This is a genomic window from Variovorax sp. KBW07 (genome assembly GCF_003852515.1).
Lineage (GTDB): Bacteria > Pseudomonadota > Gammaproteobacteria > Burkholderiales > Burkholderiaceae_C > Variovorax.
The window spans coordinates 1-49,909 of the sequence record NZ_QAJK01000089.1 but is presented as its reverse complement, the minus strand read 5'-3'; the positions used below and the strand labels follow the sequence as shown (position 1 = coordinate 49,909).

The window sequence follows — 49,909 nt, the reverse complement described above, 5'->3', positions numbered from 1 at the left end:
TGTCGTGTCGTTCAGTTCATTCAGGGCGACGCTCACGCCGACGGTGTGCTCTGCTCCGCGAATGTCCCCCGCTTCGCTCCTCCTTTATTTCGCTGCGTAGAGCACACCGCCGGCGTGAGCGCGCCCTGAACGACAGCGCCCAGAACGCAGAACATGACGAAAAGAAGAAGCAGTCATCTCAGCGCTCGATGGCCATGTCGGCATGCCAGCCGCGCGTCTTGCCGGGGTTCATCAACCCCATCGGATCGCTGCGCTTCTTGAAGTCGATCTGCTGCGTGTCGATGGTCTTCATGCCGCCGTCTTCGATCGTTACCACGTGCGGGTTGAAGATTTTGCAGCCGCCTTCAGACTCGATCTCGCGGATCAGTTCGTATTGGTGCGCTTCGCCCTTCCAGCGCACCAGCAGGATGCCGAACGTGCCGCACTCGCCATTGGCGCGCGCGAAATCCTGGTGCTGCAACACGTCGTCGCCGAATATCCGCATGTGGCGCTCCACCACCGAGGGGTCGAACGGCTGCGCGTACGCCACCTGCAGGTACGTCCAGCCGCGGTCGGCCTTCAGTGCCTGCAGCGTCGTGTGATTGAACGCGCACTCGTACGCGGGTGGCAGGCCATCGGCCAGCAACTCGGCCTCGGTGCCCGCCACGGAAATCGTGCCGCCGTGCGCCTGTGCGAGCGCACGGAAGTCGGCCATCGAATCGGGCGACACCATGGTGAACACCGCGTGCCGGTCGATCGGAAAACGGTCGCGCATGGCCGTGTAGTAGGGCGAGAAGCGGGCTTCGACCGTCGACAGCAGGAAGATGTCGAGCGTCGGCGCTTGCGCCGCAATGCCGAAGTCGAGCGCGCCGCGGTAGGTGTCGAACAGCACCGTGCAGTGCACCCATTCGACGGCGGGGCTCAGGGCCACCTCGACGTCGAGGATCACGCCGTTGGTGCCGTAGGCGTGGTGCACCTGCTGGATCTCGTCGCCCTGCAGCTCGATGACCTGCGGCTCGCGCTCGACCGTCATCACGCGTGCGCGCAGCAGGTTGCCGGGGTCGCGCAGGATGCCGTGGCGGAACGAGCCGATGCCGCCGAAGCCGCCCGCGATGAAGCCGCCGATGCTGGCCACGTGCCAGGTCGATGGCCACATGCGCAGCGCCTGCCCCGTTTCGCGCGCGGCCAGGTCGATGTCGTGCATGCGCGCACCGGCCTCGACGCGCATGCGGCCTTCGCCGATGTCGAGCACGCGGCACATCTGCGTCACGTCGAGCACCAGGCCGCCTTCGAGCGGCACGCACTGGCCGTAGTTGCCGGTGCCGCCGGCGCGCACGGTCAGCGGCAGCTTCCACTTCGCGGCCACGGCGGCTGCCTGGCGCACGTCGTCCTCGGTGCTGACCTTGACCACGAGGTCGGCCACGCAGCCCGCGAGCTGTGCGGTGAGGATCGGGCTGTACCAGTAGAAGTCTTTCGACAGCTGCTTGCGCTGGTTGGGCGCGGTGATCACGTTCAGGCCGCGCAGGTCTTCCCGCACGGCGTCCCAGTCGATGGTGGTGGTGTGCTGCATGGCCCTAGCGTTCACGGCGCATTTCGCTTTCGTGCCAGTGGCCGAGCACCAGGCGCGACAGCGCCGCGAACACGATGAAGATCACGATGCCGAGCAGGGACACCAGCAGCAGCGCCGCGAACATCATCGGGATCTCGGTGCGAAAGCTCGACTCGAGAATGCGCGAGGCCAGGCCGGTTTCCTTGCCCGCGGTGCCGGCCGTGAACTCGGCCACCACCGCGCCGATGAGGCTCAGGCCGCCCGCGATCTTCAGGCCCGCCATGAAGTACGGCAGCGCACTGGGCGCGAGCAGGTAGCGGAAGGTCTGCCAGGGCGAGGCCTTGTACAGCTGGAACAGGTCGCGCAGGTTGCTGTCGGCGCTCTTCAGGCCGATGACGGTGTTCGACAGGATCGGGAAGAAGGCCACGATCCATGCGCACAGCAGCAGCGCTGCGGTGGTGCTCGACACGTAGATCAAGATGAGCGGCGCGATCGCGATGATGGGCGTCACCTGCAGGATGACGGCGATAGGGAACAGCCCGATCTCGACCCACTTGAACAGCGCGAACGCAATCGCCAGCAGCACGCCGCCGACGATGGCCGCGAGCAGTGCCAGCAGCGTGAGCTTGACCGTGAACCACAGCGCGCTCGACAGCGAATCCCAGTTGTCGAACAGCGTGCGCAAGATCAGTGAGGGCGCGGGCAGGATGTAGTGCGGAATGTTGTTGGCGCGAACCATCCACTCCCACACCAGCAGCAGCGCCGAGACGATGACCACCGGCACGACGATGCGCAGCATCGACTCGCGCCGGCGCAGCTTGTCTTCGTGCGCGCGCAGCATGTCGGCGGACGGCGTGGCTTCGGTGGCGTCCATGGGCATCGCGGGTTCAATGGTCGACGTCGAGGCCATGGAGTGCTCCGTGCAGGGATTGGGACACCGCGGTGCAATGTGCGTTGTAGCGGCTCGATGTGCGGAATTCTTCGCCGCGCGGATAGGGCTCGTCGATGGCGATCTCGTCGATCACCCGGCCGGGCCGTGCCGCCATCACGACGATGCGGTTCGACAGGTACACCGATTCATACACGCTGTGCGTGACGAAGACGATCGAGAAGCGATGCTCGCGCCAGATGGCCAGCAGGTCGTTGTTGAGCTTGATGCGCGTCATTTCGTCGAGCGCGGCAAAGGGCTCGTCCATCAGCAGCAGGCGCGGGTGCGTGACCAGCGCGCGCGCAATCGACACGCGCATCTTCATGCCGCCCGACAGCTCACGCGGGTACACATCGGCAAAGCGCGAGAGGCCGACCAGCTCCAGCACCTGCTGCACCACCGGCGCGGCTTCGTCGCGGCTCATGCCCGCGAGCTTGAGCGGCAGCCAGACGTTGTCGAACACCTTGGTCCAGGGCATGAGCGTGGGCTCCTGGAACACGAAGCCCAGGTCGCGGTCGCTCTTGCTGTTCTTGGCGACGCCGGTGTTGGCGCCCGACCATTTCATTTCGCCCGAGCTGAGCCGGGTGAGCCCGGCGATCAACCGCAGCGCGGTGCTCTTGCCGCAGCCCGAGGGGCCCAGGAAGCTGACGAAGTCGTGCTCGCCGATGTCGAGCGTCATGCCCTGCAGGGCAAGCGTGCCGTTGGCGAAACGCTTGCTGACGTTGCGCAGGCTGACCAGCGGCGGCGTGGATGGCGTGGTGCTTTCCATGGAGATTCGGGCCTAGCGCCAGGCGGGTACGTTGGACAGGCGGGAGAGCGGGAAGCGGTCGACCTCTTGCAGCAGCTCGACAAAACGGCGGCCCACGTGGTCGAGCACCGCCGCGCCCTTTTCGGCGGTGGCGCGCGTGGCGTCGCCGGCGGCGCCCGCGGGGTTGATGTCGTGCATCTGCCAGCCGAGCTTGCCGCTGGGCGTGATCGAGAGGAACTTGTTTTCGGCGGCCAGCTGCTCGGTCATGGAGCCGAAGTTCTGGAACTGGTCTTTGCGCACGTAATCGGGCGTCAGGTGCAGCATGACCGAGCTTTCGAGGTCGCCGGCATGAATGCCGTGCTTGCCTTCGTGCGCGGTGAACAGGCCTTCGGGCAGGCCCAGGGTGTACCAGTTGGCGGCGACGACCATCATGTCGTGCTCTTCGCGCAGGTCGCGCGCCACGATGTCCATCACGCTCATCTGGCCGCCGTGGCTGTTGTAGAGCACCAGTTTGCGCACGCCTGCTTTTGCAACGCATGCGCCGATGTCTTTCCACAGCGAGATCAGCGTGTTGGCCGACACGGTGAGCGTGCCCGGGTAGCGCGAGTGCTCGTTGCTCTTGCCGTAGGGCACGGTGGGCAGGAAGAGCACCGGCAGGTCGTCGGGCAGGTAAGGCAGCGTGGCTTGCACCATGCCGTCGATGGTGGCCGTGTCGGTCGACATCGGCAGGTGCGGCCCGTGCTGTTCGGTGGCACCCACCGGCAGCACGGCGATGAGCCGTTCGCGGTCGAGACGGGAGAACTCTTCGCTGGTCAGGTCAGACCAGAAACGGCTGCGCAACAGGGGCGGATTCATCGTGGCAAACCTCTTGACGGCGGGTTGGGTAGTCTAAATTATCCATCTGGTCAGAAAAAGTTAGACATGGGTGGATACCCTTGACCAAGCGTATGCAAGTGCTGTGCCAGCAAACCGATGCAGTTGGTCAAAACACCCGCGGGGCCACGCCGTGCCGGACTGCCCCCCGCAGTGCTACCAGCGCAGGCGCATGCCCAGTTGCCCCTGCACGCTGGTCTGCTCGGTGCGGCCGATGGCACTGGTGTAGGCCAGCCCGCCGTACACCGCCAGCACCTTGTTCACCTGCCCCACGATGCCGGCGCCGACTTCGAGCGCGCCTGCATTGCGGCGGTTCACGACCTGGTCGGTGGGACCGAAGTAGATGGCGTTGCTGCCACTGAAGGTGTGCCAGAGATTGGCCTTCAGGTAAGGCTTCCAGGTGCCGCCGCCAGCGCTGAAGTTGCCTTCGAGCCGTGCGCCCAGGCGTCCCGTCACGGCGTTGTCGCGCTGGAAGCGCACGGCGGAGATGCCGTCGTCGAAATCGTCGAAGTTGCTGCGCTGCCAGATCAGCTGCACCTGCGGCTGCAGCGTCACGCTGTCGCTCAGTGCCAGCGGGTAGCCGGCCTCGAGCGATGCGGTCACGCTGTTGCCGTGCGGTGTGCCGCCGCGCCCGAGCGTGGAGCGCGCGTCGGCCTTGTAGCGGCTGGCCAGCAGCACGGCGTCGCTGTACCAGCCGGTGCTGGCAACCCGCGTCCAGTAGGCGCCGAGGCTGTAGCCCTCGATGCTCAGGCGGCCGGTGGCGGCGTTGGTGCCTCCGCCCGCCACGCCGCTGGTGTCGCCGCTGGCGCGGGTGTAGCCGCCGAGCACGCCGACGCGGTTGCGACCGCCCGAGCCGTCGGTGGCAATCAAAAAGTCGTGGCCGAGCTGCAGGCCGGAGATGCGGCCATCGAACTGCGGGTCGGCGTCGCCGCGCAGCCGCTGCCGCGTGCTTTCGCCGAACACGCGGCCCCACGAGGCCTGCGCGCCTTCGTCGCCGGCCAGAAGTTGCTGGTCGCCCTGCCGGTCATGGAAGCTGCCGAGCTGCGCCAGCCCCAGGCGGCGCACCACCAGCGGCATGGCACTGTAGAGCGCCACTTCGGGGCGGTACAGCTTGACGGCCTCGATCTCCATGGCCGGCGTGCCGGGTGCGGGCGGATGTGTCTCTATGAATTCGAGGGCCTCGGTCACCGAGCCCACCACGTTGCCGCCGACCACGTAGCCGTTGTTGCGCAAGTACCAGTTGTTCGGGTTGTTGCCGGCCGCGCCGCCGCGGAACAGGCGGTAGTTGTAGGCCCCGGCCTCGACGGCCTGCGTCAGCGAGAAGGCATTGGCGGCGGTGGTGCCGCCGTTCACGGCCTGCACCACCAGGATGCCGTCGGCCAGCGTGGGCGCGCCCAGCCCCCCGCGGTTGAGCACCCGCAGGCCGGTGGCGCCCGAGGCCGCGCCGCCGTCGATCACCAGCTTGTCCGACGGCGCGTTGTCGCCGGCCAGCACGGTGTTGACCTGCACCAGCGCGCCGCTGCCGCCGAAGTAGTTGCCGCGCACCGTGAAGGCGCCGAAGTTCACGCCGTCGTTGGGGCCGGGCAGCAGCGTGCCCTGGTGGGTCACGTTGCCCGCGAAGGTGCCGGTGCCCGCGACCGTGGCGCCGGGGAGTACGGCGATGCTGGGGCTGGTCAGCGTCGCGGGCAGGTCGAAGCGGCCCGACTCGATGCGGATCGAGTTCGAGAAGCTCGCATCGGTCTTCCACGACCACGCGGTGCCGCGCATCGTGAGGTTCTGGAAATTGCGAAAGGCGTTGTCGACGGTGCCGTTGCCTTCGAGGAAGGTGTCGCTGCTCGCGTCGCCGCCGTCGGCCGCGCCCTTGATGACCGAGCCGGTCTGCAGGATCAGCGTGCCGGTGCCGCCACCGCCCATCAGGATTGCGCCGTCGTTGCCGGTGCCGCCATTCCCTTCGATGGAGCCGGCATTGATCAGCGTGTCGTTGCCGTTCTGTCCGCGATAGCCGTAGTCATTGGCGCTGGAGAGCAGGCCGCCGGCCCGGTTCTCGACCTGCGAGAAGAAGCTCGCGCTCAGCGTGTTCACATGCACCGCACTCGCGAAGCCGCCCGTGGCCGAGGTGTTGGCGCCCGTGGCGCGGATGGCGCCGGTGTTGATCAGCAGATTGGCGACACCGTTGCCGCCCTGCAGGTAGACGCCCTTGCTCGCGGTACCGCTGACATCGATCGTGCCGCTGTTGACGACCGTATTGCCCGGCCCCAGCGTGGAAATGCCGTGCGAGCGGCCGCCCGTGGTGGTGATGCTGCCGGTATTCGTGAGCAGCGTGCGGGTGCTGCTGTTCGACGTCACCAGCATGCCCACGGTGCCCACGCTCGTGGTGCTGATGGTGCCGTTGTTGGTCTGCGTGTTGTCGTTGCCCGTGGAAACCATCGCGCCGCGCCCACCGCCGCCACCGCCCGACATCGTGATCGTCCCGTTGTTGGTGATGCTGCTGCTGTCTTGCACCAGCAGGGCCTGGGTGGCGTTGGTGCTCAGCGTGGCGCCGTTGTTCACCGTGATGCTGACACCGGTGCTGCCCGGCACCGCGATCACGCTGGGCGAGCCGGTGTTGGTGCCGTCGCAGACCACCGTGTCGCCGGTGCCGGGCGTAACGGTGGGGCCGCAGGCCGCGTGTGCACCGCCGCCGGCCAGTGCGGCAAGCACGGCCGCGAGGGATGAAACAAGAGGAAGAACCGGGATGTGGCGCGGAAATCGATGCGGTCGCTCGATGTGCATGCGTGCTCCTTATTGCTTCTTGTGTCGGCCCTGGGACCGGGGGATGCCCGGCCATTTGGCACGATTCACAATCAAGAAACAATCAGAGTCCCGTTGCTCTGTTGCTCCTGCGAGACGCCCCGAAGCCTCAGCGCCGCACCACGTAGCGCGTGACCACCGGTGGCGACTCGCCCAGGTGGAATGCCAGCCGCCGCTCGCGCAGCGCCATGTCGGAGGCGGTGGCGCGGTTGAAGCGGCGCAGGTGGTCGGTCCACGAATCGTCGACGATCTCCTCGACGTAGCGGGCCGGCTGCGCGATGTCGTGCAGCAGCTCCCAGCCGACGGCGCCCTGGCTCAGTCGCGCGCGGCGGGTCTGCTGCATGACGATGTGGAAGGCCGCGGCGCGGGCCGGGTCGATCAGGTACTCGACCGTGATCACCACGCGGCCTTCTTCCTGCGGCGCCTCGGCCGGCGGGCCGGCGGCCCAGCCGGCTTCGGCGGGGCTGGTGTCGTCTTCGCCGCTCACGTCGGTCACCCAGCGCAAGGCCAGGAGCATCACCAGCGTGCCGCTGATGGCGCCGATGACCAGGCTCAGCTGCAGCGTCGTGACCGTCGCCACCTGGCCCCACAGCGCCGCGCCGATGGCGCTCGCGCCCATGATGGCCATCTGGTACATCGACATGCCGCGCGCGCGCACCCAGTCGGGCAGTGCGAGCTGGGCCGACACCGAGAGCGAGTTGGCCACGGTGATCCACGCCATGCCGCCGAAGAACATCGCCGGCACCGCGACCCATGCGTTGGGCGCGAAGGCCATCACCGCCGTGGCGCCCGACTGCAGCAGCGTGCCGCGCAGCACCAGCTGGTCGCGCCCCAGTGCCTGGCGCAGCCGCGGCAGGAACAGCACCGCGACGATCGCGCCCGACCCCATGGCCGCCAGCAGCAGCGTGAAGGTGCCGGCGTCGCCGCCCTTCAGGTTGCGCGCCAGCAGCGGCAGCAGCGCCAGCAGCGCGGTCGAGTGAAAGAAGAAGATCGACACGCGCACCAGCACCGCGCGCATGCGCTGCGACTGCCGCACGAACTGCACGCCCACGCGCATTGCGCTGATGAGCTTTTCGCGGCCCAGCGGATTGGGCGTGTGCGCGCGCCGCCAGCGCAGCACCACGAAGCCCGAAGCCACCGACAGCACCGCGTTCAGCGCGAACACCCACACGGTGCCCGCGCTGGCGATCAGCACGCCGGCCGTGAGCGGCCCGACGATGCGCGAGGCGTTCATGGCGATGCCGTTCAGGCCAAGCGCCGCCGGCAGCTGCGTGCGCGGCACCAGCTCGGGCACGATGGCCGAGAACACCGGCCAGCGCAGCGCCAGCCCGATGCCGTTGGCAAAGGTGAGCGCCAGCAGCAGCGGCGCGGTCATCAGGTCGAGCGCCAGCGCCGCGCACAGCACGATGGCCGTGCCGGCCAGCCAGAACTGCGTGGCCATGAGCCAGCGCCGCCGGTCGAGGATGTCGGCCAGCGCGCCGCTGGGCAGGCCGAGCAGGAACACCGGCAGGGTGGAGGCCGACTGCACCAGCGCGACCCAGATCGGCGAGGTGGTCAGCGAGGTCATCATCCACGCCGCAGCCACATCGTTCATCCACATGCAGATGTTGGCGATGAGCCAGGTGCTCCACAGCATGCGGAACACGGGGAGCTTCAGGGGCTCGAGGGCCGCGAACTTCGAGGGCTGCGGCCGAGCGGGCGGAATCGGTGTCTCTTCGGGGGATATGGGTGGCATGTGGCGCTATTGTGGCGCGGCCTGCGCGCCGCTCAGCCCCGGTCGCTGCGTGCCAGGCGGTGTTCGAGCCTGCGCAGCATCGTCGTCAGCACCAGCGTCATGACCCAGTAGATGACCGAGATCGCAAGGTACGGTTCCCAGTAGCGCGCATAGGCGCCGGCCACGGTGCGCGCCGCATAGGCCAGCTCGGCCAGGCCGATGGCGGACACCAGCGAGGTGTCTTTCAGCAGCGCGATGGCGTTGTTGCCCAGCGGCGGCAGCATGCGGCGGAAGGCCTGCGGCAGCACCACGTAGCGCATCACCTGCGCGGGCGAGAAACCGATCGAGCGGCCGGCATCGAACTGCCCGCGCGAGATCGACTGGATGCCGGCGCGGAACACCTCCGAGATGTACGCCGCCGAGTTGAGCGTGAGCGCCACCACGCCCGAGATGAGCGCACCGTGCTCCTGCTTGAGCGTGCGCGCGAGTTCGCCGTCGATGAGGAGGCCGGAGGTCGGATGGATGAACACCGGCATCACCGCGAAGTGGATCAGCAAGATCTGCACGAACAGCGGCGTGCCCCGGAAGAAGCTCACGTACACCGTGGCCGGCCAGCGCAGGAAGAAGCGCGCGACCCAGGTCCACGGCGCATGGCGCGGCTGCGCCAGCCGGGCGAGCGCCAGGCACAGGCCCCAGCTCGAACCCAGCAGCACGCAGACCACCGTCATGCGCAGGGTCATCCATGCGCCTTGCCAGAACAGGTCCTTGTATTCGACCAGGATGTCCCATCGGAACCATCCGAACAGCAGGATTGGTTGTTCCATCTATTGCCTCCGCTTCATCGCATCAAACTCAAAAAAACAAACGGCCGCATGGTGGCGGCCGTGATCGGGTCACAGGTGTCGTGCGGCTCAGCGCACGTTCGGGTCCTTGTTGAACCACTTCTTGTAGATCGTCACGTAGCTGCCGTCGGCGCGAATCGCGGCCAGGCCGGCGCTGAGCTTGTCGAGCAGGGCCTTGTCGCCCTTCTTCACGACGATGCCGAAGCCCTCTTCGGGGAACGACTTGTCGTCCAGCGTCTTCAGGTCGGCGTGCTGCGCCACGCGGTAGGCAATGACGCCGTTGTCGCCCATGGCGGCATCGACACCCCCGCCGGCCAGCTCGGAAATGATGAGCGGCGTGCTCTCGAAGCGGCGGATGTCGGGGTTGGTCTTGCCGAACTCGCGCGAGGCGATGTCGTCGGCCGTGGAGGCGCTGACCACGGCGATCTTCTTGCCGGCCAGGTCTTTCAGCGAGGCCACCTTGCTGTTCTTCGGCAGCGCGATCAGCTGGCGGGCCGCGAAGTAGGGCGGCGTGAAGTCGTAGCTCTGCTTGCGCTTCTCGTTGATGGTCACGCCAGAGATCACCAGATCGACGTCGCCGTTGTTCAGCGCGCCGAAGATGCCGGTGAAGGGCGTGTTGACGATCTTGATCTTCAGGCCCTGCTGCTTGGCGATGGCATTGATGATGTCGATGTCGAAGCCGACGATCTGCTTGTCCTTGTTCTCGAAGGCGAAGGGCGCGTAGGTGGCGCTCGAGGCCACGGTCAGTTCTCGATTCTGGGCTTGGGCCTGGGCACCGAAGGCGAGCGTGGCAGCTGCGAGGCCAAGGCCAAGAGCCAGGGCGCGGCGGATGGGGTTCATTCGGAGTCCTCTTTTTTCCGCAAATGGCGGCAGGTGGTGGGCGAGGATTTTAGGCTGACGCTATCGGCCTACCCTGGCGGGCCTGTCCCGGCACGCGAGCTAACTAAGGTTCTCCGGGCGAAACCGGGGGCATCGCGCGGCGGCACCTGGCGTGCTGACTACGATGCGGAGCATTCCCTTCCAGGAGCCTTGCATGACCCAGCGGCCCGCGCTTTCTTCTCTTCTTTGCGGCCTCGGCCTCGCATGGGGCGCCACTGGCGCGCTGGCGGCCGACCCGGCGCCCCGCTTCGATCCGCAGCGGCTGTCGCAGATCGTGAAGACCATCTCCGGCGACGACTTCGAAGGCCGCGCGCCGGCCACGCCGGCGGAGGCCAAGACGGTCGATTACCTCGTGGCGCAGTTCAAGGCCGCGGGGCTCGTGCCTGGCGGCGACCTCGAAGGCGGCAAGCGCGGCTGGACGCAGTCGGTGCCGCTGGTGAAGACCGAATTCCGCGGCACGCCGCAGTTCGCGCTGCAGGTCGGCTCGCAGCGCGACGCGCTGGTGCAGGGCGAGCAGATCGCGGTGCGCGCCGCGCTCGACGGTTCCACCTCGGTGGCAATCCAGCAGGCGCCGCTGGTCTTCGTGGGCTACGGCGTGAGCGCGCCCGAGCGCCGCTGGGACGACTACAAGGGCGTCGACCTGAAGGGCAAGATCGCCATCGTGCTGGTCAACGACCCTGACTTCGAGACAGGAGAGGGCGTCAGTGGCGACTTCGGCGGCAAGGCCATGACCTACTACGGCCGCTGGACCTACAAGTTCGAAGAGGCCGCGCGCCGTGGCGCATTGGGCGTGCTGATCGTTCACGAGACCGCGCCGGCCGCCTATGGCTGGGCCACGGTCAAGAATTCGAACACCGCGACCATGCTCGACATCGAGCGCGACAACCCGGCGGCCGTGCATCCGAAGCTGGAAGGCTGGGTCCAGCGCGACGTGGCGGTCGAGCTGCTGCGCCGCGCGGGCCTGGACTTCGAGGCGCAGAAAAAGCTGGCGCAAACGCGCGAGTTCCAGCCCCAGCTGCTGAAGGACGCGAGCCTCTCGGCCGAGTACGCGATCGACCGGCAGGTGATCGTCTCGAAGAACGTGGTCGGCCGTGTCGAGGGCCGCAAGCGCCCCGGCGAAACCGTGATCTACAGCGCCCACTGGGACCACCTGGGCGTGGGCGCGCCCGATGCCAAGGGCGACAGGATCTACAACGGCGCGGTCGACAACGGCACTGGCCTGGCCGCGCTGATCGAGATGGGGCGTGCCTTTGCGAGCGCGCCGAAAAGGCCCGAGCGCTCCGTCGTCTTCCTGGCCGTGACGGCCGAGGAACGCGGCCTGCTGGGCTCCGAGTACTACGGCGCCAAACCGCTGTATCCGCTGGCGAAGACCGTGGCGGTGATCAACATGGACGCGCTCAGCCCCGAAGGCCCGGCGCGCAACTTCAGCACCTCGGGCAGCGCGGCTTCGCAGTTGCAGGACCTGCTGGTCGAACAGGCCAGGGGCTTCGGCCTGGCCTACGCGCCCGACCCGCACCCAGAGGCCGGCTACTTCTTCCGCTCCGACCATTTCTCGTTCGCCAAGCGCGGCGTGCCGGCGCTGTCTTTCGCTTCGGGCAACGACTGGGTGGAAGGCGGCCTCGCGGCCGGCGAAGCGGCCAGCAAGGCCTACACCGCCGAGCGCTACCACCAGCCGGCCGACGAGTGGCGCGCCGACTGGTCCTTCACCGGCATGGCGCACGACCTGCCGCTGCTCTTTCGCGTGGGCGAGACGCTGGCCAACAGCAAGCGCTGGCCGGCGTGGGGCGCGGCGTCGGAATTCCGCGCCACGCGAGAGGCGAGCCGCAATGAGCGGCGTTGATCTTCTTCCTCAGCGACCGAAGAAGACGTAGAGCGCGATCAACGCGATCAGCGCGATCACGACGACGCCGACCGCCTTCTTCCAGAGACCCGGTGCCGGTGCCGGTGCCGGATCTGGCTCCGAGGACGTCCAGGTGAACGTCTGCGTCTTCGAGACGAAAGAAGAGGGCAGCTTGAACGACGCGGTCGGCACGGAAGACGTCGAGGAGGACGAGGAGGACGACGAGGACGAAAAGGTGGTGGTGGTGAAGTCCAGCGAATCGAGGGAGAGCGTCGTCGATCTCGATGTCTTGTGCGTCACCGTCTTTGCGCTGTCGATGCGCGCGATGGCGTCCGCGACGATCTCGGGGTGCGACGTGCGGCCGGCCAGCGCCTTCAGCTCCTCATTGCTCAGGGCGCCCGACCGGAGCACCGTCCAGGCGAGCGTGGCGGGCAGCGAATCGGGCGCGGCCCAGGCGTCCTGGTGCGTGGGCAGCATCGAGAGGCTGTGCGCGTGCTGCGCCGCATCGATCAGTTGCAGGTCCAGCAACTGGTCGAGCGCGGCGGCGCTCACGCCGTCCTGCATGCGGCGCTCCAGCAGGTTCATGTGGAGCAGCGCCCAGGCCGGCAACGGGACGTCACCGCTGATCAGGCCGGTGGCTTCCGAGACGATGACCTGCGCCTCGTTTTCCCGGCCGGCGGGCGCGCGGGCCGGCAACGCGTCGAGCTGCGCCTGCGGAACGATTTCGCGGGCCACGACCCAGCCCAGGGCTTCGCCGGGCGTGCGCAGCGTGATGTTGGCCAGTTCGGGGTCGCTGGTGGCCGCGGCGTGTTCCGAAGCGGTCAGCAGGTCGATCTGCTGCAGATGGTCCAGTGCGCGGAGGCTGGCTTCGAGATTCATGCGGCTCCCTTTTTTGTCTCGTCGATGGGCGAATGCTCGCACACCGACCGGTGAACCCGACCGGGGCCCCGCGCGCCGCTACTTCGCCAGATGGCCCAGCGGCAGCGCGCTGCTGGCCTTCACCTCGCCCAGCGAGAAGCTGGTGTGCAGGTCTTTCACGTTCGGCAGGTTCATGAGGTGCTGCCGAGCGAAGGCCGAAAAACCGTTCAGGTCCGGCGCCACCACCTGCAGCTCGAAGGTGCCGGTGCCGCTGATGTAGTGGCAGGCCACCACCTCGGGCATCTTGCGGATGGCGTCTTCGAGCTTGCGCGTGGCCTCGTTGGTGACGCGCTCGGTGTCCACGCGCACGAAAGCGAGCACGCCGAGCCCTATCTTGTGGCGGTCGATCTCGGCGTGGTAGCCCTTGATGAAGCCGGCTTCTTCCAGCGCGCGCACCCGGCGCCAGCACGGGGCCGCCGAGAGGCCCACGCGCTGCGCAAGCTCGGCGTTGGTGAGGCGCCCGTCGGCCTGCAGTTCTTGCAGTATTGCGAGGTCGAACTTGTCAATGCTTTCCATGGATGCCGATATTAAGCAAGAATCTTTCTGGAACCTGCTTTTTCGGGGCAAAGAACGCAAACACCTGTCGCGAACCCCGGCATACACTTTGCGTGATCATGGGCTCGCGCCCTACCGGGCACAGACCCACAGCCAATCAGCCAGGCCCACAAGGCCCTGCCAATACGGAGACAGAGAACATGAATGCCCCGCTGCCCGCGCACATCCGCAAGGCGCTAGAAACCGTCACGCTCGACGACAAGTACTCCCTCGACTACGGCCGCGCATTCATGAGCGGCGTCCAGGCCCTGGTGAAGCTGCCCATGCTGCAGCAACTGCGCGACAAGCAGGCCGGCAAGAACACCGCCGGTTTCATCAGCGGCTACCGCGGCTCCCCGCTCGGCGGCTACGACCAGGCGCTGTGGAAAGCCAGCAAGTTCCTGAAGGAACAGAACATCGTCTTCCAGCCGGGCGTGAACGAAGAGCTGGCGGCCACCGCGCTGTGGGGCACGCAGCAGCTGGGCTTTTCTCCGCAAGGCACCAACAAGTTCGACGGCGTCTTCGGCATCTGGTACGGCAAGGGCCCGGGCGTGGACCGCTGCTCCGATGTATTCAAGCACGCCAACATGGCGGGCACCACCGAATTCGGCGGCGTGATCGCGGTGGCCGGCGACGACCACATTTCCAAGAGCTCCACCGCCGCGCACCAGAGCGACCACATCTTCAAGGCCTGCGGCACGCCGGTGTTCTTTCCGACCAGCGTGCAGGAAATCCTGGACCTGGGCATTCACGCCTTTGCCATGAGCCGTTTTTCGGGCGTGTGGTCGGGCATGAAGACGATCCAGGAGATCGTCGAGTCGAGCGCCACGGCCATGATCGACCCCGAGCGCGTCGAGATCGTCATTCCCACCGATTTCGAAATGCCGCCCGGCGGCCTGCACATCCGCTGGCCCGACCATGCGCTGGAGCAGGAAGCCCGGCTCATGCACTACAAGTGGTATGCCGCGCTGGCGTACATCCGCGCCAACCGCCTGAACTACAACGTGATCGAAGGCCCGAACGACCGCTTCGGCATCATGGCCAGCGGCAAGGCCTTCAACGATACGCGCCAGGCGCTGCTCGACCTGGGGCTTGACGATGCGGCCTGCCGCCAGCTGGGCATTCGCCTGCACAAGGTGGCCGTGGTGTGGCCGCTGGAGGCGCAGCTGACGCGCGAGTTCGCCACCGGCCTGCAAGAGATTCTGGTGGTCGAGGAAAAGCGCCAGGTCATCGAATACCAGCTGAAGGAAGAGCTCTACAACTGGCGCTCGGACGTGCGGCCCAACGTGGTCGGCAAGTTCGACGAAGGCGAAGGCGCCAGCGCCGACGGCTACTCCGGCGGCGAATGGTCGATGCCCAACCCCACCGCCCACACGCTGCTGCGCGCCAACGCTGACCTGAACCCGGCCCTGATCGCCAAGGCCATTGCCGCGCGCCTGAAGAAGACCGGCCTGCTGGCCGCCGCCGGCGCCGACATGACGGCCCGCATCGAAGCGCAACTGGCCATCCTCGAAGCCAAGGAGCGTTCGATGGTGGTGCAGCAGGCGTCCACCAGCGTGGCCGACGCCACGCGCCAGCCGTGGTTCTGCTCGGGCTGCCCGCACAACACCAGCACCGTGGTGCCCGAAGGCTCGCGCGCCATGGGCGGTATCGGCTGCCACTTCATGGCGACCTGGATGGACCGCTCGACCATCGGCTTCACGCAGATGGGCGGCGAGGGTGTGCCATGGGTGGGCCAGCAGCCCTTCACGACCGACCAGCACATCTTCGCGAACCTGGGCGACGGTACGTACTTCCACAGCGGCCTGCTCGCCATTCGCCAGAGCATCGCGGCCGGCGTGAACATCACCTACAAGATCCTCTACAACGACGCGGTGGCCATGACCGGCGGCCAGCAGGTCGGCGAGCGGCCCGAAGGCCACTCGGTGCTGCAGATTGCCGAGAGCCTGCATGCCGAGGGCACGAAGAAGGTCGTCATCGTGACCGACGAGCCCGAGAAGTACGAAGGCGTGAGCATCCCCGGCGACCACGTGCAGGTGAAGCACCGCGACCTGCTCGACGAAATCCAGCGCGAATTCCGCGCCATGCCGGGCACCACGGCCATCATCTACGACCAGACCTGCGCCACCGAAAAGCGCCGCCGCCGCAAGCGGGGCACCGCCGTCGATCCGGCCAAGCGCGTGGTCATCAACGAGCTGGTCTGCGAAGGCTGCGGCGACTGCAGCGTGCAGAGCAATTGCCTCTCCGTGGAACCGCTGGAAACCGAATTCGGCCGCAAGCGCACCATCAACCAGAGCAGCTGCAACAAGGACATGAGCTGCCTGAAGGGCTTCTGCCCGAGCTTCGTCACCGTCGAAGGCGGCCAGCTCAAGAAGAAGAGCAAGAACAAGGCGGCCACGCCGGCCGAGTTTGGCCTGCTGCCCGAGCCCGTGATTCCCTCGCTGGCGGGTGGCAAGGTCTGGGGCGTGGTGGTGGCGGGCGTCGGTGGCACCGGCGTCATCACCATCGGCCAGCTGCTGGGCATGGCCGCGCACATCGAGGCCAAGGGCATCGTCACGCAGGACGCGGCCGGCCTGGCGCAGAAGGGCGGCGCCACCTGGAGCCACGTGCTCATCGGCGACACGCAGGACGACATCCGCACCACGCGCGTCGGCACCGCGGCCGCCGACCTGATCCTGGCCTGCGATCCGCTGGTCACGGTCAACGGCGAAACCATGGCGCGCATGCGCGAAGGGCGCACGCACGTGGCGCTCAACAGCCACAGCTCGCCCACCGCCGCCTTCGTGCGCAATGCCAACTGGCAGAACCCCGAAGACGCCTGCGCCGCTGAAATTGCGCGTGCCGTGGGCATCGACGGCATGGGCACCTTCGACGCCGATGCGGCCGCCACCACGCTGATGGGCGACAGCATCTACGTCAACCCGATGATCCTGGGCTACGCCTGGCAAAAGGGCTGGCTGCCGCTGGCGCACGAGTCGCTGATGCGCGCCATCGAGCTCAATGCCGTGGCCATCGAGAACAACAAGACCGCCTTCGAGTGGGGCCGCCAGGCCGCCGTGCGTCCTGAAGAACTGCAAAAGCGCGTGCGCCCGGGCCAGGTCATCGAGTTCAAGAAGCGCGAAACGGTCGAGGCCATCGTGGCCCGCCGCGTCGAATTCCTGACCGGCTACCAGAACGCTGCCTATGCCGAGCAGTACAAGCAGTTCGTCGGCAAGGTGCAGCAGGCCGAATCGGCCCTGGGCAAGACCGCCCTGACCGAAACGGTGGCCCGCTACCTGTTCAAGCTGATGGCCTACAAGGACGAGTACGAAGTCGCGCGCCTGCACACCGACCGGACTTTCCTTGACCGCGTCGAAGGCATGTTCGAGGGCGACTACAAGCTCAACTACCACCTCGCGCCGCCGCTCATGGCCAAGAAGAACGCCAAGGGCCAGCTGCAGAAGCAGAAGTTCGGCCCCTGGATGCTCACGGGCTTCAAGCTGCTCGCCAAGCTGAAGGGCGTGCGCGGCACGGCGCTCGACATCTTTGGCCGCACCGAAGAGCGCAAGACCGAGCGCGCGCTGATCGGCGAGTACCGCGCCAGCATCGAGGAAGTGATCGGCGCCCTGCGCGCCGACAACCACGCGCTGGCCCTGGAAATTGCCGGCCTGCCCGAGCAGATCCGCGGCTACGGCCACGTCAAGGACCGCAACCTGGTGGCGGCCCGCGCGCGCTGGAACGAGCTGCTGGGCAAGTGGCGCAATCCTCAGGCGCAGCGCGCCGCGGCCTGATCAGCCGGCCTCGCCTTTGTCGTTGCCTTCGGCCCGGCTTTCCAGCCGGGCCCGGGCGGCCACCAGGGCGCCGTGGATCTTCTGCTCGAACACTTCGCGCGGCGGCAGCACGGTGAGGTACTCCGCCACGTGAATGCCTGATTTGTTCAGCTCGAGCAGTTCGATCTGTTCCTGCTTCTTGCCGGTACAAAGAATGATGCCCAGTGGCGGCGCGTCGCCGGGCTCTTGGTCATGGCGCGCCAGCCAGCGCAGGTAGAGCTCCATCTGGCCCTTGTACTCGGCGCGGAATTCGCCCAGCTTCAACTCGATCGCCACCAGGCGGCGCAGCTTGCGGTTGTAGAAAAGCAGGTCGATGTAGAAATCGTCGTTGTCCAGCTGGATGCGCCGTTGCCGCGCCACGAAGCTGAAGCCTGCCCCGAGTTCGAGCAAAAAACTCTCGAGCTCGCGCAGGATGGCGTCCTCGAGATCCTTCTCCAGGTGCCGGTCTTGCAGGCCCAGGAAGTCGAGCACGTACGGGTCTTTCAGCAGCAAGGCCGGCTCGGTGGGGTTCTGGCCTTTCAGCTCGCCGAGTTCATGGCGAATCAACGCGTCGGGCTGGCGCGACACGGCGGTGCGCTCGTAGAGCAGCGAGCCGACGCGCTCCCGCAAGGTACGAACGCTCCAGCCTTCGAGCTGGCACATCTGTGCATAGAACTCGCGGGCAAGTGGGTCCTTGACCGGCAGCAGCACCAGGAAGTGCGTCCAGCTCAAATGTCGTATCAGCGATACGACAATTTCCTCGGAAGGGAACACCTCGGCGAACTGCACCATGCGCCGGAGGTTTTTCTCCTCGAAGCCGCGGCCATAGTCGCTGGCCAATTGTCGTGACAGCGTCGCGACAATTTCTTCACCATAGCTGGCGCGCTGGCCGCCCAGCACTTCGGTGCGGATGCGCTGGCCGATGCGCCAGTACATGAGCGTCAGTCCCGCATTCACCGCGGCGGCGGCCGTTTGCCGGGCCTGCTCGATCAACTGCCGCAAGTCTGTCAGCAGGGGATCGGTGCCCTTGCGAAGCGCCGGTGCGGCGCTGGCTGTCGTCAAGCTGTTGCGCTTGCTCATGGAGGCTCCTTGATTTGCGCGTCAAGCGGATGGAATTGTCCGGCTGCCGTCGCTTCGCCTCTCAAGCGCTACGCGGGGAAATCCGGAAAAAGAGCGGAAAAGCTCGTGGTGCGTAGAGTATTTGCTATCGAAACAGAAGCAATCGCAAGGCCGGGAAGCCTTCTGAAAGCCCCGCTCGTCGCGCCGGGATAGCACCCCGGGAGGCGCTGCGCCCCGAATACAATGCCCGGTGCTGTGCGCGGCCAAGCCCCGCCGAGCTTTGATTTGCGGCCCGTTTTCCCTGTGGCCGCGAAGAGATGGAACGACGGACCCCGGTTCGCGCTCTTCTCGTTTTCTCTTCCCTCTGTTGGAGACTCTCTTGTTCATTTCCTCTGCTTTCGCCCAGACCGCGCCCGCAGCCGCCGGCGGCGGTGACATGTTGTCCTCGCTCGGGAGCATGCTGCCCCTGGTGCTGATGTTCGTGGTGCTGTATTTCGTCATGATCCGCCCGCAAATGAAGCGCCAGAAAGAAGCGCGCGCCATGATCGAAGCGCTGGCCAAGGGCGACGAAGTCGCCACCGCCGGCGGTGTGCTCGGCAAGATCACCTCGCTGGGCGACCAGTACCTGGGCCTCGAAATCGCCAATGGCGTCGAGATCAAGGTGCAGCGCAGTGCTGTGGTCCAGGTCCTGCCCAAGGGCGCCGTCAAGTAAAAAAAGCGTGAGCTGATCCTTGCGCTTTGCGGCGCAGGGCCCCAATTCACGCCGTGTTCCGTTCTAGAAAAGCGCTTTCTCATGAACCGTTACCCGGTCTGGAAGTACGCGATCATCGTGATCGTGTTGCTGGTGGGGCTCATCTATGCCCTGCCCAATTTCTTCGGTGAGGCACCTGCTGTACAGGTGTCCGCGGCCAAGACGACCGTCAAGGTCGACGCCGCCACCCAGACCCGGGTCGAAGAGGCGCTGAAGTCGGCGGGCCTGACGCCCGACCTGATCACGCTCGACGCAGGCTCGCTGCGTGCCCGCTTCACCACCACGGACGACCAGCTCAAGGGTCGCGACGTGCTGCAGCGCGCGCTGGTGCCCGATGCCAGCGACCCGCCCTACACGGTGGCGCTGAACCTGCTGTCGCGTTCGCCTTCGTGGCTGACCGCGCTGCACGCTTTCCCGATGTACCTCGGCCTCGACCTGCGCGGCGGCGTCGACTTCCTGCTGCAGGTCGACATGAAGGGCGCGATCGACAAGAAGGCCGAGTCCTTTGCGAGCGACCTGCGCACCACCTTCCGCGACAAGAGCATCCGCGGCACGCAGGTGAGCCGTAACGGCCAGACGGTCGAGGTGACTTTCCGCGACGCGGCCTCGCTCGACGCGGCCAAGCGGATCATCCAGGACCAGTTCCAGGACCTCTCCACCACCGACAGCCAGGACGGCAGCAACTGGCGCCTGACGGCGACCATCAAGCCGGAGGCCGCGCGCCGCCTGCAGGATGCCGCGCTCAAGCAGAACATCACGACGCTGCACAACCGGATCAACGAACTCGGCGTGGCCGAGCCGGTGATCCAGCAGCAGGGCCTGGACCGCATCGTGGTGCAACTGCCCGGCGTTCAGGACACGGCCAAGGCCAAGGAAATCCTGGGCCGCACCGCCACGCTCGAAATGCGCATGGTCGACGAAAGCCCCGAAGGCCGCGCGGCCGAGCTGGGCGGCGGACCGGTGCCTTTCGGCTCCGAGAAATTCCTCGACCGCACGGGCCGTCCGGTGATCGTGAAGAAGCAGGTGCTCGTCACCGGCGAAAACCTCACCGATGCCCAGCCTGGCTTCGACCAGCAGAGCAACCAGCCCAAGGTCGACCTGACCATGGACGCCAAGGGCGGCCGCATCATGCGCGACGTCAGCCGCGAAAACTTCAAGAAGCGCATGGCCATGCTGATCTTCGAGAAGGGCAAGGGCGAAGTGCTCACGGCCCCGTCGATCAACGGCGAACTGGGCAACCGCTTCCAGGTTTCGGGCTCGATGACCGTGAGCGAAGCCAACGACCTCGCGCTGCTGCTGCGCGCCGGCTCGCTGGCCGCGCCAATGGAAATCATCCAGGAACGCACCATTGGTCCGAGCCTGGGCGCCGACAACATCGAGAAGGGCTTCAAGAGCGTGATGTACGGCTTCCTGGCGATCATGGTCTTCATGTGCGCGTACTACGCACTGTTCGGCCTGTTCTCCTCGATCGCGCTGGCCGTCAACCTGATGCTGCTGGTGGCCATTCTCTCGATGCTGCAGGCCACGCTCACGCTGCCCGGCATTGCGGCCATGGCGCTTGCCATCGGCGTGGCCATCGACTCCAACGTGCTGATCAACGAGCGCGTGCGCGAAGAGCTTCGCAACGGGGCGTCGCCGCAGGCGGCCATCCACGCGGGCTACGAACGCGCCTGGGGCACGATTCTCGACTCCAACGTGACCACGCTGATCGCGGGTATCGCGTTGCTGGCCTTCGGTTCGGGCCCGGTGCGCGGCTTCGCGGTGGTGCATTGCATCGGCATCGTCACCTCGATGTTCTCGGCCGTGTTCTTCTCGCGTGGCCTCGTGAACTTCTGGTACGGCCAGAAGAAGAAGCTCAAGTCGGTGTCGATCGGCACGGTCTGGCGGCCCAAGGCCGATGGCGCCGACGGCACGGCCGTGGCCGACGCCAAGTAAAGCTCAAGGACAAGCGCCATGGAATTTTTCCGCATCCACAAGACGATCCCGTTCATGCGCCATGCACTGGTGCTGAACATCGTCTCTTTCGCCACCTTCGCGCTGGCCGTGTTCTTCCTGTTCCATCGCGGCCTGCACCTGTCGGTCGAGTTCACGGGCGGCACGGTGATGGAAGTCGCCTACAAGCAATCGGCCGACATCGGCAAAGTCCGCGAAGCCATCGGCAAGCTCGGCTATGCGGACGTGCAGGTGCAGAGCTACGGCTCGTCCGAAAACGTGCAGATCCGCCTGCCGGCCCAGAAGGGCATGAGCTCCGACCAGCAAAGCTCTCAGGTCATGGGCGCGCTCCAGTCGGTCGACCCCTCGGCCACCCAGCGCGGCCTGGAGGTCGTCGGACCGCAGGTCGGCGAGGAACTCACCACCAACGGCCTGAAGGCCCTTGGCATGGTGGTCGTCGGCATCATGATCTACCTGGCGTTTCGCTTTGAATGGAAGTTTGCGCTGGCTACCGTTCTGGCCAACCTGCACGACGTGGTGATCATCCTGGGCTTTTTCGCCTTCTTCCAGTGGGAGTTCTCGCTGGCGGTGCTGGCGGCGGTGCTGGCGGTGCTGGGCTACTCGGTGAACGAATCGGTGGTTATCTTCGACCGGGTCCGCGAGAACTTCCGCCGCTACCGGAAGCTGTCGACCCACGAAGTGATCGACAACGCGATCACCTCGACCATCAGCCGGACCATCATCACCCACGGCTCCACGCAGCTGGTGGTGCTGTCGATGTTCTTCTTCGGCGGCCCGACCCTGCATTACTTCGCCCTGGCGCTGACCATCGGCATCTGCTTCGGCATCTACTCGTCCTGTTTCGTGGCTGCCGCCATCGCCATGTGGCTGGGCGTGAAGCGCGAAGACCTGATCAAGGGCGGCCCGACCAAGCGCGACGGCGAATCGGAAGACGACCCCAACGCCGGCGCTGTGGTCTGACGGATACTTGAGGTTCAAACAAAGCGGCAGCGGCGGGGCCGCACCGCGGTTCGCATGCAACGCTGGCGGTGCAGACACTTGTGCGGTTGCGCATCCCGATGCAAGCTCGCGGGTGTTGCCGACAACGTCGAATCGTTTACCTTGGTTTTCCCGATCTTTCAATGAGCATTGCGCGGTCCGCTTCCTCCCTGCAGCTCGCACGCGAGACGCGTGAGCGTTTCGTATTGGCCACGGAAGGCGTGATCGTTCCGCTGGCCCGCGCGATCCGGGACCGGCTGGCCTCGCAGTCTTCGGAAGCCGGCAACGCCCGCGCCATGCAGGAGCACCGCGACGACTTCGTGGCGTTCCAGGGACAGGGCTCCCAATGGATTTCGCTCGCCCAGACCGGCTGGCGCAAGGCGCTGGGCGCATCGACCGGCAGCGCGCCGTCGACCTCGTCTTCGGCGCTGCGGCTCGAGCTGATCGGCGACGAAGTGGTGGAAAGCAACATCCTTTCGTCGCGCCTGGCGCAATTGATCCACGACAAGGCCAGCTTCGAGCTGAGCGACTTGCGCCTGCGCATCCAGCACCTGGAAGGTACGAGCGAGCTCGATGCCAAGGACGTGCTGAAGCCCGAGACGCTCGCCAAGCTGCTGGTGGAGCAATGGCTGGCGGCCGGCCTGAGCCGCGGGCTCTGGAGCCGGGTGCAGGACGCGGTGCAGGCGGCGCTGATCGACGGGGTCGTCAAGGCCTACGAAAGCGCCAACGCCTTCCTGATCGCCAATGGCGTGATGCCGGAGATCGACCTCAAGAGCTTCGTGCGGCGCACGGGCAACGCGGGTGGTGGTGCGGGCACGGGCACGGGCGGCTCGTCGTCGAACGCGCCGATGGACCATCACCAGGGCCACAGCAGCACGTCCGGCGGCCCGCACAGCGCGCAGCGGCCGGGCTTCGGTTTCGAAGGGCAGCAGGGCTCGGCGCCGTCGTCCGTGATGTCCACGTCGACCACCGGCGGCTCGCCGCTGATGATCGCCCGGCAGCGCGCGCAGACCGCGCTGCTGAGCCTCAAGCGCTTCGTGACCGCGCGCATCGGCGGTGACGCGGGTGGCGGCGGCAACCAGAATTTCGCTCCGGGCGCGGAGGCGCGTGCCAGTGGCGGCGGTGGCGGCAGCAGCAGCGTGAGCGGCGGTGGCCATGCGGCGCACAGCGGCACTGGCAGCGGCGGCGCCGCCGCGCCAAGGGCGTTCTCGCGCACCTTCGCCGGCGCCATCGCCGATGCAGAGGTCGCCTACCGCATGGCGGCCACGCAGTTCATGGACGGCTCGGGCGAACAGGCCACGCTGCTGCAGCAATCGGCGGTCGACCTGCGCCGGCGCAGCGCCGAGCTCAAGAAGCGCGCGCCGACCACGGCCGACAAGGCCACGGTCGAGATCGTGGCGCTGATGTTCCAGGCCATCTTGGCCGAAGAGCGGATTCCGTTCTCGGCACGCGTGTGGTTCGCGCGGCTGCAGATGCCGGTGCTGCGCGTGGCCATCGCCGAGCCCGAATTCTTCGGCACGCTGCAGCACCCCGCGCGCATGCTGATCGACCGCATGGGCTCCTGCGTGATGGGTTTCGACGCCGCCGCCATCACCGGCAGCGCGCTCGAAAACGAAATTCGCCGCGTGGTGCAGGTGATCGAGCAATACCCCGAGACGGGCCAGCGCGTGTTCAAGTTGGTGTTCGACGAGTTCGTGGCTTTCCTCAGCCGCTACCTGACGCAGAGCGACAGCACGCAGCGCGTGATGAGCGTCGCGCAGCAGGTCGAGCAGAAGGAAACGATGGCCATCCAGTACACCATCGAGTTGCGCAAGATGCTCAACGACATGCCGGTGCGCGACGAGATCCGGGAGTTCCTGTTCAAGGTCTGGGCCGAGGTGCTGGCCATTGCCGCGCTGCGCTATGGCGCGCAGGGCGAACAGACCGTCATGCTCAAGCGCGTGGCCTCCGAGCTGGTCTGGGCCGCGAGCGCCAAGCCCAACCGCACCGACCGCGCCCGCGTCATTCAAGACCTGCCGCAGCTGCTTCAGCGCCTGCGCCAGGGCATGGCGCTGCTGGGCATCGTCGATGAGCCGCAGGAAGCGCACATCAAGATCATCGGCGCCACGCTGTCCGATGCCTTCCTGTCGAAGACCGAAGCCATTCCGCAGGCCAAGATCGAAGCCATGGCCGAGCGGCTGGCGCACCTGGAAGATTTCGTCAGCGACGACGGCGGCGCCTCCGACCTGCCGCTCGATGCCCACAGCATCGAGATGCTGCTGGGCGTGGATGCGGCATCGATCGAGGTCATTCCCGATGCCGCCGGCACCCAGGTGGCGGAAGACATGGTCGCCTGGGCGCACGAGCTGCAGGTGGGCAACTGGTTCATGCTCGACCACAACGACCGCGTGAACCAGGTGCAATTTGTCTGGCGCAGCGACCGCAAGCGCCTGCACCTGTTCGCGTCGGCCGACGGGCGCAGCTTCCTGATCCAGGTGGGACGGCTGGCAACGTATCTGCAAGCGGGCCTGCTGGTGCCGGCCGAAGAAGAGACGCTCACCGTGCGCGCCACGCGCGAGGCGCTGGCCAAGCTGGACGCCAATCCCGAGCGCTTGCTGAACTAGCGAACTGGCTTTCGGCCCCTTCGTGGAACACCGAGGAACCGGCTTCGCCGGGCCTCAGGTGTTGCCCCCGGTAGGGGGTTGGAGAAGCGACACGAAGTGCGCGAAGCCTGGGGGCGAGCTAATGTGCCGTACGGCCTTCGCGGCTTTCGCAGAGCTCGTCGAGCACCAGCGCATCGGGCTCGATGCCCGTGCTCCAGTGCACCATCAACACGATGATCTTCAGCTCGTCGAGCGCAACCGGGTCGCCGGGCGCGGCCATGGCGCGCTCGACCACGATCTCGCGCAGGCCGCACGGCAGCACGTTCGACGCTTCGAGAAAGCGGATGAAGCCCAGGCACTCCGCACCCAGGTGCTCCTGTTCGGCCTGGGAGTAGACGCGCATCGCATCATCCGATTGGGGCAGGGCTGCTTCGGGCGTGCCGCGCAGGCGGACCGTGGCGGTGGCTGCGTTGTCGGCGTGGCGTTCGATCTGCATGCCTTGCGTTGCAAGGCTCAGGCCGTCGAGCCAGTGCAGGGCATCGCGGATCTCTTCTGCCTCGAAGCCGTGGGCACTGAGCTTGCGGCCCAGTTGCTCCGGTTCGGGACAGGCATCGCCGCGCCAATAGTTTTCGTAGACAAAAACAAGCACTTCGAACATGAGCCCAATATAGCCGACGTTCGTGCAATGCGGGCTAAGTGGAAGCGACCCGTTGAAAGAGTCCGCCGGGCAGCCGTGAAACATAGCCGTCGAGCTCGAGTTCGAGCATCTTTGCCTGCAGCGCAGCGACGCTCCAGCCGGTGCGCGCGCTCAGCGCGTCGAGGCTCACGGGGTCGAAGCCGAGCGCTTCGAGCAACGGATCGTCGGAGGCCGGCGTGCCGTTGTCGGTCGCTTCGTCTTCAACGGGCGCAGCCATGGTGCTGGCGGTGCGCAGGGGCGGCAGTTCTTCGAGGATGTCGTTCACCGACTCGACCAGCTTCGCGCCCTGGCGGATCAGCGCATGGCAGCCGCGCGATTGCGGCGAGTGGATCGATCCCGGAATCGCGAACACTTCCTTGCCCTGCTCCGACGTGAGCCGCGCGGTAATGAGCGAGCCCGATTGCAGCGCCGCCTCGACCACCAGCGTGCCGCGCGCCAACCCCGCGATGAGGCGGTTGCGCTTCGGAAAATTCTGCGTCATGGGCGGCGTGCCCAGGGGCAGCTCGCTGACGATCAAGCCCTGCAGGGTGATGCGGTGCGCCAGCTCGCGGTGCCGCGCCGGATAGACCCGGTCGAGCCCGGTGCCGACCACGGCCACCGTGGCAAGCCGTGGCGTGTTGCCCGCGGCCTCGAGCGCGCCCTGGTGCGCCGCACCATCGACGCCCAGCGCCAGCCCAGACACCACCGGCAGGCCGGCATCGCCGAGCGCCCGCGCAAAGCTGCGCGCGTTGGTGGCGCCCTGCGGCGTCGGGTTGCGGCTGCCCACGACGGCGATGCAGTTGCCGAGCTGCGTCAGGTCGAAGTCGGCGGCGCCGAGCACATAGAGCATCGGCGGCGGGTCGACCATTTCGAGCAGCGACGTCGGGTAGCTGGCGTCGCCCAGCGTCACCAGGCGGCGCGAGATGCCGTTGTCGGTCGCGTGCAGCCACTGCCAGGTCTGGTCGACCTGCGCCTGCAGGCCGGTGGGTATTTGCCGCAGGGCGTCGGCCTGGGCCAGCGAGACGACTTCTCGCAGCGCGGCATCGGGCTGCGCGAAGACATCTTCGGGCAGCCCGAAGGCCGCGAGCAGGCGGCGCGCGGTGGCATCGCCGATGCCCGGCGTCAGTGAAAGCCGCAGCCAGCCTGCGAGTTCGGCGCGTTCCAAGCGAGTGTGAGTGCGAGAGAGGCCGGAGCCGCAGGTCAGGGGTTGACGAGGAAGTCGCCGGCGCGCGGAGTGTCGTTGATTTCGAGCACCAGGGCGTAGGACACCTTCTCGAAGGTGCGGAACACCATCAGCAGGCCGATGCGTTCGTTCGGCAGCTTGATGGTTTCCTTGCGTGCACCGGTGCGGTCGATGATGGTCTCGCCGTTCTTCAGGATCGCCAGCACGTGGCCGCTGTCGATGCCGTCGCGCGTGCCCTTGTTGATGGCCACGACCTGGTTCTGGGCCGCGAACTGCACCGCGTTGCCATAGACCGAGATGATGCGGCCGTCGACCTGCGTGGACGGGGCACGAGGGGCGTAGCTCAGCAACTGGCGTGGCGGCTCGGGCAGCAGGCGGTCGCCGGCGCGCATTTCCTCGCGCGACGCGACGATGTCGATGCTGGCGGGCACCACGGTAATGAGGTCCTTGTCTTCCACCGTCTCGATGGTGGTCGACTCGCCGCGTTGCAGCTGGGCCTTGCCCAGGTACTGCGCCTCGTAGCCGAGGATCTCGCCGGTGCCGGGGTCTTTCAGCGGCGTGGCGTTGCGGAACACGCGAAAGCTCTGCACCGGACCCGGCACCTCGACCAGCGGCGATTCGGCGTTGCCACGGGCATAGGCGCGGTCGCCGCGCGACAGCAGCACGCGGCTGTCGTTGCCGGCCACGATGCGCGGTGCGGCGTCGAGCGTGTTGGCGTCCACCACGATCGGCTCGCTCAGGAAGGGCTCGATCAGGCTGGGGTTCAGCGTGGGCAGCGCCATGCCGGCCAGCGAGTCGAAGCGGGTGCGGGGTGACAGCTTGATGGTGCCGCCGTCGCCGCTGAAGCCGCCGCGGCGGGTGGTCAGGCGGGCGCGGCCGCCGCTCTTGTCCAGGTAGAGCACCTGGCCCGGATAGATCCGGTGCGGGTTGGCGATTTCGTTGATGTTCATGCCCCACAGTTCCGGCCAGCGCCAGGGGCGCAGCAGGTACAGGCGGGAAATGGCCCACAACGTGTCGCCGGGCTTGACGGTGTATTCGTCGGGCGCCTTGGGCGACAGTTCGCTCAGCGGAACGCCGGCCTGCGCGGTTTGCTGGGCCGTGGCCCGTTGCTGGGGCGTGACAGGAAAGCTTTGAGTCTGGGCCCAGGCCGTCGTGGCGCCGCAACTGCCAATGACCGCCAGGGCGGTCAACGTTGCACGGAAAGAGGGGCGCTGGCGTTCAGTGGATCTGAGCTTTTTCATGTCTGGATGGGTGAGCGTGCGACGTATCGCTGCGCATACGAATCTCACAATTTGCTACGAATTCTGCGCTGAAGCCCCTGGGAGGGCAACGTTTTCGGGCCCGTGCGGCCCGTCGCGTCGCGGAATTGGCGAAAATAGCCACAACTTCCCCCCGATTTCATGGCCAAACGAATCATTCTGAGTTACCCGGACAAACGCCTGCACACGGTGGCCAAACCCGTGCAGGGCGTCGATGCGCGCATCAAGGCACTGGTCGCCGACATGCTGGAAACCATGTACGACGCCAACGGCATCGGTCTGGCCGCGACCCAGGTCGACGTGCACGAGCGGCTGGTCGTCATCGACGTGTCCGAAGAACGCAACGAGCCGATCGTGCTCATCAACCCGGAAATCACCTGGGCGAGCGACGAAAAGGTGCTGAACGAAGAAGGCTGCCTGTCGGTGCCCGGCATCTACGACGGCGTCATGCGCTCGACCTCGGTCAAGGTGCAGGCGCTCGACGCCGAAGGCGAAATGCGCACCATCGAGGCCGACGGCCTGCTGGCCGTGTGTATCCAGCACGAACTCGACCACCTGCTCGGCAAGGTGTTCGTCGAATACCTCTCGCCCCTGAAGCGCAACCGCATCAAGAGCAAATTGCTCAAGCAGCAACGCGAAGAAATGCGCGAAGGACGGCCTTGAACATGAAGCGCAGCCTCGGTACCCTGGGCGCACTCGGGTTTTTCGCGGTCGCCAGCCTGGGGCTCGCCGGCTGCGCCAACGACCCCACGCGCATCCAGCCCGGCACCACGGCCGCCGAGACGCTGCAGCGCCTGGGCACGCCCACCGGCCGCTATCCGCTGAACGGCGGCGGCGAGCGCCTGCAGTACTCGCGCATGCCGGCCGGCTTCGAGGTCATCGACATCGACGTGGACGCCTCGGGCAAGGTCGTCTCGGCCACCCAGGTGCTGAGCGAGGCGCGCTTCGGCCAGGACATCAAGGTCAACGAGTGGCGCCAGAACGACGTCATGGCCTTCTATGGCCGGCCCTATGAAATTTCCCGCGTCAGCTCGTTCGACGGCGTGGTCTGGACCTGGCGCTACAAAGCCGTGAACGAGCGCCGCATGCTCTATATCTACATCGACCCGACCGGCGTGGTCCGGCGCTATCACACGGGGGACGATCTCGCACTCGATCGGCTGCGGGATTGAGCCGCCTCAAGGTCGTTTTTGCGGGCACGCCCGAGTTTGCGCGCGTGGCCCTGGAAGCCATTGCGGCGGCCGGCCATGACATCGCGCTGGTAATGAGCCAGCCCGACCGGCCCGCCGGTCGCGGCATGAAGCTGCAGGCTTCGCCCGTCAAGCAGTGCGCGGTTGCCAACAACTGGCCCGTCGCCCAGCCGCGCAGCCTTCGGCTCGACGGCAAGTACCCCGAAGAGGCCGCTGCGGGGCGCGACGCCCTGCTGGCTGCGCAGCCCGACGTGATGGTGGTCGCCGCCTACGGGCTGATCCTGCCGCAGTGGGTGCTCGACCTGCCAAAGCACGGCTGCCTGAACATCCACGCCAGCCTGTTGCCACGCTGGCGCGGTGCCGCGCCCATTCACCGCGCCATCGAGGCCGGCGACGCGCAGACCGGCATCACCATCATGCAGATGGACGCCGGCCTGGACACCGGGGACATGCTGCTGCGCGAAGCCCTCGACATCGGCGACGACAACACCGCCCGCCTGCACGACCGGCTGGCCGAGATGGGCGGCCGGATGATCGCCCAAGCGCTGGCGAACATCGGCAACCTCGTCCGCACGCCGCAACCGGCCGAAGGCGTGACCTACGCCAGCAAGGTCGAGAAGCACGAGGCGCTGATCGACTGGGCCCAGCCGGCCGAGGCCATCGTGCGCCGCGTGCGTGCCTTCGATCCCTTCCCGGGCGCCAACAGCCCGCTCGACGGCGAGACCGTCAAGCTCTGGACCGCCCACGCGGTGGCCGCCGCCGACGCATCGGCCGCGCCGGGCACCATCCTGGCCGTTTCCGACACCGGCGTCGCGGTGGCGGCGGCCGGCTCCACCGTCATGCTCACCGAGCTCCAGCGTCCGGGCGGCAAGCGCCTGGCGGTGGCCGACTTCCTGCGCGGCTTCGACCTGAAGGCCGGGCAGGTGTTCGGCTGATGTTTCTTTCGGCAGCCATTCGCCGCCGCCCGGAATTCCGGGTGGGTGTGCGCGACATGTCCTCGGTGGCGCTGGGCATCGGCGCCTGGGGCCTGATGACCGGCGTGGCCATGGTCAAGTCGGACATGAGCGTGATCGAGGCGCTCGCCATGACCCTGCTGGTCTACGCCGGCAGCTCGCAGCTGGCGGCCATTCCGCTGCTGTTCGCGGGCGCGCCGGCCTGGGTGATCCTGGCCACGGGCTTCTGCGTCAACCTGCGCTTCGTGGTGTTCAGCCTGCACCTGCGCCCTTACCTCATGCACATGCCGCGCTGGCGCCGCATCGTGCACGGCTACCTGACGGCGGACATGAGCTATGCGCTGTTCACCCGGCAGTACCCGAAGCCGCCGCTGACCACGGCCGAGCAGGAGTCGCAAGAGGCGTACCTTACCGGCAACTACTTCGTGACCTGGTGCGCGTGGATGGGCATGAGCGTGCTGGGCATCGCGCTGGCCAACTTCATTCCGCAGAGCTGGGGCCTGGGCTTCGCGGGCGTGCTGAGCCTGGTGGCCATCGTCTGCTCGATGGCGACCACGCGGCTGCGCGTGCTGGCCGGGCTGATTGCCGGAGCCACGGCCGTGGCCGCCTATTCGCTGCCGCTCAAGCTCAACATCGTGGTGGCCATCGGCGTGGCCGTGCTGCTGTGCTTCTGGCTCGAAAAGCAGTTCGGGCTCGACCCCACCGCGGAGGACGACAAGTGAAGGGCACCGACCTGTGGACCCTGGGCGTGATCGTCGGGCTGGCGCTCGTCACCGTGCTCACGCGCTGCTTCTTCTTCATTCTCGACCGGCCCTGGGGCCTGCCCGACTGGGCGCACCGTGCGCTGCACTACGCGCCGGCCGCGGCGCTGGCCGGCGTGATCGCGCCCGAGATCGTCATGACGCAGGGCCACCTCATCACCACGCTGCACGACGCCCGCCTGTATGCGGCGGTCGTCGGCGCGGCGTACTACTACTGGCGGCGCGGTGTGCTCGGCACCATGCTCGCGGGCATGGCTGTGTATTTGCCGCTGCACCTCGGCCTGGGCTGGTAGGCCGGCAACAAGCAAGCAGGCCAACCGGCCAGGTCAGTCGAGCTTCACGCCAGCCGCCTGGATGATCTTGCCCCAGCGCTCGCTCTCTGCCCGCGAGAGCTTGTAGAACTCCTGCGGCGTGCCCGGCAGCGCCTCGAAGCCGAACTCCGAGAACAGCTTCACCACCTTCGGCGCCTTCATGGCCTTGTGCAGCTCGCTGTTGATGCGCGCGACCGCTTCAGGCGGCATGCCGGCGGGGCCGATCAGGCCGTGGAAGGCGTAGGCGTTGACGTCGCTGAAGCCGGCCTCGACGAAGGTCGGCACCTCGGGCAGCGCACTGGCGCGTTGCGGGAGCGCGATGGCCAGCACCCGCACCTTGCCCGACTTGATGATCGGCAGGCCTGAAGCAAGGTCGAGCATCATCGTCGGCACCTGGCCGCCCATCACGTCGGTCATGGCGGGCGCGGCGCCCTTGTACGGCACGTGCGTGATGCTCAGGCCGGCCTTCTGCTTGAACAGCTCCATCGCCATGTGGTGCGGCGAGCCGTTGCCCGGCGAGGCATAGCTCACCTTCTCGGGGTTGGCCTTCACGTAGCGCACGAACTCCGCCACGTTCTTCGCGGGAAAGTCGGGGTGCACCACCAGCGCCACCGGAAAGCGGCCGATGGTGCCGATGTAGGTGAAGTCGGTCGCGGGCTTGTAGGGCAGCTTGGCGAACATGTGCTCGTTGAAGAGCAGCGCCGCGTTCTCGGCCTGCATGATCGTGTAGCCGTCGGGCTTGGCCTGCATCATCACCGACACGCCGATGTTGGTGGAGGCGCCGGGCCGGTTGTCGATGATCAGCGGCTGCCCCAGCGAAGGCTGCATGGCCTCGGCCAGCGAGCGCGCCAGGTTGTCGGTGCCGCCGCCGGCCACGTACGGCACGATCCATTTGACGGGCTGGCTCGGGTAGGCCGCCGGCTGCGCGGATGCGAAGGGGCTGGTGGCCAGCGCGAGGGCCGCGGCCAGCATGGGAAGGAATCGCTTTGTCATCGTCTCTTGTCTCCGTTGCTTGTTTTGAAATCGGTCGGATCGGGGCAGGTCGGGTCAGGTCACATCAGGTTTCTCCGCGCAGCACCTGCCAGAGCTCGCGATCGCGCTCGGCGGTCCACACCACCGGGTGCTCGATGCCGCGCAGCTCGTCGTAGGCGCGCGACACGTCGAAGGGCAGCACGTGCTGGAACACGGGCCAGTCGCCGAAGCGCGGCATCATGGCGGCCTCGGCGCGCGCGAAGCAGCCGCGCAGCGTCTCGCCGGCGGCAATGCCGGCGCGCACGCTGTCCAGCAGCGTCGAGAGAAAAGCCTTGGTCAGTCCGATGGCCCCGGCGCAGGCGGCTTCGTCCTGCAGCACCGCGCCGCGCCCGGGCACCAGCACGCGCGGCTTCAGCGCCAGCACCGCGTCGAGCGTGCCGGCCCAGTCGCCGATGTAGGCATCGCCCGCGTACACGCCGCAGTGGTTCTCGACCACGTCGCCCGAGAACAGCACGCCGCAGTCGGGCAGCCACGCGACCGTGTCGCCGCTGGAGTGGCCACGGCCCAGCGCCATCAGCCGCAGCTCGCGGCCCGTGCCGGGGCGCGGGCCGAGCCACAGGCTCATCTCGCCCTGGAAGCTCTGGGTCGGATACGTCAGGCCCGGAATCTCTTCCACGCCCGCGAACAGGCGCGGGAAGCGGCCCACCTCCGAATCGAAATCGACCTGGCCGCGCGTGCGGATCCAGTCCAGCGTGCCGTTGCTCGCGATGATGGCCTGCACCTCGTCGAAGGCGCTGGCGCCCATCACGCGCACCGCGTGGTAGTGCGTGAGCACGATGGTCCTGATCGGCTTGTCGGTCACCGTGCGGATGGCCGCAAGAAAGTCGCGCGCCATGCGCGGCGTGGGGCGCGTGTCGATCAGCACCACCTGCTCGTCGCCGACGACGAAGCCGCAGTTGGGATCGAAGTCGCTGATGTAGCCGTACACATCGGGCGCGAGTTCGCGCAGCCGGGGCTTCTGCTCGCGGGTGTCCGAGGCAGAAGCGAAAGAAACGTTGGCGCTCATGGGGTGTGGTTCGTCGTGGGGTTGTCTTCGGCGGCCGCGCGGATGCAGGCCAGCAGCACGGCCTGGTCGGCGCACTGGTTGGCCAGCAGCAGCACGAGGCGGGCGTTGAGGTCGGCGCTCCGGGACTCGCTCAGGCCTTCGTGCGCGGCCAGCAGGGCGGCGTAGAAGCCGTCGGGGTCGGGGATGCGGGGCTCGGTGTTCATGGGGCGCCGTGGTCGTTGTTGGCGTTGTGAGCGAGTGCCGTGCGCAGCGCGGCAACGATGGCTTGCGGCGTGGCTTGCGCCAGCACGGCGGCGCGGTAGGCGTCGGGCCGAACCAGAACGAGGCCGCCCGCTTCTTCGCCGATGCCCAGATGCCGCGCGAGCTTTTCGTCGGCTTGCAGCGTCGGCAGGTCGCTGTCGCCGCCCACGGCAATGAGGCGCAGCGGCAGCGAGGCCGTCGCTTCGAGGGCGGCGTCGGCCTCGCCGCGCGTCGGCGCGAACCACAGGCCGATGCATTGCGTTCCCTCGGCCAGCAATTGCATCAGCGTCGTCTCGCGCCCACCGGCCCAGCGCAGCGGCAGGTTCTGCACCGAGCGCGCGCCGTCGGGCAATTGCGCTGCCGCCGGATAGTCGTTCGCGACCGACATGCGACCGGTGTTCACCAGCGCCCGCGCAAACGGATGGCGCGCAGCCAGCGCCACCACGGCGCGCCGCAGCGTGTGCTCGGCCGGCGAGCGCGGCGCAAGGAAGCGGGCCGAGCGGCTCGTCACTTCAAGGTTCTGCCGTGCCGCAGGCTGGCGCTCGGCGTCGTAGCTGTCGAGCAGCGCGTCACCGGCCTTCCCCTGCGCGACCAGCGCCAGCTTCCATCCGAGGTTTGCTGCGTCCTGGATGCCGCTGTTGCCGCCGCGCGCGCCGAACGGGCTCACCACATGGGCCGCATCGCCGATGAAGAACACATGGCCGTGGCGAAAGCTGTCGAGCAGGTGGTCGCGGTAGCCATACGGACCGATCCACACGAACTCGAACTCCACGCCCGGCCCGAGCTGCTCGCGCAGCCGCGCGCCCGCCACTTCGGGCTTGCTGATGTGGGCCGTGTCGCAATCTTCCGGCATCTGGTAGTCGATGCGCCACACGCCGTCGGCCATCAGGTGCTGCCAGACGCCACGGCCTTCGTTGAAGGGCGCGTCGACCCAGGTCCAGCGTTCGGTCGGCAGCGGCTTCTTGAAGCGCACGTCGCTGATGCACCAGCGGTCGGTGCTGCGCGAGGCGTGCGCCTCGATGCCGAGCTGCGTGCGGATCGGGCTGTTGGCGCCCGTGGCGTCGATGAGGTGGTCGGCCTCGATGCTGTAGCTGCCGGCGGGCGTCTCGATGTCGATGCGCACACCGTCGCGCAGCGGTTCGACGTGGGTCACGCGGCTCTTCCAGCGCACGTCGGTGCGTCCCAGTTCGAGGATGCGCTCGACCAGGAACCACTCCACATAGAACTGCTGCAGGTTGATGAACGGCGGCTGCTTCGAAACGCTGTTCGCCTGCAGGTTGAAGTTGTAGACCTCCTGTTCGCCCGAGAAGGTGCGCCCGAACGACCAGGTGATGCCCTTGGCCGCGATGCGCTCGTAGATGCCCAGGCGCTCGAAGATCTCCAGGCTCTTCTGCGCATAGCAGATGCCGCGCGACGACGCACCGCGCACGCCGACGGTGTCGTCTTCGTCGAGCAGCACCGCGTGCACGCCGCGTTGCGCCAGGTCGCAGGCCAGCGTGAGGCCCGAAGGCCCCGCGCCGACGATCACGATCGGATGCCGGACGACAGTCGGGCTGCCCAGTTCGGGCGGAGGCACGAAGGGCCAGGCCGGCAGCTCGTAGGCCGGTGCAAAAGCAAAGTTTTCCATGGGGTGTCTACAGCGCGTGAGCAAACTCGGCAATGGCGTCGGCTGCCTTCGGAATCAGATGCGGCTGGCCGGCCAGGTAGTGGTTGCCGCTCACGATGTCGACATTGCGGATGCGCGATCCGCCGGCGGCCATCCACGCGTCGCGCGTGCTCGGAAAGGTCGACTGGTCGCCGGTGTAGGTCAGCAGCAGCTTGGGCACCGTGGTGCGCGCAAGGTTGGTCGGCCCGTCGGCCTGGGAGCGCGACGACCACTGCGAGAGGAACGCCGTCAATGACGTGGTGCGTCCCATCGCATTGGCCGAGTAGTTCACCTGTCGCGCATCGCCCCACACGCTGCCGGGCAGCCGGTCGTTGGCGTCGAGCGAGAGGTCGACGCAGCGCGGATCGGCGTGCGTGCGGTAGACGACGAAGGCCTGGTCGCGCGGCGCACCCGGCGTGCGGCGCAGCATTGCCAGCCGGTCGACGGCCCACTGCTCGATGCGGTCCAGCCGTGCCTTCTGTGCCGCGCTGAAGCGCGCGAGAAAGCCGGCGTCGTAGGGCATGCGATGGCGCGGGTCGTACATGTCCAGGTCGGGGTCGACCGAGAGCGGGTCGTGCTCGTCGGTGACCGAAGGGTCGATCCAGTCGCGCATCAGCCGCGTGCGGCCCAGGTGCGCGGCGCACAGCGCGATGCCGTCCACGGGCGGAAGGTCGCTTGGGTGCAGGTGCGTGGGATCGCCGTCGGGCAGGTGCGTGGCCGTGAGCTTCTCGGCCTGCGCCTGGTAGAAGGCGGCGAGCGCGGCACCGCCCGAGTTGCCGACCAGCAGCACCTTCTCGTAGCCGGCCGCGCGCAGGTATTGCACGCCGGCGCCCAGGTCCTGGATGGCGCGTTCCATCAGCAGCACCGTGTCGTTGCCGACGAAGCGCGAGTTCAGGCCCATGCAGCAGATGCCGCGCTCGGCCAGCGGCTCGATCAGGTAGTGGCCCATGAAATTGCTGGTCGGGTGCATCACGATGGCCGCGATTTTTTTCGGGCCCTGCGGTGCGCGAAAGGCGCCGTAGATGCGCGGGCGCAGCAGCTGCAGGCCCGACTGGCTCTCCATCGACGCGCCGGGCTTCACATCGATGACGGCGAGTTGCAGCTCAGCCATTCGCAACGCCTTTCGCCGCACGCAGTTGTGCCTTGCGCACGGTCCACGCATCGAGGTCCGCACGGGCGCGCAGCGCGTGCGCGTCCATCTCGGCCTGCGGCACGGTCGGCGTGGTCAGCTCCACGCGGATGCCGTTGGGATCGAAGAAGTAGATCGACTCGATGATGTGGTGGTCGGTCACGCCCAGCACCTCGATGCCGGCGCCTTCGAGCCGTGCCTTGGCAGCAAGCAGATCGGCCACCGAATCGACGCGCAGCGCGATGTGGTTCACCCAGGAAGGCGTGTTCGGCGAAGGCAGCGCGGCAATGTCGTCGCCCAGGTCGAAGAAGGCGATGTACGAGCCGTCGCGCATCTGGAAAAAGATGTGCACGTAGGGGCAGTACTCGCCCGTGCTCGGCACGTGGTCGCTCTTGATGACGTGGGCCAGCGGCAGGCCCAGCAGGTCTTCGTAGAACTGGCGCGTTTCTTCGCTGTCGCGGCAGCGCCAGGCGAAGTGGTGCAGCCCGCGCACGGGGGGCGCGAGCGGCGTGGTTGGCGTCGTGGTTGACGTGGTGAGTGGGGCCGTTGCGGCAGTCGTCGGCATGCGTGTCTCCGGTGAGCCCCGATTGGGCGATGCCGCGTCTTATGATGCAATCGAAATTAATTCATCGATTGATGAAATAACCATATGAATCTGACCTTGCGCCAATTGCGCGCCTTTGCCGCCGTGGCCGAAACCGGCAGCTTCACCGCGGCGGCGCAGCAGCTGCACCTCACGCAGTCGGCGCTCAGCGTGCTGGTGCGCGAACTCGAGCGCGAAATGGGCGTGCAGCTGTTCGACCGGCACACGCGCCGCGTGCAGCTGTCGGACGCGGGGCGGGAGTTCCTGCCGTCGGTGCACCGGCTGCTCGGCGACCTCAGCAGCGCGGTGGCCGGCGTGACCGACCTGCGTGACAAGAAGAAAGGCTTGCTACGGCTTGCAGCGCCGCAGCTCATGGCCTGCACGCTGATGCCGCGCGTGATTGCCGTCTACCGCGAGGCGTACCCCGACATCGACGTGCGGCTGGCCGACACGCTGCCCGAGCACCTGCTCGCGGGCGTGATGGCCGGCGACGTCGAGCTGGCCGTGGGGCAGGACGTGGCCACCGACGACGGCGCCATCGAGCGCCGCACGCTGTTCCGCGACCGCCACTGGCTGATCTGCCCGCCGGGGCACGCCTTTGCAAAGCGCCGCAAGGTGCGCTGGCACGAGCTGGAGCCCTACACCTTCATTGCGCCCACGCGCGACTTTCGCCAGCGCGTGCTGCCCGAGCTGGCGCCGGCCGAGCGCGCGTACATGCTGCGCCCCGGCACCCAGGAGGTGTCGTACATGACGACCGCGCTTGGCATGGTGGCGTCGGGGCTCGGGCTCACCGTGTGCCCGACCTATTCGGCGCCGCTGGTGCGCGCCCATGGGCTGCAGATGGTGCGGCTCGAATCGCCGGACTTCCACCGCGAGGTGTGCGTCTACAGCGCGGCGCGGCGCACGCTGTCCCCGGCGGCGGCGAGCTTCGTGGAAATTCTCGAGCGTTTCGCCAAGGCCCAGCAGAAGGGCTGAAAAGCATCGGGAAAGCGCATGAGGCGCTCAGGGGCGCCGTGGGGCCAAACCTACAATGCAGGCCGACCCGTCTTCCACCACCTCCAGATCCATGAACGTCATTCGATTCACCGACCTTTGTGCGCAAGGCAAGGCCGCCGGCCAGCGCGTTTTCATCCGTGCCGACCTCAACGTGCCGCAAGACGACGCCGGCAACATCAACGAAGACACGCGCGTGCGCGCCTCGGTGCCCTGCATCCAGCTGGCACTCGACGCCGGCGCGGCCGTGATGGTCACCTCGCACCTGGGCCGCCCGACCGAAGGCGAATTCAAGCCCGAAGACTCGTTGGCTCCCGTGGCCAAGCGCCTGGGCGAACTGCTCGGCCGCGAGGTGCCGCTGGTCGCCAACTGGGTCGACGGCGTCGACGTGAAGCCCGGCCAGGTCGTGCTGCTCGAGAACTGCCGCGTCAACAAGGGCGAGAAGAAGAACGACGAGGCGCTGGCCCGCAAGCTGGCCGCGCTGACCGACATCTACGTGAACGACGCCTTCGGCACCGCGCACCGCGCCGAGGCCACCACCTACGGCATTGCGCAGTTCGCGAAGATCGCCGCGGCCGGCCCGCTGCTGGCCGCCGAGATGGACGCCATCACCAAGGCGCTGGCGCAGCCCAAGCGGCCGCTGGTGGCCATCGTGGCGGGCTCGAAGGTCAGCACCAAGCTGACCATCCTCAAGAGCCTGTCGGCCAATGTCGACCAACTGATCGTCGGTGGCGGCATTGCCAACACCTTCATGCTGGCGGCCGGCCTGAAGATCGGCAAGTCGCTGGCCGAGCCCGACCTGCTGGACCAGGCCAAGGCGGTGATCGACGCCATGCGCGCACGCGGCGCCGACGTGCCGATTCCGGTGGACGTGGTCACGGCCAAGACCTTCGCGGCCGATGCGGTCGCCACCGTCAAGGACGCGAACGACGTGGCCGACGACGACCTGATCCTCGACATCGGCCCCAAGACCTCCGCCATCCTGGCCGCGCAACTGCGCGAAGCCGGCACCATCGTCTGGAACGGCCCTGTGGGCGTGTTCGAGTTCGACGCCTTCGCGGGCGGCACCAAGGCCATCGCGCAGGCCATTGCCGAGAGCAGCGCGTTCTCGATCGCCGGCGGCGGCGACACGCTCGCAGCCATCGCCAAGTACGGCATCGAAAAAGACGTGGGCTACATCTCGACCGGCGGCGGCGCGTTTCTCGAAGTGCTGGAAGGCAAGACGCTGCCGGCCTTCGAGATCCTGGCCAGGCGCGCAGCCGGCTGACCCCGGCCGTGGCGGCGGCGGGAAAACCCATGGGGTGACTTCCGTCAGACACACAAAGTGTATACAGTAGCGAATACAAAACGGAGACTACCTTCATGAGCACGGACCGCATCCCCCGCCACGCCACCAAGATCGTTGCCACGCTCGGTCCGGCGTCCAACACGCCGGAACTGCTGGAGCAGATGATCCTGGCCAAGGTCAGCGTGGTGCGGCTCAATTTCAGCCACGGTACGGCGCAGGACCACATCGACCGTGCCGCCATGGTGCGCGAAGCTGCCCGCAAGGTGGGGCGCGAAGTGGCCATCATGGCCGACCTGCAGGGCCCGAAGATCCGCGTCGGCAAGTTCGCGCAGGGCAAGGTCTGGCTGGAGCCGGGCGCCAAGTTTGTGCTCGACGCCTCCCGCACCGAGCTGGGCGACATCGACGCCGTGGGCCTGGACTACAAGGACCTGCCGCGCGACGTAAAGCCCGGCGACAAGCTGCTGCTGAACGACGGCCTGATCGTGCTGACCGTTGACGCCGTTCGCGGCGAAGCCGTGCACACCACGGTCAAGCTGGGCGGCGAGCTGTCGAACAACAAGGGCATCAACAAGCAGGGCGGCGGCCTCACGGCGCCGGCGCTCACCGCCAAGGACATGGAAGACATCAAGACCGCGATGAGCTTCCAGGCCGACTACGTGGCCGTGAGCTTTCCCAAGAACGCGACCGACATGGAAATGGCGCGCCAGCTGTGCAACGTGGCGGCCGCCGAGTTCGGCCACAAGCCCGGCATGATCGCCAAGATCGAGCGCGCCGAGGCCATTCCCAAGCTGGAAGAAATCCTGCGTGCCAGCGACGGCATCATGGTCGCGCGTGGCGACCTGGCCGTTGAAGTCGGCAATGCCGCCGTGCCCGCGCTGCAGAAAAAAATGATCCGCATGGCGCGCGACATGGACAAGGTGGTCATCACCGCGACCCAGATGATGGAGTCGATGATCACCAACCCCGTGCCCACGCGCGCCGAAGTGAGCGACGTGGCCAACGCCGTGCTCGACGGCACCGACGCCGTGATGCTCTCGGCCGAAACCGCCTCGGGCCGCTACCCGCTCGAAACCGTGCAGGAAATGAGCCGCATCTGCGAGGCCGCAGAGGCCGCCGAAGACAAGACGCTCGACGCCGACTTCAGCGGCAAGACCTACAGCCGCATCGACCAGTCGATTGCCATGGGCGCGCTGTTCACGGCGCACCACCTGGGCGCCAAGGCCATCGTGGCGCTGACCGAGTCGGGCGCCACCATGCTGTGGATGAGCCGCCACCGCGCGCACATTCCCATGTACGCGCTGACCTCGCGCCTGGCCACCCAGCGCAAGCTGGCGCTGTACCGCAACGTGCGCCCGCTGCTGATGGATTCGCAGACCGACCGCGACACCGCGCTCGAGCAGGCCGAAGCCCATCTGAAGAAGCGCGGCATCGTCCAGACCGGCGACGTGTACGCCATCACCTGCGGCGAGCCGATGGGTGCCCCGGGCGGCACCAACATGCTGAAGATCTGCCGGGCGAGCTGACGGGTACTTTCAGAAACACCGCGGAACCGGCTTTGCCGGGCCGCTGGTGTTGCCCCCGGCGAGGGGGTTGGAGAAGCGACACGAAGTGCGCGCAGCCTGGGGAAGTGCCAATTTCTAGCCGTTCCTGAACAGGAAGCTGTAGGCGTTCAGTGCGGGCACCCCGCCCAGGTGGGCATACAGCACCTTCGAGCCGGCCGGGAACTCCCCCAGCCGCACTTTCTCGATCATCCCGTGCATCGACTTGCCCTCGTACACGGGGTCGGTCAGCATGCCCTCGAAGCGCGCGCACAGGCGAATTGCCTCCAGCGTGCCTTCGTTCGGCAGCCCGTATTCGGGCCCGCCGAAGCGGCGGTCCAGCACCACGTCCTTCTCGGTGATGTCGCGGCCCAGCTCGACCAGCTCGGCCGTGCCCTTCGCAATGCGCACGATCTGCTCGAAGGTCTGTTGCGGCTTGGCCGAGGCGTCGATGCCGATCACGCGGTCGGCGCGCCCGTCGGCCGCAAAGCCCACCACCATGCCAGCTTGGGTGCTGCCGGTGACCGAGCAGGTCACGATGTAGTCGAACTTGAAGCCCAGCTCGGCTTCCTGCTGCCGCACTTCTTCGGCAAAGCCGACGAAGCCCAGCCCACCGCGCGGATGCTCCGAGCAGCCGGCCGGAATGGGAAAGGGCTTGCCGCCGGCCTTGCGCACGTCGGCCATGGCCTGCTCCCAGCTCTTGCGGATGCCGATGTCGAAGCCCGCCGCATCGAGCCGCACTTCGGCCCCCAGGATGCGCGACATCTCGATGTTGCCGACCCGGTCGTACACGGCGTCGGAGTAGTTGACCCAGTTCTCCTGCACCAGCACGCACTTCAGGCCCAGGTGCGCCGCCACCGCCGCCACCTGCCGCGTCTGGTTGGACTGGATGCCGCCGATGGACACCAGCGTGTCGTAGCCGCCTTCGAGCGCCTCGGGAATCAGGTACTCGAGCTTGCGGGTCTTGTTGCCGCCGAAGGCCAGGCCGCTGTTGCAGTCCTCGCGCTTGGCGTAGAGATCGACCTTGCCGCCGAGGTGTGTGCTGAGCCGCTTCAGGGGGTGGATCGGCGTCGGCCCGAAGGTCAGGGCGTGGCGGGGAAACTTCTTCAGGTTCATCTGCTTGGCTCCAGGGGGTTGGTGCCCCTGATCGTAGGAAGAAGGGCTCGCAACGTGCTTGCGAAGTTTTCTGGATATACGTGTGAAAAAAAGGCACGATGGGTCGCACAGAAACTTTCACGCCGCGAGAAAGCACATGAGCACAACAAAATTGCGTGTCGCCCCTGAGCTGGACCGCACCGACCGCGCCATTCTTCGCGCTCTGCAGCGCGACGCCTCGGTGTCGAACGTGGCGCTGGCGGCCAAGGTGAACCTCAGCGCGCCGGCCTGCCTGCGCCGCGTCGAGCGGCTCAAGGCGGCGGGGCTCATCAAGGGCGTGGTGGCGCTGCTCGACCCCGACGCGCTCGACCTGGGCATGCTGGTGATGATCGGCGTGGTGCTCGACCGCTCCACGCCCGACTCCTTCGCCGACTTCGAGAAGGCCGCGCAGAAGGTGTCGGGCTGCCTCGAATGCCATGTGGTCTCGGGCGAGTTCGACTACTTCATGCTGGTGCGCACCCGCGACAACGACAGTTTCAACCGCCTGCACGCCGAGCAGTTGCTGTACCTGCCGGGCGTGCGGCAGATCCGCACCTTCGTCGTCTTGAAGCAAGTGCTGTCGACCACGCAGCTTCCGATCTGACGAAACCGGTGCGCGCCGGCGTGCGTACTGTGTCGATGAGCTTTTCCACTTTCGCGACTTTCCACAAGTCCTTGCGCCGGCGCCGCGGTGCCCTCGCCGCCGCCTTCACCGTCACCGGTGCGGCCCTGCTGTCGGCCTGTTCGCCGATCAAGGTGCTCAACCGGCTGGTGCCCGGCGACACCTACCAGTTCCAGGGCGGCATCGCCTACGGCCAGGCGCCGCGCCAGCTGCTCGACGTCTACCAGCCGCTGCCGGCCACGCTGCCGGCGTCGGGTGCTCGGCCGCTGGTGGTGTTCTTCTTCGGCGGCACCTGGAGCAGCGGCGACCGCGCCAGCTACAAGTTCATCGGCGAGGCGCTGGCCGCGCGCGGCGCGGTGGTGGTGATTCCCGACTACGGGCTGTCGCCCACCTTCACCTACCCGGTGTTCGTGCGCGACAGCGCGCTGGCCGTCAAATGGGCGCTCGACAACGCCGCCCAGCTGGGCGCCGACCCTCGGCAGGTCTACGTGATGGGCCACAGCTCGGGCGGCTACAACGCCGCCATGGTGGCGCTGGACGCGCGCTGGCTGGCCGAGGTGGGCGCCAGCCCGAAGCAGCTGGCGGGCTGGATCGGCCTGGCCGGCCCCTACGACTTCCTGCCCATCGGCGACCCCCAGGCGCAGGCCGCTTTCAACTGGCCGAACACGCCGCGCGACTCGCAACCGCTGGCGCATGCCGGCCCGGCCTCGCCCCGGACGCTGCTGCTGGCGGCGGCCAAGGACAACCTGGTCTACCCCGACCGCAACACCGGCCAGATGGCCGCCGCGCTGCGTGCCGCGGGCGTGCCGGTACAGGTGCAGCTGTTCGACAACCTGAGCCACGTCACGCTGATCGGCGCCTTCGCCAAGCCGATCCAGTGGCTGGGAGGCCCGGTGCTGCCGCCTGTCATGGATTTCCTCGGGTTGGCGTCAGTGTCGTCCCACAAGGGCGCTCGGTAGAATTGGGATAGTTTTTCTCGTCTTTCCGTCTTCTCTTTTTCCCTAATTCCCGCGAGGTATTTCCCCATGGCACTCGTCTCGATGCGCGAACTGCTCGACCATGCCGCAGCCAATGGCTACGGCATCCCGGCCTTCAACGTCAACAACCTCGAACAGGTCCAGGCCGTGATGGAGGCCGCCAAGGAAACCGGCGCCCCCGTCATCCTGCAAGCCAGCGCGGGTGCCCGCAAGTACGCCGGCGAAGCCTTCATCAAGCACCTGATCCAGGCCGCCATCGAGCAGTACCCCAACATTCCGCTGGTCATGCACCAGGACCACGGCCAGAACCCCGACGTCTGCAAGGGCGCCATCGACCTGGGCTTCAGCTCGGTCATGATGGACGGCTCGCTCGAAGCCGACGGCAAGACCATTGCCAGCTACGACTACAACGTGGACGTCACCAAGAAGGTGTCGGACATGGCCCACCGCCTGGGCGTGACCGTCGAAGGCGAACTCGGCTGCCTGGGCTCGCTGGAGACCATGAAGGGCGACAAGGAAGACGGCCACGGCACCGACGACACCATGACGCGCGAGCAGTTGCTGACCGACCCCGAGCAGGCCGCCGACTTCGTCAAGCGCACCCAGATCGACGCGCTGGCCATTGCCATCGGCACCAGCCATGGCGCCTACAAGTTCACGCGCGAGCCCACCGGCGACATCCTGGCGATCGACCGCATCAAGGAAATCCACCGCCGCATTCCCAACACCCACCTGGTGATGCACGGCTCGTCGAGCGTGCCGCAGGAGCTGCTGGCCATCATTCGCCAGTACGGCGGCAACATGAAGGAAACCTACGGTGTGCCCGTCAAGGAAATCCAGGAAGCCATCAAGCATGGCGTGCGCAAGATCAACATCGACACCGACATCCGCCTGGCCATGACCGGCGCGGTGCGCAAGTTCCTGTTCGAGAACCCCGAGAAGTTCGATGCCCGCGAGTGGCTCAAGCCGGCGCGCGAAGCCGCCAAGCTGATCTGCAAGCAGCGCTACATCGAGTTCGGCTGCGAAGGCCAGGGCGCCAAGATCAAGGGCGACACGCTGCAAGTGGTCGCCGCCAAGTACGCCAAGGGCGAACTGGCCCAGGAAGTCGTCTAACAACTTCCCCGCGATTCGAAGGCCACCGTTCGCGGTGGCTTTTTTCTGCGCGCACAATCCGTTTTCCACGTCACCCTGTTTTCCCGTTCCCAGAGCACTGTTCCATGACCACCGTCCACACCTCCTCCATCCAGAGCCTGCCCCTGCTTGCGCGCGGCAAGGTGCGCGACAACTACGCCGTCGGCGAAGACCGCATCCTGATGGTCGCGAGCGACCGGCTCAGCGCCTTCGACGTGATCATGGGCGAGCCCATTCCCGGCAAGGGCGAGATCCTCACGCAGATGGCGCTGTGGTGGTTCGAGCGGCTCGGCCAGCTCTGCCCCAACCACCTGACGGGCGATGCGCCCGAGAGCGTGGTCACGGCCGACGAAGTGCCGCAGGTCACCCAGCGCTCGATGCTGGTCAAGCGCCTGAAGCCGATTCCGGTCGAGGCCGTGGTGCGCGGCTACCTGGCCGGCAGCGGCTGGAAGGAATACCAGGAAAGCCGATCGGTCTGCGGCGTGCCACTGCCCGAGGGCCTGACCAACGCGAGCAAGCTGCCGCGCCCGATCTTCACGCCCGCCGCCAAGGCCGCGGCCGGCGAGCACGACGAGAACATCAGCTACGAACGCGTGGTCGAGATCGTCGGCCCCAAGCTGGCCCAGCAGATTCGCGAAACCAGCATTGCCATCTACGAAACCGCCGCGCAGATCGCCCTGACCAAGGGAATGATCATTGCCGACACCAAGTTCGAATTCGGCCTGGACGAAGCCGGCACGCTGGTGCTGATGGACGAAGTGCTCACGCCCGACAGCTCGCGCTACTGGCCGGTCGAGGGCTACCAGGCCGCGCTGGCCGCCGGCACCAACCCGCCCAGCTACGACAAGCAGTTCGTGCGCGACTGGCTCGAAGCCACCAAGATCAACGGCAAGCCCTGGGACAAGACGCCGCCCGCGCCGCGCCTGCCCGCCGAGGTGATCGAGAAGACTGCGGCCAAGTACCGCGAGGCGTTGGAGCGCCTCACCGGCTGATTCCGCGGGGCGGCCGCCCGCTTCCTCCGCTTCTCGCTCAGCGGCTTCCGCCCGAATTCAGCAGCGCCACGGTCCGCCCGCTGGCGTCCAGCAGCGCGAGCCGCCCCGGCGCCAGCCTGTAGCTCGCGGTGCTTTGCAGGGCCGCCAGGAACTGCGCTTCATTGGCGCCGCGCGTCGGGTCGGCGCAGGCCATGCGCGTCGAGGCCAGCTGGCCGATCTTCAGCGTGATGCCGCTGCGCGTGAAGCTGCCCGAGACCCGGTTGCAGCCGCCCGAACCGCTGACCCGGCCGCTGCTGCGGTCGAACTGGATCTGCGCATCGCTGCCCGGCCCGATGGGCTCGTCGCCCAGCTGTGCGAGGCGCCACAGCGGGCCTTCGATCGGCTCGTCCAGGCTGATGCCGCTGCCGCAGCCGGTCAATGTGGTCAGCAGCGCCGCCGTCGCAAGGACGGGGAGCGCGAGTCGGCGGGCGAAAGAACGCATGGCCAGTCTTCCTTTTCGATCTGCAACAAGTTGAATCGGGCGTGATCGTATGCGACGGCGCGGGGCCCGCCAATGCCGCCCCTGTGCCGGATGCCGGGTGCGTGCCGGGCGGGCATGAAAAAGCGACCCGGGGGTCGCTTGTTCTGTTCGATGCGCAGCCGGATCAGCTCAGCACGATGCTGCTCAGGCGGCGGCGGTACGTGGCCACGACCGGGTCGTCCGGCGGAATCTGCCCGTCGGCCACCTTCACCTTGGGCGGCTCGATCAGGTCGAGGATCGCGATGTAGGTCTTGCGGGCGAGGTCTTCGCTCCAGCTCTTGTCGCGCATCAGGATGTCGAGCAGCTCGTCCATGGCGTCGGTCCAGCGCTGCGCGGCCATCAGCAGGCGGGCACGGCCGAAGCGGGCCTCGAAGTCGCGCTTGTTGGCGGCGATCCTGGCCTCGAAATCGGCTGCAGCGGGCGCCGCACCGGTGACGGGTGCTGCGAAATCGATAGCATCCATCCAGCGCTGCAGCGAGTCGAAGCGGCGCACCAGCGTGGTTTTGGCGATCACCGGGGCAAAGGCGACCTTGGCGTCGTCGACGCGGCCTTCCTGCAGCAGCAGCTTGATGTAGTCGAAGCGGGCGTCGTCGTTGGCCGGGTCGGTGGCCACCGCGTGCTGCAGTTTTTCGAGCGCGCCCAGGGTGTCGCCCCCGGCCAGCGCTTCCTGCGCGGCGGCTTCTTCCGAGGCGGCCTCGGCTTCATCGGCGCCCGGCACGTGCTTGTCGAGGAATTCACGGATTTTTTCGGCCGGAATGGCGCCGACGAAGCCGTCGACCGGCTGGCCGTCCTTGAACATCACGCAGAACGGGATGCTGCGCACGCCGAACATTTCGGACAGCTGCGACGAAATCTGCGGCACCTTGTCGGCGTCGAGCTTGGCCAGCGTGAAGCGCCCGCCGTACTCGACTTCGAGTTTTTCAAGCACCGGCCCGAGCTGTTTGCAGGGTCCGCACCATTCGGCCCAGATGTCGAGCAACACCGGCGTGGCGACGGAGCCTTCGACCAGCTCGGCCTGGAAATTTTCGAGAGTGATGTCGATCATCGGAACCAACTGGGGGTGAAACGTAAAATTGAAACCATGAACGAAACCATTCAGGTCGGTGTAGTGATGGGCTCGAGCTCCGATTGGGAGACGATGCGCAACGCGGTCGAGATTCTCCAGCAATTCGGAATCAGCCACGAAGCAAAGGTGGTCTCGGCCCACCGGATGCCCGATGCGCTCTTTGCGTATGCCGAAAGTGCCGCCGGGCGCGGCCTTGCCGCGATCATCGCGGGAGCGGGTGGCGCGGCCCATCTGCCGGGCATGCTGGCCTCCAAGACCACGGTGCCGGTGCTCGGCGTCCCGGTGGCCAGCCGCCACCTGCAGGGCGTCGATTCGCTCTACAGCATCGTGCAGATGCCCAAGGGCGTGCCCGTGGCCACCTTTGCCATCGGCAACGCGGGCGCGGCCAATGCGGCGCTGTTCGCGGTGGCGATGCTGGCGGTGAACGATGCGGCGCTGCGCGCAAGGCTCGACGCCTTCCGCACGGCCCAGACCGCCGCAGCCGAAGCCATGACGCTGCCGCCGGTGGCCGCCGGCGAGGCGCCACCGCCAGCCATTTCCCCTTTCTCGCCGCAAGGCGGAGGTGCCCTGTGACCCAGAACAGCGACCTGCCCATTCTTCCGGGCGCCACGCTCGGCGTGCTCGGCGGCGGGCAACTGGGGCGCATGTTCGCCCACGCCGCCCAGCGCATGGGCTACTTCACGGCGGTGCTCGACCCTGATGCCGACAGCCCCGCCGGCCGCGTGAGCCACAACCACATCCACACCGACTACGCCGACGTCGACGGCCTGGCGCGCCTTGCCGGCCTGGCCGATGCCGTCACCACCGAATTCGAGAACGTGCCGGCGCCTTCGCTGGAGCACCTGGCGGTGGCGCGGCCCGTGTCGCCGGGCGCCGCGGCCATTGCCATCGCGCAGGACCGCATCGCCGAGAAGGCCCACTTCACGCGCTGCGGCGTGCCTTGCGCGCCCTATGCCGCCATCCAGACGGCCGCCGAACTGGCCGCCGTCGAAGACCACCTGCTGCCCGGCATTTTGAAAACCGCGCGCCTGGGTTACGACGGCAAGGGCCAGCAGCGCGTGAGCACCCGCGCCGAGCTGGTCGAGGCCTGGCAGGCCACCGGCTGCGTGCCCTGCGTGCTCGAAAAGTTGTTGCCGCTCGAATTCGAATGCTCGGTGATCCTTGCGCGCGGGCGTGATGGCCAACTGGTGCACTTTCCGCCGCAGCGCAACCTGCACCGCGACGGCATCCTCGCCGTGACCGAAGTGCATCCGCAGAACATGCCCAAGACGGTGGCGCAAGGCGCGGTCAATTCCGCCAGGAGCATTGCCAACGGCCTGAACTACGTGGGCGTGCTGTGCGTCGAGTTCTTCGCGCTGGCCGACGGCTCGCTGGTCGTCAACGAAATGGCGCCGCGCCCGCACAACAGCGGCCACTACACGATGGAAGCCTGCGACGTGTCGCAGTTCGAGCTGCAGGTGCGCACCCTCGCCGGCCTGCCGCTGGCCGCGCCGCGCCAGCACAGCCCCGCGATCATGCTGAACCTGCTGGGCGACCTGTGGTTTCCGTCGTCATCGTCGTCGCCGGCCGGTGAAGGCGCCGACGGCAAGGCCGACAGCAAGCCCGTCTCGCCGCCATGGGGCGAAGTGCTCGCGTTGCCCGGCGTCCACCTGCACCTGTACGGAAAGATGGAGCCCCGGCGCGGCCGCAAGATGGGCCACCTGACCCTGACCGGCGCCACGCTCGAAGGCGTGCGCGCCACCGCGTCGCAGGCGGCCTTGCTGCTGGGCCTGCCGCCGGTGGACGCGTCCGGACTCGCATGATCCTCGACGGCCAATCCCCCGAAGCCATTGCCGAAGCAGCGCGCGTGCTGCGCGCGGGCGGCCTCGTCGCGTTCCCGACCGAAACCGTCTACGGTCTGGGTGCCGACGCGAGCAGCGACAGCGCCGTTGCGGGCATCTTCGCGGCCAAGGGCCGGCCGTCGGACCATCCGCTGATCGTCCACGTGGCGGCCGGCATCAAGGGCACCCAGGCGCTGTCGCGCTTCGCCCAGCCGCTGCCGCCGTTCGCGCAGAAGCTGGTGCAGGCCTTCTGGCCCGGCCCGCTCACGCTGATCGTCACGCGCCAGCCCGGCGTGGGCGCCGCCGCCGCCGGCGGACAAGACACCATCGGCCTGCGCTGCCCCTCGCACCCCGTGGCGCAGGCGCTGCTGGAGGCCTGTGCCGAGCAGGGCGTGCCCGGCCTCGCGGGCCCCAGCGCCAACCGCTTCGGCCGCGTGAGCCCGACCACTGCCCAGCACGTGTACGACGAGTTCGGCGACACATTGCTGGTGATCGACGGCGGCGCCTGCGAAGTGGGCATCGAGTCGACCATCGTCGACTGCAGCCGCGGCGCGCCCGTGCTGCTGCGCCCCGGCCTGATCACGCGCGCGCAGATCGAAGCGGCCTGCGGCGAAAAGCTGAGCGACCGCGAAGTGCTGGAAACCCCCGACCCGCGCGCCTCGGGCACGCTCGAAGCGCACTACGCCCCCGACGCCAAGGTGCGGCTGATGGACGCGAAGGCAATCCAGACGGGCCTGGACGTGCTGGGCGCGAATGCGGCGCACATCGCGGTGTGGTCGCGCGCCACCATCCGATGCCGCTCGCAGCGCGTGTTGCAGCGGCGCATGCCCGACGACGCGGCGGCTGCCGCGCAGCAGCTGTTCGCGGTGCTGCGGGAGTTCGACGCCCAGGGGGTCAAGTTGATATGGATCGAAACCCCGCCCGACACGCCCGAGTGGGAAGGTGTGCGCGATCGTCTTCAGCGCGCGTCCGCGGCCTGAGATTCCGGCTGTGATCTGCTTTGCTTGGTAATCGCCGCTGTTCAGGGCGCCGCTCACGCCGACGGTGTGCTCTGCTCCGCGAATGTCCCCCGCTTCGCTCCTCCTTTATTTCGCTGCGCAGAGCACACCATCCGCGTGAGCGTCATCAGAGTGGTCGTTGATCAGCGGTACACCA

At 67.4% G+C, this 49,909-nt stretch carries 44 protein-coding genes; 21 read left to right on the top strand and 23 right to left on the bottom strand.

Annotated elements, in window-relative coordinates:
* Window positions 1-178: 178 nt before the first annotated feature.
* The 8 genes from DBV14_RS18780 to DBV14_RS18745 all read right to left on the bottom strand — a co-directional run bounded on the left by DBV14_RS18780 (window position 179) and on the right by DBV14_RS18745 (window position 10,263).
* A complete protein-coding gene (locus tag DBV14_RS18780; RefSeq protein ID WP_124460865.1) occupies window positions 179-1,549 on the bottom strand; it encodes an FAD-binding oxidoreductase in 1,371 nt (456 codons plus the stop codon).
* Window positions 1,550-1,553: 4 nt separating this feature from the next.
* Entirely contained in the window at window positions 1,554-2,438 is an 885-nt protein-coding gene (locus tag DBV14_RS18775) for an ABC transporter permease (RefSeq protein ID WP_185546061.1), read from the bottom strand.
* A complete protein-coding gene (locus DBV14_RS18770; protein WP_124460863.1) occupies window positions 2,416-3,225 on the bottom strand; it encodes an ABC transporter ATP-binding protein in 810 nt (269 codons plus the stop codon). The genes DBV14_RS18775 and DBV14_RS18770 overlap by 23 nt, the downstream gene beginning before the upstream one ends.
* Before the next feature lie 12 nt (window positions 3,226-3,237).
* Entirely contained in the window at window positions 3,238-4,059 is an 822-nt protein-coding gene (locus DBV14_RS18765) for a creatininase family protein (RefSeq protein WP_124460861.1), read from the bottom strand.
* A 174-nt stretch (window positions 4,060-4,233) separates the two neighbouring features.
* Window positions 4,234-6,849 (bottom strand): autotransporter outer membrane beta-barrel domain-containing protein, encoded by a 2,616-nt coding sequence (locus tag DBV14_RS18760; RefSeq protein ID WP_124460859.1) that lies wholly within the window; start codon window positions 6,847-6,849, stop codon window positions 4,234-4,236.
* A 127-nt stretch (window positions 6,850-6,976) separates the two neighbouring features.
* On the bottom strand, window positions 6,977-8,602 hold the full coding sequence (locus DBV14_RS18755; RefSeq protein WP_124460858.1) for an MFS transporter: 1,626 nt from the start codon (window positions 8,600-8,602) through the stop codon (window positions 6,977-6,979).
* Window positions 8,603-8,634: 32 nt separating this feature from the next.
* Window positions 8,635-9,405 carry an amino acid ABC transporter permease gene (locus tag DBV14_RS18750; RefSeq protein WP_124460856.1) on the bottom strand — a complete coding sequence of 257 codons (771 nt, stop codon included), beginning with the start codon at window positions 9,403-9,405 and terminating at the stop codon, window positions 8,635-8,637.
* Window positions 9,406-9,492: 87 nt separating this feature from the next.
* Window positions 9,493-10,263 carry a basic amino acid ABC transporter substrate-binding protein gene (locus DBV14_RS18745; protein ID WP_124460854.1) on the bottom strand — a complete coding sequence of 257 codons (771 nt, stop codon included), beginning with the start codon at window positions 10,261-10,263 and terminating at the stop codon, window positions 9,493-9,495.
* A 193-nt stretch (window positions 10,264-10,456) separates the two neighbouring features.
* Here DBV14_RS18745 and DBV14_RS18740 point away from each other — a divergent pair, with 193 nt between their 5' ends.
* A complete protein-coding gene (locus DBV14_RS18740) occupies window positions 10,457-12,142 on the top strand; it encodes a M28 family metallopeptidase (RefSeq protein ID WP_124460852.1) in 1,686 nt (561 codons plus the stop codon).
* A 9-nt stretch (window positions 12,143-12,151) separates the two neighbouring features.
* On the opposite strand, the gene DBV14_RS18735 is transcribed toward DBV14_RS18740, so the two are convergent.
* Both DBV14_RS18735 and DBV14_RS18730 read right to left on the bottom strand, forming a co-directional pair.
* Window positions 12,152-13,021 carry a hypothetical protein gene (locus DBV14_RS18735; RefSeq protein WP_124460850.1) on the bottom strand — a complete coding sequence of 290 codons (870 nt, stop codon included), beginning with the start codon at window positions 13,019-13,021 and terminating at the stop codon, window positions 12,152-12,154.
* 78 nt (window positions 13,022-13,099) lie between these two features.
* On the bottom strand, window positions 13,100-13,576 hold the full coding sequence (locus tag DBV14_RS18730; protein ID WP_124460848.1) for an Lrp/AsnC family transcriptional regulator: 477 nt from the start codon (window positions 13,574-13,576) through the stop codon (window positions 13,100-13,102).
* Between the two features lie 179 nt (window positions 13,577-13,755).
* Here DBV14_RS18730 and DBV14_RS18725 point away from each other — a divergent pair, with 179 nt between their 5' ends.
* On the top strand, window positions 13,756-17,364 hold the full coding sequence (locus tag DBV14_RS18725) for an indolepyruvate ferredoxin oxidoreductase family protein (RefSeq protein ID WP_124460846.1): 3,609 nt from the start codon (window positions 13,756-13,758) through the stop codon (window positions 17,362-17,364).
* On the opposite strand, the gene DBV14_RS18720 is transcribed toward DBV14_RS18725, so the two are convergent.
* Complete coding sequence (locus DBV14_RS18720) at window positions 17,365-18,462, bottom strand: YhcG family protein (RefSeq protein WP_124460844.1); 1,098 nt, start codon at window positions 18,460-18,462, stop codon at window positions 17,365-17,367.
* Between the two features lie 358 nt (window positions 18,463-18,820).
* On the opposite strand from DBV14_RS18720, the gene yajC reads away from it, so the two are divergent.
* The 4 genes from yajC to DBV14_RS18700 all read left to right on the top strand — a co-directional run bounded on the left by yajC (window position 18,821) and on the right by DBV14_RS18700 (window position 24,726).
* On the top strand, window positions 18,821-19,153 hold the full coding sequence (gene yajC, locus DBV14_RS18715) for a preprotein translocase subunit YajC (RefSeq protein ID WP_093242720.1): 333 nt from the start codon (window positions 18,821-18,823) through the stop codon (window positions 19,151-19,153).
* Between the two features lie 81 nt (window positions 19,154-19,234).
* A complete protein-coding gene (secD, locus tag DBV14_RS18710) occupies window positions 19,235-21,127 on the top strand; it encodes a protein translocase subunit SecD (RefSeq protein WP_124460842.1) in 1,893 nt (630 codons plus the stop codon).
* Window positions 21,128-21,145: 18 nt separating this feature from the next.
* On the top strand, window positions 21,146-22,105 hold the full coding sequence (gene secF / locus DBV14_RS18705) for a protein translocase subunit SecF (RefSeq protein WP_124460840.1): 960 nt from the start codon (window positions 21,146-21,148) through the stop codon (window positions 22,103-22,105).
* A 161-nt stretch (window positions 22,106-22,266) separates the two neighbouring features.
* Window positions 22,267-24,726: a DUF1631 family protein gene (locus tag DBV14_RS18700; RefSeq protein WP_124460838.1), complete on the top strand. Its 2,460-nt coding sequence runs from the start codon at window positions 22,267-22,269 to the stop codon at window positions 24,724-24,726.
* Window positions 24,727-24,844: 118 nt separating this feature from the next.
* On the opposite strand, the gene DBV14_RS18695 is transcribed toward DBV14_RS18700, so the two are convergent.
* From DBV14_RS18695 to DBV14_RS18685, 3 genes are read right to left on the bottom strand one after another with little or no spacing between them, the layout of a single operon-like run.
* Complete coding sequence (locus DBV14_RS18695) at window positions 24,845-25,363, bottom strand: DUF494 family protein (protein WP_124460836.1); 519 nt, start codon at window positions 25,361-25,363, stop codon at window positions 24,845-24,847.
* Between the two features lie 34 nt (window positions 25,364-25,397).
* Window positions 25,398-26,546: a DNA-processing protein DprA gene (dprA, locus tag DBV14_RS18690; protein WP_124460834.1), complete on the bottom strand. Its 1,149-nt coding sequence runs from the start codon at window positions 26,544-26,546 to the stop codon at window positions 25,398-25,400.
* Between the two features lie 35 nt (window positions 26,547-26,581).
* Window positions 26,582-27,805, bottom strand: coding sequence for a LysM peptidoglycan-binding domain-containing protein (locus DBV14_RS18685; RefSeq protein WP_124460832.1), 1,224 nt, complete (start codon window positions 27,803-27,805; stop codon window positions 26,582-26,584).
* Window positions 27,806-27,964: 159 nt separating this feature from the next.
* On the opposite strand from DBV14_RS18685, the gene def reads away from it, so the two are divergent.
* Genes def through DBV14_RS18660 form a run of 5 tightly spaced genes read left to right on the top strand, consistent with a single transcriptional unit; the run spans window position 27,965 to window position 31,020 of the window.
* Complete coding sequence (gene def / locus DBV14_RS18680) at window positions 27,965-28,486, top strand: peptide deformylase (RefSeq protein ID WP_124460830.1); 522 nt, start codon at window positions 27,965-27,967, stop codon at window positions 28,484-28,486.
* A gap of 2 nt (window positions 28,487-28,488) precedes the next feature.
* The gene (locus tag DBV14_RS18675; protein ID WP_124460828.1) at window positions 28,489-28,995 is read left to right on the top strand and encodes a hypothetical protein; all 507 of its coding nucleotides are present in this window, start codon (window positions 28,489-28,491) and stop codon (window positions 28,993-28,995) included.
* Entirely contained in the window at window positions 28,992-29,948 is a 957-nt protein-coding gene (fmt, locus tag DBV14_RS18670; RefSeq protein ID WP_124460826.1) for a methionyl-tRNA formyltransferase, read from the top strand. Before DBV14_RS18675 ends, fmt begins: the two co-directional genes overlap by 4 nt.
* Complete coding sequence (locus DBV14_RS18665; protein ID WP_124460823.1) at window positions 29,948-30,688, top strand: AzlC family ABC transporter permease; 741 nt, start codon at window positions 29,948-29,950, stop codon at window positions 30,686-30,688. Before fmt ends, DBV14_RS18665 begins: the two co-directional genes overlap by 1 nt.
* Window positions 30,685-31,020 carry an AzlD domain-containing protein gene (locus tag DBV14_RS18660; protein ID WP_124460821.1) on the top strand — a complete coding sequence of 112 codons (336 nt, stop codon included), beginning with the start codon at window positions 30,685-30,687 and terminating at the stop codon, window positions 31,018-31,020. The genes DBV14_RS18665 and DBV14_RS18660 overlap by 4 nt, the downstream gene beginning before the upstream one ends.
* A 33-nt stretch (window positions 31,021-31,053) precedes the next feature.
* Here DBV14_RS18660 and DBV14_RS18655 read toward each other — a convergent pair whose 3' ends face one another.
* The 6 genes from DBV14_RS18655 to DBV14_RS18630 form a co-directional block, all read right to left on the bottom strand.
* Complete coding sequence (locus DBV14_RS18655; RefSeq protein WP_124460819.1) at window positions 31,054-32,031, bottom strand: tripartite tricarboxylate transporter substrate binding protein; 978 nt, start codon at window positions 32,029-32,031, stop codon at window positions 31,054-31,056.
* Between the two features lie 64 nt (window positions 32,032-32,095).
* Window positions 32,096-33,076 (bottom strand): MBL fold metallo-hydrolase, encoded by a 981-nt coding sequence (locus DBV14_RS18650; RefSeq protein ID WP_124460817.1) that lies wholly within the window; start codon window positions 33,074-33,076, stop codon window positions 32,096-32,098.
* Window positions 33,073-33,279, bottom strand: coding sequence for a DUF2783 domain-containing protein (locus DBV14_RS18645; protein WP_124460815.1), 207 nt, complete (start codon window positions 33,277-33,279; stop codon window positions 33,073-33,075). The genes DBV14_RS18650 and DBV14_RS18645 overlap by 4 nt, the downstream gene beginning before the upstream one ends.
* Window positions 33,276-34,943, bottom strand: coding sequence for an FAD-dependent monooxygenase (locus tag DBV14_RS18640; RefSeq protein ID WP_124460813.1), 1,668 nt, complete (start codon window positions 34,941-34,943; stop codon window positions 33,276-33,278). The genes DBV14_RS18645 and DBV14_RS18640 overlap by 4 nt, the downstream gene beginning before the upstream one ends.
* Before the next feature lie 7 nt (window positions 34,944-34,950).
* On the bottom strand, window positions 34,951-36,072 hold the full coding sequence (locus tag DBV14_RS18635; protein WP_124460811.1) for a S9 family peptidase: 1,122 nt from the start codon (window positions 36,070-36,072) through the stop codon (window positions 34,951-34,953).
* Window positions 36,065-36,655, bottom strand: coding sequence for a VOC family protein (locus DBV14_RS18630; RefSeq protein ID WP_260397115.1), 591 nt, complete (start codon window positions 36,653-36,655; stop codon window positions 36,065-36,067). The genes DBV14_RS18635 and DBV14_RS18630 overlap by 8 nt, the downstream gene beginning before the upstream one ends.
* Window positions 36,656-36,739: 84 nt before the next feature.
* Between DBV14_RS18630 and DBV14_RS18625 the strand changes: the two genes are divergently transcribed.
* The 3 genes from DBV14_RS18625 (at window position 36,740) to pyk (ending at window position 40,477) form a co-directional block, all read left to right on the top strand.
* Window positions 36,740-37,648 carry a LysR family transcriptional regulator gene (locus DBV14_RS18625; protein WP_124460809.1) on the top strand — a complete coding sequence of 303 codons (909 nt, stop codon included), beginning with the start codon at window positions 36,740-36,742 and terminating at the stop codon, window positions 37,646-37,648.
* Window positions 37,649-37,739: 91 nt separating this feature from the next.
* Window positions 37,740-38,933: a phosphoglycerate kinase gene (locus DBV14_RS18620; RefSeq protein ID WP_124460807.1), complete on the top strand. Its 1,194-nt coding sequence runs from the start codon at window positions 37,740-37,742 to the stop codon at window positions 38,931-38,933.
* A gap of 95 nt (window positions 38,934-39,028) precedes the next feature.
* Complete coding sequence (gene pyk / locus DBV14_RS18615; RefSeq protein ID WP_124460805.1) at window positions 39,029-40,477, top strand: pyruvate kinase; 1,449 nt, start codon at window positions 39,029-39,031, stop codon at window positions 40,475-40,477.
* Window positions 40,478-40,591: 114 nt separating this feature from the next.
* Here the strand turns inward: pyk and DBV14_RS18610 are convergent, their stop codons facing one another.
* Window positions 40,592-41,608: a 1-aminocyclopropane-1-carboxylate deaminase gene (locus tag DBV14_RS18610; protein ID WP_124460803.1), complete on the bottom strand. Its 1,017-nt coding sequence runs from the start codon at window positions 41,606-41,608 to the stop codon at window positions 40,592-40,594.
* 136 nt (window positions 41,609-41,744) lie between these two features.
* Here DBV14_RS18610 and DBV14_RS18605 point away from each other — a divergent pair, with 136 nt between their 5' ends.
* The 4 genes from DBV14_RS18605 (at window position 41,745) to DBV14_RS18590 (ending at window position 45,348) form a co-directional block, all read left to right on the top strand.
* Window positions 41,745-42,230, top strand: a complete 486-nt coding sequence (locus DBV14_RS18605) for an Lrp/AsnC family transcriptional regulator (RefSeq protein WP_093242762.1) — start codon at window positions 41,745-41,747, stop codon at window positions 42,228-42,230.
* A 35-nt stretch (window positions 42,231-42,265) separates the two neighbouring features.
* Window positions 42,266-43,207, top strand: a complete 942-nt coding sequence (locus DBV14_RS18600; protein WP_124460801.1) for an alpha/beta hydrolase — start codon at window positions 42,266-42,268, stop codon at window positions 43,205-43,207.
* A 66-nt stretch (window positions 43,208-43,273) separates the two neighbouring features.
* Window positions 43,274-44,338 (top strand): class II fructose-bisphosphate aldolase, encoded by a 1,065-nt coding sequence (fba, locus tag DBV14_RS18595; protein ID WP_081268804.1) that lies wholly within the window; start codon window positions 43,274-43,276, stop codon window positions 44,336-44,338.
* A 104-nt stretch (window positions 44,339-44,442) separates the two neighbouring features.
* Complete coding sequence (locus DBV14_RS18590) at window positions 44,443-45,348, top strand: phosphoribosylaminoimidazolesuccinocarboxamide synthase (protein ID WP_124460799.1); 906 nt, start codon at window positions 44,443-44,445, stop codon at window positions 45,346-45,348.
* 37 nt (window positions 45,349-45,385) lie between these two features.
* Here the strand turns inward: DBV14_RS18590 and DBV14_RS18585 are convergent, their stop codons facing one another.
* Window positions 45,386-45,829 (bottom strand): META domain-containing protein, encoded by a 444-nt coding sequence (locus DBV14_RS18585; protein WP_124460796.1) that lies wholly within the window; start codon window positions 45,827-45,829, stop codon window positions 45,386-45,388.
* A gap of 163 nt (window positions 45,830-45,992) precedes the next feature.
* Window positions 45,993-46,913: a tetratricopeptide repeat protein gene (locus DBV14_RS18580; protein WP_124460794.1), complete on the bottom strand. Its 921-nt coding sequence runs from the start codon at window positions 46,911-46,913 to the stop codon at window positions 45,993-45,995.
* 36 nt (window positions 46,914-46,949) lie between these two features.
* Between DBV14_RS18580 and purE the strand changes: the two genes are divergently transcribed.
* From purE to DBV14_RS18565, 3 genes are read left to right on the top strand one after another with little or no spacing between them, the layout of a single operon-like run.
* Entirely contained in the window at window positions 46,950-47,507 is a 558-nt protein-coding gene (gene purE / locus DBV14_RS18575) for a 5-(carboxyamino)imidazole ribonucleotide mutase (RefSeq protein ID WP_124460792.1), read from the top strand.
* Window positions 47,504-48,736 (top strand): 5-(carboxyamino)imidazole ribonucleotide synthase, encoded by a 1,233-nt coding sequence (locus tag DBV14_RS18570; protein WP_124460789.1) that lies wholly within the window; start codon window positions 47,504-47,506, stop codon window positions 48,734-48,736. The genes purE and DBV14_RS18570 overlap by 4 nt, the downstream gene beginning before the upstream one ends.
* Window positions 48,733-49,734 (top strand): L-threonylcarbamoyladenylate synthase, encoded by a 1,002-nt coding sequence (locus tag DBV14_RS18565; protein ID WP_124460787.1) that lies wholly within the window; start codon window positions 48,733-48,735, stop codon window positions 49,732-49,734. Before DBV14_RS18570 ends, DBV14_RS18565 begins: the two co-directional genes overlap by 4 nt.
* Window positions 49,735-49,909: the final 175 nt, after the last annotated feature.

What these genes read in the sequence shown, in the direction of transcription:
- DBV14_RS18780 (WP_124460865.1), bottom strand. Translation starts at nt 1,549, where the DNA reads ATGCAGCACACCACCACCATCGACTGGGACGCCGTGCGGGAAGACCTG.
- DBV14_RS18775 (WP_185546061.1), bottom strand. Translation starts at nt 2,438, where the DNA reads ATGGCCTCGACGTCGACCATTGAACCCGCGATGCCCATGGACGCCACC.
- DBV14_RS18770 (WP_124460863.1), bottom strand. Translation starts at nt 3,225, where the DNA reads ATGGAAAGCACCACGCCATCCACGCCGCCGCTGGTCAGCCTGCGCAAC.
- DBV14_RS18765 (WP_124460861.1), bottom strand. Translation starts at nt 4,059, where the DNA reads ATGAATCCGCCCCTGTTGCGCAGCCGTTTCTGGTCTGACCTGACCAGC.
- DBV14_RS18760 (WP_124460859.1), bottom strand. Translation starts at nt 6,849, where the DNA reads ATGCACATCGAGCGACCGCATCGATTTCCGCGCCACATCCCGGTTCTT.
- DBV14_RS18755 (WP_124460858.1), bottom strand. Translation starts at nt 8,602, where the DNA reads ATGCCACCCATATCCCCCGAAGAGACACCGATTCCGCCCGCTCGGCCG.
- DBV14_RS18750 (WP_124460856.1), bottom strand. Translation starts at nt 9,405, where the DNA reads ATGGAACAACCAATCCTGCTGTTCGGATGGTTCCGATGGGACATCCTG.
- DBV14_RS18745 (WP_124460854.1), bottom strand. Translation starts at nt 10,263, where the DNA reads ATGAACCCCATCCGCCGCGCCCTGGCTCTTGGCCTTGGCCTCGCAGCT.
- DBV14_RS18740 (WP_124460852.1), top strand. Translation starts at nt 10,457, where the DNA reads ATGACCCAGCGGCCCGCGCTTTCTTCTCTTCTTTGCGGCCTCGGCCTC.
- DBV14_RS18735 (WP_124460850.1), bottom strand. Translation starts at nt 13,021, where the DNA reads ATGAATCTCGAAGCCAGCCTCCGCGCACTGGACCATCTGCAGCAGATC.
- DBV14_RS18730 (WP_124460848.1), bottom strand. Translation starts at nt 13,576, where the DNA reads ATGGAAAGCATTGACAAGTTCGACCTCGCAATACTGCAAGAACTGCAG.
- DBV14_RS18725 (WP_124460846.1), top strand. Translation starts at nt 13,756, where the DNA reads ATGAATGCCCCGCTGCCCGCGCACATCCGCAAGGCGCTAGAAACCGTC.
- DBV14_RS18720 (WP_124460844.1), bottom strand. Translation starts at nt 18,462, where the DNA reads ATGAGCAAGCGCAACAGCTTGACGACAGCCAGCGCCGCACCGGCGCTT.
- secD (WP_124460842.1), top strand. Translation starts at nt 19,235, where the DNA reads ATGAACCGTTACCCGGTCTGGAAGTACGCGATCATCGTGATCGTGTTG.
- secF (WP_124460840.1), top strand. Translation starts at nt 21,146, where the DNA reads ATGGAATTTTTCCGCATCCACAAGACGATCCCGTTCATGCGCCATGCA.
- DBV14_RS18700 (WP_124460838.1), top strand. Translation starts at nt 22,267, where the DNA reads ATGAGCATTGCGCGGTCCGCTTCCTCCCTGCAGCTCGCACGCGAGACG.
- DBV14_RS18695 (WP_124460836.1), bottom strand. Translation starts at nt 25,363, where the DNA reads ATGTTCGAAGTGCTTGTTTTTGTCTACGAAAACTATTGGCGCGGCGAT.
- DBV14_RS18685 (WP_124460832.1), bottom strand. Translation starts at nt 27,805, where the DNA reads ATGAAAAAGCTCAGATCCACTGAACGCCAGCGCCCCTCTTTCCGTGCA.
- def (WP_124460830.1), top strand. Translation starts at nt 27,965, where the DNA reads ATGGCCAAACGAATCATTCTGAGTTACCCGGACAAACGCCTGCACACG.
- DBV14_RS18675 (WP_124460828.1), top strand. Translation starts at nt 28,489, where the DNA reads ATGAAGCGCAGCCTCGGTACCCTGGGCGCACTCGGGTTTTTCGCGGTC.
- DBV14_RS18665 (WP_124460823.1), top strand. Translation starts at nt 29,948, where the DNA reads ATGTTTCTTTCGGCAGCCATTCGCCGCCGCCCGGAATTCCGGGTGGGT.
- DBV14_RS18655 (WP_124460819.1), bottom strand. Translation starts at nt 32,031, where the DNA reads ATGACAAAGCGATTCCTTCCCATGCTGGCCGCGGCCCTCGCGCTGGCC.
- DBV14_RS18650 (WP_124460817.1), bottom strand. Translation starts at nt 33,076, where the DNA reads ATGAGCGCCAACGTTTCTTTCGCTTCTGCCTCGGACACCCGCGAGCAG.
- DBV14_RS18645 (WP_124460815.1), bottom strand. Translation starts at nt 33,279, where the DNA reads ATGAACACCGAGCCCCGCATCCCCGACCCCGACGGCTTCTACGCCGCC.
- DBV14_RS18640 (WP_124460813.1), bottom strand. Translation starts at nt 34,943, where the DNA reads ATGGAAAACTTTGCTTTTGCACCGGCCTACGAGCTGCCGGCCTGGCCC.
- DBV14_RS18635 (WP_124460811.1), bottom strand. Translation starts at nt 36,072, where the DNA reads ATGGCTGAGCTGCAACTCGCCGTCATCGATGTGAAGCCCGGCGCGTCG.
- DBV14_RS18630 (WP_260397115.1), bottom strand. Translation starts at nt 36,655, where the DNA reads ATGCCGACGACTGCCGCAACGGCCCCACTCACCACGTCAACCACGACG.
- DBV14_RS18625 (WP_124460809.1), top strand. Translation starts at nt 36,740, where the DNA reads ATGAATCTGACCTTGCGCCAATTGCGCGCCTTTGCCGCCGTGGCCGAA.
- DBV14_RS18620 (WP_124460807.1), top strand. Translation starts at nt 37,740, where the DNA reads ATGAACGTCATTCGATTCACCGACCTTTGTGCGCAAGGCAAGGCCGCC.
- pyk (WP_124460805.1), top strand. Translation starts at nt 39,029, where the DNA reads ATGAGCACGGACCGCATCCCCCGCCACGCCACCAAGATCGTTGCCACG.
- DBV14_RS18610 (WP_124460803.1), bottom strand. Translation starts at nt 41,608, where the DNA reads ATGAACCTGAAGAAGTTTCCCCGCCACGCCCTGACCTTCGGGCCGACG.
- DBV14_RS18605 (WP_093242762.1), top strand. Translation starts at nt 41,745, where the DNA reads ATGAGCACAACAAAATTGCGTGTCGCCCCTGAGCTGGACCGCACCGAC.
- DBV14_RS18600 (WP_124460801.1), top strand. Translation starts at nt 42,266, where the DNA reads ATGAGCTTTTCCACTTTCGCGACTTTCCACAAGTCCTTGCGCCGGCGC.
- fba (WP_081268804.1), top strand. Translation starts at nt 43,274, where the DNA reads ATGGCACTCGTCTCGATGCGCGAACTGCTCGACCATGCCGCAGCCAAT.
- DBV14_RS18590 (WP_124460799.1), top strand. Translation starts at nt 44,443, where the DNA reads ATGACCACCGTCCACACCTCCTCCATCCAGAGCCTGCCCCTGCTTGCG.
- DBV14_RS18585 (WP_124460796.1), bottom strand. Translation starts at nt 45,829, where the DNA reads ATGCGTTCTTTCGCCCGCCGACTCGCGCTCCCCGTCCTTGCGACGGCG.
- DBV14_RS18580 (WP_124460794.1), bottom strand. Translation starts at nt 46,913, where the DNA reads ATGATCGACATCACTCTCGAAAATTTCCAGGCCGAGCTGGTCGAAGGC.
- purE (WP_124460792.1), top strand. Translation starts at nt 46,950, where the DNA reads ATGAACGAAACCATTCAGGTCGGTGTAGTGATGGGCTCGAGCTCCGAT.
- DBV14_RS18565 (WP_124460787.1), top strand. Translation starts at nt 48,733, where the DNA reads ATGATCCTCGACGGCCAATCCCCCGAAGCCATTGCCGAAGCAGCGCGC.